Below are 57671 nucleotides of genomic sequence, written 5' to 3'. Positions count from 1 at the left end.
CTCGAGCAGCTCTACCGCGCCTTCAAAATCTCCCGCGGCGAGCCCTATCACAAGTAATAGAAAGCGCGCCGAAAGCCATCGTTCAAGACGGCTTTCGGCGCGCGTGAAGCGACTTTCGCCTACGATCTATTTCTTCACGATCTCGATGGTCACTTCGGCCGGGGCGGGCAGCTCGGCGGTGCAGTGGGGGCAGCGGGTGGCGCCCACGTTGATCTCCTCCAAGCAGAAGGGGCAGGTGGGGGCATGCTCGATGACTTCCTCGCCCTTGGCGTTTTTCAAGAAGGGCAGCTTCGCCGTGCCGTCCTTCATCTTGTTGAAGGCCTTCACGATCATGAACACGACCCACGCCACAATGAGGAAGTTGATGATGGCGCTGATGAACGCGCCGAAATCGATACCGTTCTCGGTGCCGGCGACGGGGATGGTGAGGCCCGCGACATCGGTGCCGTTGCCCCCGGTGATGAGTTTGATGAGCGGGTTGATGATGTCGTCGGTCAGCGACGTGACGATGGCGGTGAACGCCGCGCCGATGATGATGCCGACGGCCATGTCGATCACGTTGCCGCGGTTGATGAACTCTTTGAACTCGGCCAGGAGGCTTTTCATGGTCGATCCCTTCTTGCGTGAAACCTTCTGCCAAGGTATTATGCCGCTCTTTTGCCGTGTGTCCATAGCGTCGTGATAACATGGCGCCAACCGTTTACAAGGAGTTACGACAACCGTGGATACAGCGAAAATCGAAGCAGGCGTCCGTCTGATTTTGGAAGGCGTCGGGGAAGATCCCGAGCGCGAGGGGCTGCGGGAGACGCCGGCGCGCGTGGCCCGTATGTACGAGGAAGTGCTGGGCGGCCTGGAAGAGGATCCGTCGCGGCATTTCGACGTGACCTTCGACGAGGGCCACGAGGAAATCGTGCTGGTGGGCGACATCCCCTTCTTCAGCATGTGCGAGCATCATCTGGCGCCGTTTTTCGGGAAGGCGCACGTGGCCTACATTCCCGGCGAGGACGGCCGCATCTGCGGCATCTCGAAGCTGGCACGGCTTGTGGACGGCTTCGCCAAGCGCCCCCAGGTGCAGGAGCGCCTGACCGGGCAGATCGCCGACACGCTGGTGGAAGCGCTGCATCCCGCCGGCGTCATCGTGGTGCTGGAGGCCGAGCATATGTGCATGTCCATGCGCGGCGTGAAGAAGCCGGGCGCAAAAACGACCACGCGGGCCGTGCGCGGCTGCTTCGAAACCGACGCCGACGCGCGTTCCGAGGCGCTGTCGCTGATTTTCCGCCACTAAAGCGATGCCCGTTTCGCTGCGGGCGAGCATGAAGCATCTGCCCGCGCCAGCCTAAGCGGGCGCAAGCGAGTTGAAGGATTCCGTCCCCACTAGAAAGAAGGTTTCCCATGAAGTGCGTCATCTCCGTCCTCGGCAAGGACCGCTCCGGCGTGGTGGCTGCCATCGCCACGACGCTGGCCGACTGCGGCGCCAACATCGATGACATCTCCCAGACGATTCTCGGCGAGGGCCGCATGTTCTCCATGACCATGATGGTGACGCTGGATCCTGCCGTCGCCGACTTCAACACCGTGCAGGAGCGCCTGGCCGCCGACGGCGAACGCCTGTCCATGCAGGTTCTCATCCAACGCGAGGACGTCTTCCAAGCGATGTATGAGATTTAGGCAACACCGCGCTTAGCCCCCGATGCCTTTTGCGCGTCAGGGAAAGGGCGTGGTTGGTGGCATTCCCGCTTGACTGATCGAGTAGAATGAAAGTCCAATGAAAGGAGGAGCTTTATGGCGCATGTCGTCGACGTGGCAGCGTATATTCTCGAGTGTCTCGGAAGTGTTTCAACCATGAAGCTCCAGAAGCTGACTTTTTATAGCCAGGCGTATTATCTGGTTGAGCATGGAACACCGCTTTTCCCCGAAGAGTTTGAGGCATGGGCAAATGGGCCCGTGGCTCCAGATTTGTTCAAGAGGCATAAAGGCGAATTCGTAGTTTCGCGCGGCTTTTTCGGTCCTTTGTTGGAGCACGCTCTTACAGAATACGAATACGCGGCGATCGACCATGTCGTTGGTTGCCTGAAGAACTGGACGGGAGCCAGTCTCAGCGAATTGACTCATAGCGAAGCTCCGTGGCTTAATGCTCGCAGTGGGCTAGCGCCCAATGCGCGATCGAAAAGGCCCATTGCTATCGGTTGCATGAAGGCCTATTACGAAACGAGGCCGGCTGGCAACCCGGTGTTCGCATGAGCGCAAATTGGATTTCGAAAACCAAGGTAGGAAAAGCGGGGGAGGCATTGACTTCCCCGCTTTCTTCTTCCGAGGATCGTGCGACTGCGCTCGAGGTTGTGAATTACTGGAGAGGGATTCACGCCGAGGCGCTCCAGCGAGCCTTCGGGGATATAGAGGGCCTGAACGCGGTCGGCTCCGACGTGCTTATTGCGGGGCGAATCAAGAAGCTGCCGACGATTGTCGATAAGCTCGGAAGGCCGGACGCTCCCTCCGATCTTCAGACGATGTACGACATTGCGGGATGCCGACTGGTGGTGCCCGATCTAGCGACACTTGAGCGTGTCTATAGCGAGATCGCTTGCCTGCCTGCATTCGATGCTCCGAAAACGAAGCGCCATGATTACATTGCATACCCTCGTCCGAGTGGCTATCGCGGAAAACATGCGATCTTGCATTATTGCGATCTGAAATGCGGCCATAAGCTGTTTGTTGAGGTTCAGCTGCGGACGGTGCTTCAACATGCTTGGGCAACGGCAGTGGAGATGCACGATGTGGCTGTGAAAAGTCGGTTGAAATTCAATGAGATCGATAACCCTGCTGGACGGTTTTTCAAGAAGGCGGCTGTGCTTATTGCCCAACTAGAAGAACAGGGAGAAATTGACGCGAGCGCTATTCGAGGTCTCGCCGACGGGAGGCCGGAGTTGTCTTATGCCATTGAGGCAAAGGAAACGCTTAAAGCCGCCAGTAACGCCGTCTACTTTCTCTCCGACGATGCGAATAGGGATGTCGCCGACTACTATCTCGTTGACCTCGTCGCGGACGAGCAAACGCTCGAGCTTACACCGCTTGATTCCATAGCGGCCCTTTCTCGATATTTCGAAGAGGAGGGCGCCGACCGCGACGGTAGCCGTGATCTGGTCCTTACAAAAGGAGCTTCCAAGGAAAACCTCGCGAAGCTGTATCCCAATTACTTTGGCGATATTTCCGAGTTCCTCAAACTCATCGAAAAGCATTTGGACGCGTTTGCGTAAGAAAGGCAGGAAGATGGCCGCGTCGACTTCGCCCGCATGCGGCCGCTCGTCTACGATTCCACCCGCCGCATCTACCGCGTGGTAGGCGAAGAGGTCGGCGGCGCCTGGGAAGCCTGCAAAGCGCTGATGTAGGACGGCAGTTTATGGGAAACTATATTGCTGCGCGAATGAGAAACAGCGAAACGGGCGCTCCGTTCAACGATGGGGCGCCTTTGTATTCATGGCCGCATAGGGTCTTAAGATTGCCTCGCTCTCTGCGCGCTGTTAATTATGGGTGCTGCTCATGCGCTGGTAGAAATCCTTGGGGATGCGGCGGTGGCCGAAGTCCCTGACTCGATGCTGCCTTCGGTGCCTCGGAATATGATGCGGCAGGTGGCGCGGGCGCCTTGGGCGACGCGGGGCTGGTAATGGTATGACGACCAAGTGTCGAACTCGTACTTGAGCATGCTGGCACTAACGCGCTCGGCGATAAGCGCCGTAAGGGCGCGGCAGGTGTTCGCGACGGCCGCTTCGAAATCATCGTCCTCGGGGAAGGCGTAGGCGAGAAGATAGACGTCTTCAACGAGGGAATCGGGATCCATAGAGAGCCCTTCAACATCAGTGATTGCGTCAACCGCCGCTCTCAGGCGTGCGTCATCAACGGCCATCGATGATCTCCCTCAACGCATCTTTGCGTCGATTGAAGGAGGCGAGTGCCTCCTTTTTAAGCTTGCTGTTCGTTGCGGGCTTGTCGGTAGCGCGCGCTTAAATGGGTATGTAAATGTGTAATTAACTGGTTGGCATTGATTTGGGAACGGGTAGGTTTTGGTTGGTTCTTCGGGGCGCCCCGTTTTTCGAGCATCATGGGCTTGCTTGGCGGATTGCTGTCGGTTAAGCGTTAGAATAGTCGGCAATCAGTGGTGGCTCCGAAGGCGACAGGGACGGAAGATGACCCGAATCTACACGTGCAATGTGCCCATTGAGGCGGATGTGGTGGATGCGTTCTGCTGGCTGCAGAAAGGATTCACCGACCAGTTCGTCTACTACGACAAGCAGAACCCGACCCGCTATATGGGACTCGGCCGCTGCATCGCGCTGCCCAGTTTGCGCGATGTGGAATACGAGTACGGCGAGGGCAGCTCGCTGCGTGAGGTTGCGACTGGTGCGGCTGCTAGTGAGGTCGCCGGTGGGGCTGGCGCCGGCCAGCCGCCGGTGTTCTTCTCGTTCAACCGCTTCGACGCCACCAATCCCGCGCCGGCCGACGAGTTGATGGCCTCCTTCCCGCGGCTGCGGTTCATGCTGCCGGAAATCGTGCTCATCGAGAACGAACGCGGGCGGTTTCTCCAGGTAAACTCGCTCGGTCCGGTGTATCCCGGTCGCGTGGCTCGCTTCACGCGCATGGTGGCCGCTGCACCGCCCCGCCAACGCGCGGTCATTCCATTTTCCCTCGAGCCCGATTCTCGCGAGGCCTGGGACGAGGCCATGGGTGCGGCGCTTGCGGCCATTGGGGAGGGCCGGGTGTCGAAGGTGGTGCTCTCGCGTCGGTTGCGCCTTGTGGCTGAGCATCCTTTCTCGTCGAAGGATCTGCTCGTGAACCTCATCGACGGCGACGCCCGGGGCACGGTGCTTCTGTACCGCTACGCCGACGTCTTCTTCTGCGGCTGCACGCCGGAGCTGCTCGTGCGCAAACGCGGCGATGCTGTGGCGTCGATGTGCCTTGCGGGAACGTGCCCGACGGGGGCCACCTCGGCGGAATCGGATGCGCTGGCGGAGGCGCTCATGGCTGACGGGAAGAACCGCGCCGAGCACGATTATGTGGTGCAGCTCATCCGCAGCGTGCTCGACCGTGTTTGCTACGACGTGGATGTGCCCGCAGTGCCCGAGATCATGCGGCTTGCCCACGTGCAGCACCTGTTCACGCCGGCCCGCGCCCGTGTGCTCGCTGGCATCACGCTGGCCGACCTCATGGAGGACCTGCATCCCACCCCCGCCGTGGCTGGCACGCCGGTGGGGGAGGCGAAGATGCTGCTGCGGGCCATCGAGCCCTACAACCGCGGACTCTATGCGGGAGCCTGCGGTTTCGTGGACGGCGCCGGCGACGGCGAGTTTTCCGTGGCCCTGCGCACCGGCGTTTTCGACGGCGAGATGGGCTATGTCTACGGCGGCTGCGGCATCGTCGGCGAGAGCGATGCGGACGCCGAGTACGAGGAAATTGACTTGAAGCTGCGCACCATCCTTTCCGCTTTCGGCGCGTAGCCTCTTGTCGCGCGGCTCTCCGGGGGCGTTTCGTGCGCTATCATGGACGGACGAAATTCGCGAAAGGAAGTGGCGATGCCCATAACGACGACTCATCAGCAGGATACCGCGCTGTTCGTGGCGGCGTTTTTCGACGAGATGGTGCGCTGGGGCGTGTGCGAGGTGGTGGTGAGCCCCGGTTCGCGGTCGACGGCCTTGGCCATGGCGGCCTACGAACTGGAGCAGCGCCGACCCCAGGATCTGCGAGTTTACGTGGATATCGACGAGCGCGGGGCGGCTTTTCTCGGTTTGGGCCTTGCGAAGGCGAGCGGTCGCCCCGTGGCGCTCGTGTGCACCTCGGGCACGGCCTTGGCGAACTACTACCCGGCGGTTATCGAGGCGGAAACGTCCCGGGTGCCGCTCATCGTTCTGTCTGGCGACCGGCCCCCGCAGCTGCAGGGCCTCGGCGCGCCGCAAACCACCGACCAGCTGAAGGCCTACGGCAATCACGTGCGTTCCTTCCGCGCGATGCCCACCCCGCGCGGCCGCGACCGCGACATTGCCTTTGCCCGCCAGGCGGCCCGCGAGGCGGTGCTCGCCGCGCTTGGCCCGACGGCTACGCTGGCTCCCTACCGCGAGTCGGCGCCGGCAAAGGAGGGGTTGCGCGAGTCCGCGACGACCGGTGCGCTGGAAGGGACGGATTCTGCGATCGCGGCGGCTTCCCTCGGCAAGCATGCTGCTGTTTCAGCTGGCTCCGGAGCCGCCGCGCTGCCGATGGATCCTGCTGCCACCGTTGCGCTGCCGATGGATCCTGCTGCCACCGTCGCGATGCCGGCGAATTCCGCGATCGCTGGCGCTCCCGCCGATGCTCCCGCGCGGGATGCTGCTGGCGACTTTGCGGCCGCAGTCGCTGAAGAGGCCGATTCTTCCCAGCCGATCTTCTACAACGAGGCCGGCGACATTGTGAACTACAACCCAAACCTGCAGGTGGCTTCCCGTGCCTGCATGCACCTGGCCGGCCCCGTGCACGTGAACTTCCCCTTCGATGCCCCGCTCAAGCCCGATTTCGCCGGCGCCGATTTGCAGGCCATGCAGCGTGCCGCCCACGACTGCTTCGCTCTGGGCGCTCGCAACGCCAGTATCGCCGCGAAGGACGGCACCCTTCTCGATTTGGGCCCGCTCGTTGGCCCCGCAGGCACATTGCCCCAGGCCAGCATCGAGTCCATCGAGCGCCTTCTGTGGAAGCGGCCGTGTCTCGTGCTCGCCGGCGAAGGCTCCTGCGAAACCGTGGCCGAAGCGGAGGAGATTCTCGCCTGGGCCCGCAAGCTGTCCTTGCCCGTGCTCGCCGATCCGCTGTCGGGCCTGCGCTCCATCGACGACCCGCTCATCATCGACAACTACGACAACCTCTGCGCGCGCGCCGATTGTCCCGTGCCCGAGGTGGTCATCCGCTTCGGTCGCTATCCTGTCTCGAAGAGCGCAACCGCCCTGCTTGAGAGGACGCGCCCCGTCTCCCTGGCCGTCGACATCGCTGAGACCCGCGACTTCAACGCGGCCACAGACGTGTTCGTGGGCACGACGCCCCTCGGGTTCGTGCGAAGCCCCTGGCGTGCCGAGGGTCGCAAGGCTCAGCGCCGCTTTGCTGATGCCTGGGTCGCCCTCAACGACGAGGCGCGCCTGCGCATTCTCGCCGTGGAATGGGACGGCGTGGCCACCCACGATTCCGAGGCCACGGAAGGCGCCTACGTGCGCTCGCTTCTCGAGCTGGCGCCGGAAGGCTCGTGCCTCTTTTCGGCGAATTCCATGAGCATCCGTGCCGTGGACACCTTCTACGTAAAGGACGGAAAGCCCCTGGCTGTGATGGCCAATCGTGGACAGAACGGCATCGATGGCGTGGTTTCCACGGCGGTAGGCGCGGCGCAGCACTTCGCCCAGACGACGTTTCTTACCGGCGACTTCACGCTGCTGCACGACCTTTCCGGTTTGGCGCTCCAGCGCGAGATGCTGCTCCAGCGCCGCGGATCCGCAGAGACGCCGTCGCTGGTCATCGTTCTTCTGAACAACAACGGCGGCGCCATCTTCGACATGCTGCCCCAGGCCTCCGCCGACCCGTACTTCGAGCGGCTGTTCCTCGCGCCCCAGGACGTGCGCTTCACCGAAGCCGCCGCCGCCTTCGGCATCCCCTCGGCCAGCGTGCACACGGTCGGCGCCTTCCGCAGCGCCTACGAGCAGTTCCTCGGCACGCCGGGCATAAGCCTCATCGAGGTCGCCCTGCCCCTACGCGGCGTCCGCGACCGCTACGCCCCCTATCAGCGCTAACGCTTATGGGTTCGGGTGAGTTGTGCGATGGCGGGACGATTACGGAGGGACGCGGTGGAACCGTGGTGAGATCTGCCGGTGAAGGGATGGCCCCCTGCATCCTTCTGCACGGGTTCGCTCAAACGCCTGTGTCGTGGGATGCGGTAGCGCAGCGGCTGCAGGCGGCCGGTCACCGCGCCTATGCACCCGATTTGTACGAGTGCAAGGGCGACCTCAAGCTGCCAAGCGTTGAGGAAGTTTTGGAAGGTACGGAGGCGGGGGAAGACGGGGAAGACGGGGAGGGCGTGGAAGGCGACGCGAATGCCAAAAACGTCTCCGGGGCGGTGCGCGACCCGCTGACCTCCCTCGATGCGGCGTGTGATCGGGTGGCGGCCATTGTGCGTTTGGTCGCGCAGGTCGATGCCGCGCCCGTGCTCGTTGGCTATTCCATGGGCGGCCGCATCGCCGCTGAAACCGTGGTGCGCTATCCCAATCTGCCGCTGGCTGGGCTTGTTTTAGAAAGCGCGGGGCTCGGGCCTGCCGACGAAGCCGCTCGGGCCGCCTTAGCCGAGCGCAATGGCGCTTGGGCTCAGCGGCTTCGCGATGAGGGCGTTGCGGCCTTCATGGACTGGTGGGAAACGCTGCCGTTGTTCGCCAGCCAGCAGGCGCTTCCCGCGGAAGCGCGCGCCGCCATTCGAGCCGAGCGCACCTCCCGCGATGCAGAGCCTTTGACCCGCTCTCTGGAAGCCTGGGGCGCTCACCATCAAGCTGCCGAAGCGGTTACGCTTGGCGTCCTTGCCGACCTGGCCAACCGCGGCGTTCCGGTGCTCTACGTTGCCGGCGTTCTTGATGAGAAGTACTCCGCGGTAGCCGCCCGCGTCCGCGCTGCCGGCCTTCCCACGGCGCTCGTCCCCGATGCTGGCCACAACGCGCACCTCGAAGCCTCTTCCAATTTTGCGGGAACCGTTGAAGGCGTTCTCGCTGAAGATGTTCTTGATGGAGATGCCTTGGCGCGAAATGTGGCTTCAAAATCACGAAAGATCGGATACGGGGCCTAAAAGAGACCTTCCCGCGGCCTTTTTGGCTTAGAAATCACGAAAGATCGGGCGAAGAGCGCCAAAAAGGCCTCTCAGTAATACAAAAGCGCTCGTTTTCCCAGGTGGCGTATTACAAAAAAGTCTCTACTACTCCGATCGCGCCGATTTTTCGTGATTTTCAAGCCAAAAAGGAACTCGAAGTCGCGAAAGGGACTTAATGTCATCGCGGCTTCCTGATATCTTCTAAGCCATGGCCGCGACAGTCGTGGCTGCAGCACCTTCTCGCCGCCTTTTCCAAATTATGACCCACAAACACACTTTATTGTGCTAAAGTGTCGGCCATGATTTTCGTTCAGGGACATAAAGGTGGCATGGATGCGGCGGCGCTCGCTGTGGCAAGCCAGCACATCGCCCGGCAGTCGCGCGATGCGGTGGCCTGCGCCCTCATGAGCGCGCATAAGGCTGCCCAGTGTTGCACCGACGCGGTCGAGCGCGCGCTGGCCAGTGCGCACAAGGCGGCTCAGTGTATCGCCGAGGCGGCCCGCGCTGTTGCCAGCCAGCATGAAGCCCAGCAGTCCCTGCGCGAGGTCTCCCCACAATTTGAGTTCCGATACCAATAGCACACGGGTTTTCGCCCGTGGCTATTTTTTTGTAGCCCCGGGCGAAAAGTCGTGTGCGCCATCGGACGTATCCGCACACTGGAAGGAAAGAAGAGGGAAATGATCGCGAAAGTTCTTTTGGTAATCGCCTTCGTGGCCGTGGCCGTGGCGGTGGGCATCTACTGCCGTCGGCACACGGGCACCGTGGATGGCTTCATCCTGGGTGGCCGCAACGTCGGTCCGTGGATGAGCGCCTTCGCCTATGGCACGAGCTATTTCTCGGCCGTGGTGTTCGTCGGCTATGCGGGCCAGTTCGGCTTCAAGTACGGCATCTCGGCCACGTGGGCCGGCATCGGCAACGCCATTATCGGCTCGCTGCTCGCCTGGTGGGTCTTAGGCCCCCGTACCCGCGAGATGACCCATCGCCTGCAGGCATCCACCATGCCGGAGTTCTTCGGCAAGCGCTACGATTCCCGCGCCCTGCGCATCGCGGCGGCGGCCATCATCTTCGTGTTCCTCATCCCGTACACCGCGAGCGTCTACAATGGTCTGTCGCGTCTGTTTGGCATGGCCTTCGCGCTGCCCTACGACGTATGCGTCATCGGCATGGCGGTGGTCACTTGCGTTTACGTGGTGCTTGGCGGATACATGGCTACGGTTATGAACGACTTCATTCAGGGCATCGTTATGCTGCTCGGCATTATCGCTGTCATCGTGGCGGTCATCCTGAACAACGGCGGCTTCTCCGAGGCCATCATTTCGCTGTCGCAGATCCCCGCCGAGGGTTCGGCCATGCAAGGTCCCTTCGTCAGCTTCTTCGGGCCCGATCTGTTCAACCTGCTCGGCGTGGTCGTCCTGACGTCGCTCGGCACCTGGGGTCTGCCGCAGATGGTGCAGAAGTTCTACGCCATCAAAACCGGTCCCGCCATCAAGCAGGGTGCCATCATCTCCACCATCTTCGCCTTCGTGGTGGCCGGCGGCTCCTATTTCCTCGGCGGCTTCGGTCGCCTCTACGAGGGCCAGATCGAGTACGCCGCTAACGGCACGCCCATCTACGACTCCATCATCCCGACGATGCTGTCCACCTTGCCTGACGTGCTCATCGGCCTGGTCATCGTACTCGTCCTGTCGGCCTCCATGTCGACGCTCTCGTCGCTCGTGCTCACGTCGTCATCTACCCTGACCATCGACTTCATCAACGGCAACATCATCAAGAACATGTCCGAGAAGAAGCAGCTCATCTGGATGCGCGGCCTGCTCGTGGTATTCATTGCCATCTCGGCGCTCATCGCGCTGTTCCAGTACCACTCTTCGGTGGTGTTCATCGCCCAGCTCATGGGCTACTCTTGGGGTGCGCTGGCCGGTTCGTTCCTCGGTCCCTTCCTGTGGGGCCTGTATTCCGGGCGCATTTCGAAGGCGAGCGTGTGGTGCTCGTTCGCCGTGGGCGTGGGCCTGACGGCTGTGAACATGGGCTTGGCGCTGTCCGGCGGCGTGCCGCTCATCGCGAGCCCCATCAACTGCGGTGCGCTGTGCATGATCATCTCGCTGGTCATCGTGCCGGTAGTAAGCTTGTTCACACCGGCGGTCCCCTTCCAAATTAAGCCGCCGACCACTGAAGGCGCCATCGACCGCGAGTACGACCGCGAGCTCGCCCAGGAGGAGCTGGAAAGCGCCACGGTAAGCGCCGCCGCCGACGTGTAAGTGCGGAAAGTCACAACCGTCACAACTGAAGATGAGAAACCTGGAAAGTCCCGTGTGATCGCGGGACTTTTCTCTGACTAACTCGGATATACTTATGCTGTTCTGTCACCAGAAGGCCGGGGGCAGGGCACCGGCGACGGCCGCGTTTCGTTGTCACGTGCAGAGCGCTCGCAGCGTTCGCATTGCGCATTCGCGCGCTGAGCGCTCGCATCGCGCTCCGGGGTCGCGCGTTCGCGGGTGTCATGCCCTCGGCCTCTTGAGGAAGGAAGGTCATGGAAGGGTTCGAACTCATTGCCACGGGCCTGTGGTCCATCGTGCCGCCGATTCTGGCACTGGTCCTGGCGCTCATCACCAAGGAGGTGTATTCGTCGCTGACCATCGGTGTGTTCACGGGCATGATCATCTACCAGTTCACGCTGAACGGCGCCGGTGGCGAGCAGCTCGTCGCCTCGTTCACCATGGTGCCCCAAATGATGGCCGAGCAGATAGCCGGCAACGGGGCGCTGCTTTTGTTCCTTGCGCTTCTGGGAGCGCTTACCGTGGTCATCGCCACGGCGGGCGGCTCCCGCGCCTATGCGGAGTGGGTCACCACCCATGTGAAGAACGCCCGCGCGGCCTCGATTCTCACGGCGCTGCTCGGCATCATCATCTTCGTGGACGACTACTTCAACTGCCTCACCGTGGGCGCCGTCATGCGCCCGGTGACGGACAAGTTCCGCGTCAGCCACGAGAAGCTCGCCTGGATCATCGACTCCACGGCGGCCCCGGTCTGCATCATCGCACCGGTGTCCTCGTGGGCCGTGGCTGTGGGCGGCTATATGGGCGAGGACGGCTTCAACACTTTCGTGGCCTCCATCCCCTACAACTTCTACGCGCTGCTGACCATCTTCTTCGTGTTCTTCATGCTGTTCCTGCAGAAGGACTTCGGCCCTATGGCCGCGGCTCAGGCCGATGCCGAGGGGCGCATTCCCCCCGAGGGTTCGGCGCTTGAGGCGGTCTCGCTCGCCCGCATCGCCGACAAGGCCCAGGTCGATTTGGAAGGCGCGCCGAACATCCCCACGGTGGTGACCGAGGAGGGCGACATCGACGACGCCGCCGCCGGGGCCATTGAGGAGTACAAGGGCCTGAACATCTCCGAGCGCGGTACCATCTGGGATCTTATCGTGCCCATTTTGGTGCTCATCGTGTTCTCCATTCTGGGCATGATGTACATGGGCGGCTTCTTCAGCGGCGTCGACTTCGCCACGGCGGTCGGCGAGAATCCGGTCATGGGCCTGTGCATCGGCGCCTGCGTGGCGCTCGTGGTGGCCGCTTGCATGTTCCTGCCGCGCAAGCTCATGAACCTGGGCGGTTTCGTGGAGGCCATGTCGGAAGGCGTGCGCTCCATGATCGGCGCTATCATGATCCTCGTGCTGGCCTGGTCGCTCGGCGGCTGCTGCCGCTACCTCTTGGGCACCGGCGAGTTCGTGTCCGGCTTCTTGAATGGCCTGGGCGTGGGTCTCGACCTTCTGCCGGCCGTCATTTTCGTGGTGGCGGCCTTCATCGGTTTCGCCATGGGTACGAGCTGGGGCACCATCGCGCTCATTCTGCCCATCATCATCGGCGTGTTCGCGGCCGAGGATCCGCTGTTCCTCGTGGCCGTGGGCGCGGCGCTGGCTGGCGCGGTTTACGGCGACCACATCTCGCCCATCTCCGATACGACTATCCTGTCCTCGGCCGGCGCGAAGTGCAACCATCTGCGCCACGTGGCCACGCAGATTCCCTACGCGACGCTGGTCATGATCGTGTGCTTTGTGGGCTACATCATCGCCGGCTTCACGAAGAACCCCTGGATCTCGCTGGCGCTCGGCGTGGTGCTCATCGTGATCGCCGTGCTGGTGCTCGTGCGCATGGAGGCGTCGAAGAAGGCGAAGGCATAGCGAAGACGGCCGACCGTGCAGCTGCGCCTATGAAGGTGCCTGCGGGATGGCGCCCAGGCGATGCGATCACAGGTGCGGTCGCATCGCCTGGGCGCATACTTACTAGAGCAGAAAGGGCCTTGTTTTTCGTCGTTTTTTGCGTTTGTTAGCGCTATGAGCACGTTGGTCCAAGAGCTAAGAAAGGAGATATGCAATATTTCATAAAAGAATAAATGAAATAGTATATATCAAATTTCCAATGATCTGAATGTGGCCTTAGCGTGCAGGAACAGAGACACTTCCGATGCTAACAAATGCAATTTTTGCCAAATTATCGGTAGAGAAATCGTCTGGCGAATGGCATGGGGAGGGCTCCACCATGGAGCCCTCCTTGTTCTGATGCAATTATGGAATGCGATGGGCCGTCCGCTGTGCGGTCGCCTACGCCGCCGCAGCAGCTTCGGCGAGCAGGCGCTGGCTCTCGGCGATGAGGCGCCCGGCCAGAAATTCCTTGCCCATGGCCTCGTTCTGAGAAGCGTCCAGCAGCATTTGAAGCGTGATGCTGTCGAAGTAGGCGTCGTAGCCGGTGAGAACCAGATTGTACGCTTGCTTGATACCCTGCACCATGGACGCATCGGCGCGATCCTTGCGACGGGTGCGCGTCGTGTCCTTGGCGTCGTCGTCCAGCGCGTTCACCACTTGCAGTAGGGTGATCTTCGAGGGGTCGTTGGCCAAACGATAGCCGCCGTGCTTGCCGGGCCTCGCCTCGATGATGCCGGCATTGCGCAAAAGCTGCGCGAGCTGAATGAGGTAGTCACGGGGGATCGACATGTCCTGGGCGATATCCTTCGACGAGCAGGTGTGCCCCTGCGCGGCCAGGTACAAGACGGCGCGCAGTCCATAATCTGTTGATGCTTTGAATTGCACTGCAGCCTCCTAACGTGTGAACGCCTACGGGTCTGCAGCTTGCGCTCCATCGACGCGAACGAACGGCTCGTGCCGACGTTGCGTCACCCGCAGGTGTGTCGGGAGCGGTCCTTTTTTGTTCCCGGCACTTAGCAGTATGCGAGCCGCAAAACGCAAATACAAGGGATGTACCAAACGATGAGCGCACCGATTCGCTTACGTAAACACCCTGTTGAATTCAGTAATCGATGAGCGTTTAAGTGGGGAAGGGGAGCGCAAGGAAGCCGGCAAGAGAGGCGCGGCGGGCGGATGGAGCGGACGGAACGGACGGCTATGCGAGCCCCAGCACCTGCATCACGAGCAGCGCCACGGTGAGCGCCGCCACCACACCGACGGTGGCCCACAGAAGCACCTTCGACACGCGTCCGCTTCGGTAGTCGCCCATGATGTACTTGTCCGCCGAGATGATGGCCATGAGCGCCAGCAGAATGGGCAAAATGACGCCGTTGACGAACTGGGCCGTCAGCATCATGCCCAACAGGTTCACATCGGGAATGAGCACCACGATGGCCGAGAACGCGATCACGAAGGTGAAGATGGATTTGAACGTGGGGGCCTCGCGCCACTTGAAGGAGACGCCCGCCTCCCAGCCGAAGGCCTCGCAGATGACAAACGCGGTCGTCAGCGGCAGCACGCAGGCAGCTAAAAACGACGCCGCGATGAGCCCCACGGCGAAGAGCGCCTCGGCATAGGGGCCGGCGAAGGGGGCGAGCGCCGCGGCGGCGTCGGCGGCCGAGTCGATAGTGATGCCGGCGGGGAAGAGCACCGCGCCCGTGGTCACGATGATGAACCAGGCCACCACGCAGGCGGCGATGGTGCCGGAGACGGCGTCAGCTTTCTGCGAGAAGAGGTCTTTGGGGGTGAGGCCCTTTTCCACCACGTTGCTCTGGGAGAAGAACATCATCCACGGCGCGATGGTGGTGCCGATCATGGCGATGACGAGCGAGATGAAGCTCACGTCGCCGACGAAGGTGGGCACTACGGTGTCGTGCAGCGCCTCGCTCCAGTTCGGTTGCGCGAGGAATGCGGCCACCACATAGGTGAGAAACACCAGCGACAGCCCTAAGAACACCCGCTGCACGCGCTTGTAGGAGCCGCCTACCACGAGCAGCCACACGCCCAAGGCTGCCACGGGTACCGAGATGTACTTCGACACGCCGAACATCTCCATGCCCGAGGCGATGCCGGCGAATTCGGAGAAGGTCGTCGCCACGTTGCCGATGAGAAGTGCCAGCATGGCGAAGGCGGCGATGCGGATGCCGAAGCGCTCGCGGATGAGCGCGGCGAAGCCCTTGCCCGTGACGGCGCCCATGCGGCCGGCCGTGGTCTCCACGACGGCGAGCAGCACGCACATGATGGGGATGACCCACAGGGTGCCGAAGCCGAAGTTCGCGCCCGCCGTGGAATAGGTGGAGATGCCGCCGGCGTCGTTGCCGGCCATGGCGGTCACGATGCCCGGCCCCATGGCCGCCAGCACCAGCAGCAGCTTCGACGGCTTTTTCGTCGCGGCGGGGCCGATCTGCTCGCCGGCGGGAATGCCCGTGTCGGCGATTTCCTCGGCTGCCTGGTGCCGCGTGCTCTCTTCGGCACCCAGGCAGCCGGCGGCCGTCGTGCGGATGTCCTTCGCGTTCATGACAGCCTCCTAGTAGTGTAGGCCGCCGAGATGCAGCGAGCCCGCCAGCTGCAGCAAAATCAGCGAGTAAAGGAACAGGCCCATGAGAGACGCAACGGTAATGCCGGCAATCGACAGCACATTCATCTTCGTCTTGTCGCCCGCCACGTCGTCCTCGATGGCGTCCCAGGCGTCGTCGGTGGTGACGATACCAAGCAGGGTGCCGTGCTCGTCCACCACGGGCATGGCCGGGATGTCGTACTTGAAGATGTCGGCGGCCACGTCCTCCTCTTCCTCGGAGGGAAGACAGCTGATGATGTCGTCGTACATGATGTCGCCCATGAGGCGGTCGGCGTTGTACAGCACGAGCGTGCGCAGGGAGTTTACGCCGAGCAGCTTGCCGTACTCGTCGGTGATGTACACATAGTGCACCGTCGGGTGATCCTCGGGCAGCGCGCGCAGCACTTCGATGGTGTCGGCCACGGTGGCGGTTTTCGGCACGGCCACGAACTGGGTGGTCATCATGCCGCCCGCGGTACCGTCCTTGTAGCCGAGCAGCCGACGAATTTCCGCGGCGTCTTCCACGCCCATAAGGCGCAGAAGGGTCTCGGCCTTCTCGTAGGGAAGGTCGCGTACGATGTCGGCGGCGTCGTCGGGGTCCATGTTGCCGATGAGCTCGGCGGCCCGGGCGTCGGGCAAGTCGTCGATGAACTCGGCTTGGTACTCGTCTTCCATCTCGGAGATGGCCTCGGTGGCGCGGCTGTCGTCCAGGTGCGCGAACACGCTGGCGCGCTGCTGGGGATCCAGCTGCTCCAGGATGTCGGCCACGTCGGCGGGATGCAGCTCGTCCAAGCGGCGGTGGGTCACCGACAGCTGCACTTCGGACAGGTCGCGGTCGAGCAGATCCATGTAATTCCAGGCGATGAGCTGCTCGTCCATCTTCTTGTGGAAGAGCTTCGCCACATTCACGACGGCCTTTTCCAGCAGCGGATGCAGCCCGCGCAGGATGCCGCGCACGCCCACCTCGGCGCCGAGCAGGCGCAGCTGCGTGCCGGACTGCGAGAGCTTCAGATCGTTCACGCGCACGACCTTAAGGCCCTGGGTGTCGACGATCTGGCGGTCCATAAGGTCGCGGGCGAGCAGCACCTCGTCGGGCTGCAGGTAGCTGAAGCGGATGTCGTGGGCGTCCACCGACAGCGTGATGCCGTCGTCGTCGAAGGTGTCGACGTACTTGCGCCACGAGATCATGAACGGCACGCGCCCGGGCCCCTGGAAGGCCAGGCTCGTGATGCGCGGAAAGACCTCGCCGGTGGAAATGGCCAGGTCGGATATGGTGCCGAGTCGCTCGCCTTGGGCGTCGACCACGGGCTCGCCGATCATTTGAGAAAGATAGAGCATGCGTGTTCCTCCGTGTGGTAGGCATCAGCGCATCGGAATGGGGCGGCGTGCGCGAGTCGCTGAATCTGCGAGATTAAGCGCGATGACGCCCAGGGCGATGGGTGATGCTCAGCAGTCGTCCCTTCCGACGACCGCGCGGAGGCGAGAAGCCGGAAGTCTACATACTGTGAGGTTTCGATTTTCGAACCTTCAAGTACGTTCCTTTCCTTGGCCTGACAAAAAAAGAACCGCTCGAGGCGGCTTCTATTCTGTTCTGAACGATCTAAAATGGTGCGCCGTGAGGGATTCGAACCCCCGACGTACTGATTCGTAGTCAGTCCCTCTATCCAGCTGAGGTAACGGCGCACTTCCGAACAGCAACGATTATTTAACCATGACCCCAAAGCCTTGTCAACGAGAATTTTCAACTTTTTTGAAAATGCGCCGTTCGCCGTGCGGAGTGGCGGTCGTGGAAGCCCCCGCGCGCCCCGCCTTGTGCAGGCGTTAGAATAGTCCGATACCCGTGTAGCGACCATTTTTCCGGGAGGGTGCCCCATGGCCATGGAAATAGATGAAGCCGTCATCCGCGTGGACAACCATGCCGAAATCGACGAGGTCGAGCCCATCGAGATCAGCGACGACGAGGCTCGCCGCGTGCGCCTGTACGAGAACTTCTACCAGGTGAACGCCATTGATCCGGCGCTGTATGCCCAGCACGACGTGAAGCGCGGCCTGCGCAACGCCGACGGCACGGGCGTGCTCGCGGGCATGACCAACATCTCCAACGTGCACGGCTACGTAATGTCCGACGGCGAGAAGATGCCGGCCGAGGGCTCGCTGCGCCTGCGCGGCTACGACCTTTACGACCTTCTGGGCGATTTGGACCCGACGCGCCGCTTCGCTTTCGAAGAGGTGGCCTATCTGCTGCTCATGGGCGAGCTGCCGACGCAGGAGCGTCTCAACCGCTTCGTGGAAGTGATCGATTCCCAGCGCGAGCTGCCCGACGGGTTCACGGCCAGCACGCTTATGGTGGACACCTCACCCGACCTCATGAACATGATGGCCCGCTCCATTCTGCGCCTGTACGCGGCCGACGAGTCCGCCGAGGACCGCTCGCCCGAGCACGAGATTCACACGGCGCTCTCGCTTATCAGCCGCCTGCCGCGCATCATGGTGCTGGCCTACTACGCCAAGCAGGCCGCCTTTAACCACGAATCCATGATCATGCACCGTTTCGTGCCCGGGCAGTCCACGGCTGAGACCATCTTATCCATGCTGCGCCCCGACCGCTCGTTCACGCCGGAAGAGGCCCGCATGCTCGACATCATGCTGTGCCTGCACGCCGAGCACGGCGGCGGCAACAACTCGTCCTTCACGACCCACGTGCTCTCCTCGGCGGACACCGACCCTTATTCCACCTATGCGGCGGCCTTCGGGTCGCTCAAGGGCCATCGCCATGGCGGTGCGAATCACCAGGTGCGCGCCATGCAGGCGGAGATCAAGGAAAACGTGAAGAACTGGGAAGACGACGACGAAGTGGCCTCCTACCTGGCGAAAATCGTGAACAAGCAGGCCTATGACGGCACGGGGCTCGTCTACGGCATGGGACACGCGGTGTATACGCTTTCCGATCCGCGCGCCGTCATCGGCAAGCGCTTCGCCGAGCAGCTGGCCGCCGGCACGGAATACGAGGCCGAGCTGAACCTGCTGAAATCCATCGAGCGTTTGACGCCCGAGGTGTTCGCGCGCGAGAAGGGCTCCACCAAGGAGCTGTGCGCGAACGTGGACATGTACTCGGGCTTCATCTACTCCATGATGGGCATTCCGGAAGATCTGTTCACGCCCCTGTTCGCCTGCGCCCGCATGGCCGGCTGGGCAGCGCACCGCTTCGAGGAAATCGCCGCCGGCAAGCGCATCATCCGCCCCGCCTACAAAAACACCATCCGCGGCACCAAACCCTACATCCCGATCGAGCGTCGGTAAGGATTGCAGCCAACAAGGCTGTTTTGTCACCGACGGGGATCGAGATTTGAAAAAGCCCCGAGCGAATCGGGGCTTCAGTCTCTTCTGGCGGAGGCGGTAGGATTTGAACCCACGGTACCTTTCGGCACGACAGTTTTCAAGACTGCTTCCTTAAGCCACTCGGACACGCCTCCGCATCATTGGGCGTTCGCCCTTGCGCGGCGAACGTGACGCACAGGATACCACATTCCCGCTGCGATTATGGGGAATCGCCTGCTTTGCCGCGCCGCGCGGCGGTTGTTTGTGTGGCACCGCTTATAATTCCCTTCATGAACGAACATCGCACACCCGAAGAACAGCAGGCGCTTGATGCGCAGTATATGGCGCTGGCCTTGGAAGAGGCGCGGGCTGCCGGGGCGGCGGGGGAGGTGCCCATTGGGGCCGTGGTGGTGTACGAGCCCATCGACCGCGGCACGCGCCGACCGCTCGCCGAGCCGCGCGTCATCGCCCGGGGGCGCAATCGCCGCGAGACTGATCGCGATCCGGCCGGGCACGCGGAATTTCTCGCCATGAAAGAGGCGGCTCGCGTGCTGGATGCCTGGCGGCTAACCGATTGCACCGTCTACGTCACGCTGGAACCCTGCATCATGTGCGCTGGTCTCATGCACCAGGCGCGGGTGGCTCGCTGTGTGTACGGCGCGCCTGATCAGAAGGCGGGCGCGGTGGGCACGCTGTACGATATCCATGCCGATACGCGCCTGAACCACCAGTTCGAGGCAACGGGCGGCGTGTGCGAAGAGGAGTGCGTGGCCCTGCTGCGCGACTTCTTTCGCGCCCGACGCAAGAAAGAGAAGGAACGCGAATGACCGAGAATGCGCAGCGCAATCGCGAGGCGGAAGTGAATCTGCTGGCGGCGGCCCGTGAGGCTCAGTGGTCGGCGGCCGCCTTCATGGGGCCGAACACGATGAAGCTGGTGTCACCGGCGAAGGTGAACCTGCTTTTGGCTATCGGGGCGCGCCGCGAGGACGGCTACCACGATGCCGATACCATCATGCACGCGCTCGCGTTGCATGACACGCTGTATTTGCGTGCGGAAGGCGTCTCGACCGACGAGTTGGCGAAGCGCGTTGCCGAAGGGGGCGCCCGCGCCGACGTCGCGGTGGGCGGTCCGGCGGACAACCTCGTCATGACCATCGACTTGGCTGACCGCACGGGCCAAGACCTCGCTGTGCCGGCGGCTGACAACCTCGCCTTCAAAGCTGCTGATCGCCTGTCCCGGGCGGTGGGCCGCGATCTTCCCGAGGCCATCCAGCTGCGCATCGAGAAGCACATTCCGGCCCAGGGCGGCTTGGGCGGCGGCTCGTCGAACGCGGCGGCGGTGCTCGTGGGCCTCGCGAAGGCGTGGGATCTTGCGGCCGATGACGAGCGCGTGGCCGACGTTGCCCGGTCGCTCGGGGCCGATGTCGCGTTCTTCCTCCATGGCGGCTGCGCTCTGCTCGGCGGCGTCGGCGAGGTGCTGCAGCGCCGTTTGGAAACGTCGCGGCGCGCCGTGGTGCTGGTGAAACCGGCGGAGGGCGTCTCCACTGCCGAGGCCTATAAGCGCTTCGACGCTGCGCCGCGCCCGGTGCCCGAAGAAGAGCTCGCCCGCGACCTTGCTGCCACCCGTGCCGACGATGTGGCGCTCGCCAACAACCTCGCCCCCGCGGCCGAGGCGCTTCTGCCTGAGCTGTCCGTCGTCCGTGCATGGCTCGCCGAACAGGCAGGGGAGAACAACGTGCTCCTCTCCGGTAGCGGCTCGGCCACCTTCGCCCTCGTAGACACCTTCGCCGAGGGCAGCCGCATCGCCACGGCCGCTGCGGCTCGCGGCTGGTGGGCGCGCCCGACGAGTCTCTCCGGCCTGCGCGCCGCCGTCGCCCCTTCGCGATAAAGAGCGCCGGGTAACGAATGGCCGCGCCGTCGTTCATCAGCTGCCCTTTTCGTATACACTGGCACTGCCGCAATCACGTGCGCTAGTGTCCAAGGCATCTCGCCGATGCCGCCCGAAGAGAAAGGATGAGAAGTGGGTTTTCTCGCTCGCCTGTCCCGCGTTGTCCCTCTGCTCATCGTCATGGCGGTGGCGGCGGGACTCATCTACGTGGTGGTCACCTACCGTCATTCCCCGGCCCGCGCCAAAGAGGTGCTCATCAAAATCTTCACGTGGTTCAACGGCATCGTCGTCGGCTTCTTCGCCTTGGTGTCGGTGTACGCCTTCTTCGACAACGCTCCGGCGGTGCTCGATCTGTCGCTCAGCTTCATGGTTGTGGGCCTTGTCGGCCTCCTCGTCACGCGCCTCGCCAACTGGCGCTTCCTCGCGCATCACCCCAACTATCGCAAAAAGCGCCTCGCCGCCACCACCCGCCGCCGCTGGCCGTGGCAACGGTAGGAGTTTTAGAAGAGGTGGATGCCAGTTGAGACTCGAAATGGCATGAAGGGGCTGCCAGTTGGGCCTAGAAATGGTAAAAAATGCCAGTTGAGGCCCCAAATGGCTAGCTGTCTTTGTCCATTTCGGGCCTCAACTGGCATCAACCCGCATTTTCCAAGCGTAAAGGAGCGGGACGCTCGGAAACGGGGATCGGGGCTTCGCAAATAAAAAACTCCCCGCAGGGAGTTCGAGAAAAGGCAAACTGGCGGAGGAGTAGGGATTCGAACCCTAGATGCCCTTGTGGGGCATACTCACTTAGCAGGCGAGCACCTTCGGCCTCTCGGTCACTCCTCCGCGTAACAATGCATCTTACCCGAGCGCTCCGGTTTCTGCAACGAAAATATTCCTCGTTGCTCAAAGAATCCTGCTGATTTGCGCACAGACCGACGTGTGCTGGCGATGCCGCGGCGTCTCGGCGCGCCGGAATCGATCGCTTGGGCGAGAGCCGCCGACGAAGCGGGCTATTTCTGGTACCCTGTTCGCGAAGGAAAACGCGCAGGCCGCTGAGGCGTCCGCGCAGACTGCCAGGGAAAGGAAACGCGCATGATCGGTCGCTATACTCGTCCGGAAATGGGTCGCATCTGGGAACTCGAGAACAAGTTCGCCATTTGGAAGGAGATCGAGGTTCTGGCCTGCGAGGCCCAGGCCGAGCTCGGCCAGGCGGGCATCACGCGCGAGGAAGCCCAGTGGATCCGCGACCACGCCGACTTCACCGTGGAGGAGATCGATGAGATCGAGAAAGTGACGAACCACGACGTCATCGCGTTCACCACTTGCATGGCGGGCTACATCGACGCCGACATTCCCGAGGGAGCCGACAAGCCGAGCCGCTGGGTGCACTACGGCATGACTTCTTCCGACCTGGGCGACACGGCCCTGTCCTACCAGGTCACCCAGGCTTGCGACATCATCATCGACGATATCAAGCGCCTCGGCGAAACCTGCAAGCGCCGCGCCTTCGAGTTCCAGAACACGCTCTGCGTGGGCCGTACCCATGGCATTCACGCCGAGCCCATGACCTTCGGCATGAAGTTCGGCAGCTGGGCCTGGGCCCTCAAGCGCGCTCTCACCCGCATGGAGGAGGCCCGCGCCGTGGCCGCCACCGGCGCCATCTCGGGCGCGGTGGGCACCTACTCGTCCATCGATCCCTTCGTGGAGCAGTACGTCTGCGAGAAGCTGGGGCTCACCCCCGACCCGCTGTCCACCCAGGTGCTCGCCCGCGACCGCCACGCCCAGGTCATGGCCGCGCTGGCCGTGTGCGCTTCCACCTTGGAATCCATCGCCATGCAGGTGCGCCTCATGCAGCAGTCCGACGTCATCGAGGCCGAGGAGCCGTTCACCAAGGGTCAGAAGGGCTCCAGCGCCATGCCCCACAAGCGCAACCCCATCACGGCCGAGCGCGTGTGCGGCCTGGCCCGCGTGGTAAAGGCGAACGCCCAGGTGGCCTTCGACAACGTGGCCCTGTGGTTCGAGCGCGACATCAGCCACTCCGGCGCCGAGCGCGTGGTGCTGGCCGACAGCTTCACGGCGCTCGACTACATGTTCGCGAAGATGCAGTGGATGCTCGACGGCCTGCAAACCTACCCGGCCAAGATGGAGCACAACCTGTGGCGCACGAAGGGCCTCATCTTCTCCAGCAAGGTGCTGCTGGCTCTGGTGGACGCCGGCATCTCGCGCGAGGATGCCTACGTGATCGTGCAGCGCAACGCCATGAAGGTGTGGGAGGACATCCAGAACGCCGTAGACGGCCCCACCTACCGTGAGCGCCTGGAGGCCGACGACGAGGCCATGGCCCTGCTTTCCGCCGAGAAGCTGGCCGAGATCTTCGACCCCTGGGACTTCCTCACCCGCAAGGATGTGGTCTTCGACCGCCTGGAGGCCCTGGAGTTCTAGGGAGTGCACTCGCAGCTGGCAGGAAGATAATCCGGTTGCCGCCGCAGGCAAAGGCTGCGCTACAAGACCGACCCTGTAGCGCAGGCTCCGTCTGCGGCGGCAACCGTCCAATCTGCCTTTGGCCTTCGTGAATCTCGGTTAAATCTATTTGCTCTCGGACTCATCGACAAGGCTAATGAGCTGTTGCTTGGAATGAACGCCCAGTTTCGTGTAGATGCGCTTTGTGTGCGATTGCACCGTGCCGGGGGCAACGAAAAGCTTCTCGCCGGCAATCTTGCTCGAATAGCCGAGGGAAACGTAATAGAGCACTTCCTCTTCCCGCTGGGTAAGGCCGAACTGCCTTGCAAGGAATGCGCAGGCCGTCCGGCGGTTCTCCGCATTGGTGTTGCCGTCTTCCTTCGACTCACGCGGGCCGGCCTTCACCATGAAGAAGGAGAAGATGACTACGATGGCGAGCACGAGCACGGCGGCAATGGCAAGCGAGGCCGATCCGAGGATGGCAGAGGTGTCGAACGCGAAGTTGGTGGTCAAGACAGGAAGCAGCACATAGGAAAACGCCGTTGGTAGCCAGTAAAGTATTAAAAGGTACAGGGAGAAGCTGCGCACAGGGCCCGAGTTCCCCGAGAAGGAGTTCACGGCCAGGGCGACAAGAAGCAGGCCGTCGAACACGCGGGCAAGTGCCAGCACCACGATGGCGGCAAAGGAAAAATCGCCATGCGTGACCGAGAGGAAGCTGACGGCTATCAAGCCGAGGAATAGGAAAACGAAGAGCACATTGCCGAACAGACAGATGATTTGGAGATACTGGTTCGGCTTTGAGGACGCTCCCGCAAGGATCAAGCTGAGAGCGAGCAGGAGCACAAAAGTGATCGTCAAGGACAGCGGGGCATCACCACGGCTCTCAATGGTGGGGTCGGCGACATACAGCAGTCCGTGCAAGAGCACGATGGCGAAGAAGATCACGTAGAAAAATTGCCAGCTGCGATTATAGGCATCGGACAAGGCGGGCTTGGTTGCATCGCGGGCCTTGGCGGGGGGCTCAAGGGCGCCGAAGCCGATTTGAGCCGCCCCGGAAAGCCCCACGCCGCAGATGGCGATGAAAGTGTAGAGCTGTGTGGGAACGAGCTTCGCGAAGGCGGTTAGACTGACGAGCGCCGCAATTAGAATGGTGGTGACGACCGTTTTCAGGTCAGTCTGGCAACTGAGCTCCCCAAGCACCATGAACGTGCGCACGGCAACCCCCGAGAGCCCCACAGCATAGCAAACGGCACCGAGAAGCCCCCAAACCAGAGCGACATCGGCGTCGAATAAAGTCGGGGCAACGAAAATGGCAGCTGTTCCTCCCAGCGCCACGGCGGATAGCGCCACGATGCTGGAGCGCATGGCAAGCCACTGCCCTACCTGTTTCTGGAAGGCGATGCAGCAGGCGAGACACAGGGCGAGAACGGTCGAAAAAAGGGTGAAGACGGCGAAACTGCTTGTTCCGAATACGCCGAAAAGCGTAGTGTGGAAGAAGTTGTGCTGCAGGTAGGGCATGAGGAACAGGAGGCTGAAAAAGCACCAAACGACCTGTCGCTTCTGCTGGGGGGAGAAAGTGCTTTTCGCAACTTCGGTGTTTTCAGAAAATTCACTCTGCGCTGAAGGCATTGAGTTTCCCCTGTTCAAAACGTTGTTTGCCCTGTTTTTGGTCACAGCCCGAAATGCGAGATTTCCAAAATTGTCCAAAAACGGGAGTTTCGCTTCCCTCCGTCTTTTCGCATGATCGGACCTGTGCATGATAACAAATCGTTGCATGCAGTGATTGAGCAGTTTCAGGAGAGGAGATCTTATGGCGGCAAATCAAAGCAGAAGGACGTTCGTGAAGACAGCGGGGACAACGCTTATGGTTGCTGGGCTCGCGGGCATGGGACTTGTGGGTTGCAGCTCGCAAGGTGCCTCCAGTGGCACGGGCAGCACGGGCGACGCGTCCTCCGATGGGTTCGAATGGGATGAAGAGACCGACGTCCTTGTCGTTGGCTCGGGCTTGGCCGGCGTGGCGGCAGCCGTTACCGTGGCAAAGGAAGACCCGAATGCGACATGCCTTCTCATTGAGAAGGGCCAAAGCCCCCTCGGCAATGGAAACAGCCCGTTTTCCACCGGTATCTTCATGTACACGACGGAAGATCGCGAGCAGGATGCGCTCGAGTATCTCAAGGAGCTTCGGGAGAATGAGGAAACCGGGACGCCCGATGATGTGCTCGAGGCATTCGCGAGCGAGATAGTCCATAATCTGGATTGGATCAAAGAGCTGGGCGCCACCGACGCGGATCTTACCATCATCCCCGGCACGGCCGACCTCGTGTGTTTCCCGGAGTACCCCGAACTCGAGCATTCCGCGTCGTGCGATTATGCCGCTTTCGGAGCGGAGGGCAGCAAGTGGGACCATGTCACGAAGTTCATGAACGACGTTCTAAACGACTTGCCTGCCATTACCTTGAAAACCCAATGCCCCCTGACGGCCTTGGTGCAAGATCCTTCCACGAAAACGGTACTCGGCGGCATTTACTCTGACGGAAGCACCGAGGTTCGCGTCAAAGCGAACAAGGGCGTGATCATGACGTGCGGTGGCTTTGAGAGCAATCCCGGCATGATGGCTAATTACTTCTCCGAGCCGACGGTGAAGCCGGTCGCCGCGCAGGAGAACACAGGTGACGGCCATCGCATCTGCACGCTTCTGGGCGCTGCTGAGTGGCATATGAATTCTGGGGCCGGGTTCTGGAACACCATCCGCAAGCTCGATGACTCTGGGTGGGGCAAATACAGCGGAACCGGCAGCATCAATACGGCCCTCGGCATTACCGTAGCGAGTAACGGACGGCGCTTCTACATGGATTGGGATGCGTGTGGCACGATCGATTGGGACCAGTACTATGAGGGCGTGCCGCTGAATGCCTCCGTGGGGTCGCATCACGGCCACATGCAGTTCGGGGGTGATTGGCACCTGCTGCCTATGCCTAAGATCAGCTGGTTCGTGTGCGACCAAACGGCGATTGACAACGGCGTCTTCGCCCTGCAGGGCGAAGACCCGGTGGCCGAGGGCTTCGGTTACAAGGCCGACACGCTCGAGGAGCTTGCTGCTCAGGCAGATCTTCCTGCCGAGCAGCTCATTGAAACTGTTGACCTTTGGAATTCCTATTGCGAGAACGGGAAGGATCCGGCCTTCTTCCGGCCGCCGAATACACTGACGCCCATTAAGACGGCGCCGTTCTACATCATGATGCAGCAGCCTCAGATGCTGAACACCGACGGCGGCCCCGTTCGCAGCGCGAAGGCCGAGATCATCGACGTCGAAGGCAATCCTATTCCGCACCTCTATTCGGCCGGCGAGTTCGGTTCGGTGTGGTCTAGTCTCTACCAAGGCGGAGGCAACTTGGGCGAGTGTCTTGCTTTCGGTCGCATTGCCGCCAGAAGCGCGCTTGCCAACTAATACTTGCTCTCTACGATGCCCTCCCTGCGCCCCGAGATCTCTGTTAAGGTCTCGGGGCGGTTTGCGCCTCTGCGGAAGGCGCGCGGTGCGTGCGTGGAAGCTGGCTAGTCCTTCGCCGTGTTCAGCAGCATCTGGATGCCCTCGTCGATAATGCTGGAGGTCATGGCGCCCATATAGCCGCCAAGAATATTGCCTTCGGCATCGATCAAGTAGGTCTGCGGGATGGAGTTCACCCCGAAGGCAGCCGCAGCCGAGCTGTCCTTATCGAAATAGACGGGGAAAGTGTAGCCGTTGTCTGCGAGGAAGGTCCTGGCGGCTTGTTCCGTCTCGCCGCTCATGCCCGTCATATTCACGATGACAAAGTCGATATCCTGCGCATGCGCCTCCCAGGCCTTCTGGATGTCGGGCATCTCGCTCTGGCACGGACCGCACCAGCTGGCCCAGAAGTTCAGCAGCACCGGTTTGCCTTTGAAATCGGCTAACGTCAGCGTCTTCCCCTGACTATCGGTCATGGTGAAGTCGGGAGCTGCCGTGGTGTTGGCGTCTGGTTCGCTGGTCGGTGCTGACGCTTCGGGGTCGGCCTGCTCGGAAGCTGGCTTTTCTACCACGGGCGTTTGTTCGGAAGCGGGTGCGAGGGCCGAGTAGGCTATCCCTGCGCCGATGAGCAACACGGCGAAGGCCGCGATGGCGACGACAAGTCCCACGTGCTTTTTCTTGTCGCTCGCTGCTGTAGAGGGGCCAGACGCCTCCGTGGCATCAATCCGCTCGCGCTCGGCCAGCTGCTCGCCAAGGCGTTCTCCGCGCTGCTCGGGGCTTTCGACGCCCCCCGCGTTCAGTGGGTTTTCGTTTTTATCCATGATGCACCCTTTCTCGTTGTGCCGCTTAGCTCAGAAGACGAAGGAACCCGCCAAGCAACCCCGTGGCCATGAGCACGCCCACGACCATGAGGAACCAACCGCACACTTTATTGATGATATCGTAATGGCTTTTGATGACGGTAAATGCGCCTTTCAACTTATCGATGAGTACGGCTGCCGCCACAAAGGGAATGCCCAGGCCTGCCGAGTAGCACAGCAGGAGCACTACCCCCTCAACAATTGAGGCCTGCTGGGATGCCAGCATAAGCGCCGACCCTAGGAAAGCCCCTACGCAGGGCGTCCACCCAATGGAAAAGATGACACCGAACAGCATCGAGGAGAAGAACCCCAGATGGCGTCCGGCAAGGGGATTCTTGGCGCCGCGAAACAGGTTCACTTTGATGAACCCGAGAAAGTACAGGCCGAACGCGATAACCACCAGGCCGCACACCACGTTGACGGCACTTTGATACTCGATGAAGAACGCGCCCACCGACGAAGCCAAAGCTCCCATAGCGATGAACACGCACGTGAAGCCGAGCACAAAGCCGAGGGCGTTGCGCAGCACCACCGAAGTGCGCACCTCCTCGCCGGCGGCGAAGTAGGTGACGTAGATGGGAATCATGGGAAGCAGGCACGGCGACACGAAGGTGATGATGCCCTCCAGAAAGGTGATGAGATAGGTCACAAATCCTCCTCCTGCTTCGCTCGCCGTTTTGCGATGTCTCGCATTATTCCCTATTTGCGAGCGACGTGCCTCCGTCTTCACAGAAAGTGAAGTGACCGTTACGTGCTTCGGCATCGTGCGGCGGCCCGTTGCCGCAAGGCGTTTCTGGCGTTATGCTGGTGGGCGTAAATGAAATTGTGAGTGCGCGCGATTGGCTCGAAGGGACTGCGTCGTTCGAAGGGGTCGCGTTGTTCAAAGGGAAGTAATGTGACTGTTTTGGCTGATTCCATCACGCGTCGTCGTTTTGTGCGGTTGGCGGCTTTGGCTGGCGGAAGTCTGGCGTTGGGCGGCTGCGCGGGCGACGGGTCGAACGGGGCGGACGATTCAGCTGGCGAAGGCGCAGGCGAGGGCCGAGGCCCCGAAGATGCTGCGGCCGCCGCGCGTGCTGCTGTGGACGAGCGCATCGGCACCATGACGCTCGAGCAGAAGGTAGCCCAGCTGTTTATCGTGACCCCCGAAGCGCTGGTGGAAGGTGTGTCCCAGGTTACCCAGGCGGGGGATATGACCCGCGAGGGCGTTGCGGCCCATCCCGTGGGTGGCATCGTTTACTTCGCCCAGAACCTGCTCGACCCCGAGCAGACGACGACCATGCTCCCGAACGTCAAGCAGTTCTACGCCGACAGCGGCAATGTGGCACCCTTCATCGCCGTGGACGAAGAGGGAGGCACGGTGGTGCGCGTCGCCGGCAACGAGGCCTTCGGTGTCCAGGACGTGGGCGACGCCTCCGCCCTCGGCAGCGCCGGCGATACCGAAGCCGCCAAGCGCGCCGCCGAGCAGATCGCCGACTACCTGGCGCCGCTCGGGTTCAACCTTGATTTCGCCCCCGTGGCCGACGTGGTGAACCCGTTGCGCAGCGACACCATGGGTCTGCGTTCGTTCTCGAGTGATGCCGCCGTGGCGGCCGATATGGTGCGGGCCGAGGTGGAAGGCTTCCGCGACAAGAAGATGCTCTGCTGCGCGAAGCACTTCCCGGGCATTGGCGCGGCAGCCGGCGATTCCCACGAGGGAGCCATCACCATCGAAGCGACGAGCGAGGAGTTGGAAACGGTGGATCTCGTGCCCTTCCGCGCAGCCATCGAAGCAGGGGTGCCTATGATCATGGTGGGGCACGTGAGCCTGCCGAACATCATCGGCGACAGTACGCCGGCCCCGCTCAGTTCGACCGTTGTCCAGGGCATGCTGCGCGATTCTCTGGGTTACACGGGTATCGTCGTCACCGACTCGCTTTCCATGGGCGCCATCACCAGCTACTACACCCCGGCGGAAGCGGTGGTCGCGGCGCTCAAGGCCGGTTGCGACATTCTGCTCATGCCCGAGCGTTTCGACGAGGTCTACCAGGGGGTGTTGGACGCCGTGCAGGCAGGCGAGCTGACTGAAGAGCGCCTCGACGAGTCCCTCATCCGCATCCTCTCCGTCAAGCAGGAGTACTTCGGGCTGTAGGGGCGCGTTTTCTCCGTAGGGGGCGACCTTGGTCGCCCCTGGGCCGCAATGGCGGCGGGTGCCGGGATTTGAAGACAACGGCGCCTTCTCAATGCAAGGTCGATCCGCTTGCGGAGGGGCGACCAAGGTCGCCCCTACGGGGTCATAGCGGTTCGCTTACGGGGTTTCGACGGCGAGGCCCTTACGCCGCTGGTTCCCAGATGCGGACGAGGCAGTGCTTCTGCTGCTCGCCGCCGATGGGGGTGTAGTCCACGTTGCAGTAGGTGACGGCGCGCGTGCCCATATGCGTGGAAGCGAGGAAATCGTTGTAGTCGCCCGATCCCTCCTCAAGGGGCAGCTTCACATAGCGTCGTCCTGCAAGATCGATGGCCACCATGAAGCTACCGCCGCGCACCATGAGCCAGTTGCCGCACCAGCAGGGCGGGGAAAGCGGGTTCGCTGCGAAATGGAACCAGGGCACGGCGCTGTAGGCCTCAGTGCCGAGGTTGGTGCAGGCGATGGGCAGGTACGGCGCGGCGGCGTCTGCCTCGCCCGTCTCGGCAGCGGCTTCCTCAGCGTTGGCTGCCGCGAGCGAGACGGCCTCGGGGGATTCCATGGGCAAGTAGGTGCCCAAATTCGCGATACCCTCGCCGTAGTTGTAAATGCCGTCGAAAGCGAAGCTGAAGCCGGTTTTGCCCCAGCCGCATTCCATCGGCTTCATGGACGAGGGCAGAACGCAGGCGTCGGTAACCTCGCCGGTGGCGGCGTCCAGGTGGGTGAGCTGGTAGTAGGTGCCGCTTGTGCGGGCGCGGGGCGCCAGCGCGAGACTGTCTCCGCAGGAGGTGGGCGCGCAGGCCATGCGTCCCTGGGAGGCGTACACTACCTGGGAATCGGCCGTGCCGAAGGCGGCGCGCAAAAGCTGCGAATCTTCCACGCGGGCGTTGCCGTCGAGCTGCGGAAGGCGCTGCCAGAAAGCGTAGCCGGCGGCGACGGCCAAGGTGGGCATCTCCCAGTTCACGTCGCCCTCGTCGAGCAGCTGCGGCTCGCCCAGCGTTGTGCCGGAAAGCGATGCCGCGTACACGCGCCAGACATTGTCCAGGATGTCGGCTTCGGTCCAGACGACGCCGGCGCTGTTCGCGCGCACATCGTAAATCTCGAAACCCTCGGCCTCGCCCACGGCATGCTCGATGATGGTGGTGCACTCGGCTGAGGACAGGTCGAGGAGCCCCACCTCGGCCAGGGGCTTGGCGGTTTCCGTGGGAAGCAGGCAGGCGGCAACGGCGTCGTCGCTGCACCAGACGAGCGTGCCGAAGGGCAGCTTCGCCGAGCCGGCCAGCGTGACGGCGTCCTCATAGTTTTCCATCTCTTCCAAGTCGGTCTGCGCGGTGACGGCGTTTTCGGGCACCTTAAGGGTTTTCAGGGCGTCGTCGTCGCCGGAGCGCCCGGCTGCCCAAGCGGCCCCGCCGCCCACGGCGGCCAGCGCGGCCACGCCCGCCACGCCGTAGAGGAAATGACGGCGCGTCAGCAAGACCTCGTGGCCTCCGGGCAAGGAGAGGGATGTGGGTTGTTTTGTTGCAACGCGCCGCGTGGGCGCGGATCTTCTCTGTGGCATGGGACTATTGTGTCATTTCGCATACGCCTCGGCGACCATACGAAGGCAAACGCTACAATAAATGCAAACACGACTGCCGGGCTGATATATGGGCCAACTGCCGATGAAATCGCAGGTCAGCACAGATTTCAGCTTTGGCATCTTAGAAACTGCAAGCGAGTATGCAAGGAGCACATTCCATGAGCAACGAGACGCGACGCATTCTTCTGGTTGAAGACGAGAAGGCCATCCGCGATGCGGTGACGGCCTATTTGGAGCGCGAGAACTACTGGGTGACCGCCGTCGGCGACGGCCAGGACGCCCTGGAAGAGTTCCAGAAGCATCACTTCGATCTGGTCATCCTCGACCTCATGCTGCCCCGGGTGCCGGGCGAGCGCGTCTGCCGCGTCATCCGCGACACCTCCGATGTGCCGATCATCATGCTGACGGCGAAGGGCGAGGTGGAAGATCGCATCATCGGCCTGGAGCTGGGCGCCGACGACTACTTGGTGAAGCCCTTCAGCCCCCGCGAGCTGGTGGCCCGCTCCCGCGCGCTGCTGCGCCGCGTGCACGCCGATTCCGAGCCCCAGCGCGAGGTGCTCGAGTTCGGCGAGCTCACCATCGACGTGTCGGGCCACAAGGTGCTCGTCTCCGGCGAGGAGATCGATCTTACCGCCAGCGAGTTCAAGCTGCTCACCACGCTGTCCCGCTACCCCGGTCGCGTGTACAGCCGCATGGAGCTCGTGGAGAAGGTGCTCGGCTACGACTTCGAGGGCTACGAGCGCACCATCGACTCCCATGTGAAGAACCTGCGCGCCAAGATCGGCGACAACCCGCGCAACCCGAAGTGGCTCCACACCGTGCACGGCGTGGGCTACCGCTTCGAGGATCCCACCAAGAACGGCCAGTAATCGCCCGTTCATTTCGCGTACTTGCCGCCGGAGCCGCTCGGCTTTGGTGTCCGCCGTCTGCTTCGAAGGAGTTCCATGACCGAGACGGAAGCAAAACCGCGCATTCTGGAAACCGCTGAAGAGGTCGCCCCGCCGGCGGCCTCTTCGCCTTCTCCGGAACGCAAGAAGGAAAAGAAGCACCTGCGTTGGTCGAACCTGTCCTATACGACCCGCGTGACCTTGGCCTTCGCCCTCATCGCCGCCATGACCGCCCTTGTGGCCATCGGCGTGGTCTCCTTTGTGTGGGAACAGCATTTCTGCACCTACACGGCCGACAACATGCAGACGCTCTGCGAGACCACGGCGAACCGCATCGCGGCCATTTACGAGGAGACCGGCGATTTGTGGAATCCCGAGACCACCCGCCCGGCCGCCCAGGCCACCGAGCTCACGAGCGGTGTGGGCGTGCGGGTGATCGACTTGAAGGGGAGCACCGTTTTCGACTCCTCCGTCATCATCGACGAGCAGCAGGGCGACGTGTTCACGTCCTTCGCACCTCAGGACCGCTCGCAGGCGGCCACGGCTTCCATCGTGCTTCCCGATGGCGAGAAAGTGGGCACCGTGCGCCTGTGGGTCTACGGCTCCGAGGCCCTTATGCGCCAGCCCGACCAGGAGTTCCGCGATAACTCCTACCAGGCTATGTTCATCGCCGGCGGCGTGGCCATCGTGCTCGCCTCCTGCATCGGCTTCCTCTTCGCGCGCAACTTGGTGTCGCCGATCAACCGCATTATGAAGACGGCCCGGGCCATCGGCGACGGCGATCTGTCGGCCCGCACGAAGCTGACCGGCGAGGACGAGGTGGCCCGCCTCGGCGAGACCTTCGACGCCATGGCCGAGTCGGTGGAGAAGGACCGCGATTTGGAGCGGCGCCTCACCACCGACGTCGCCCACGAGCTGCGCACCCCGCTCATGGCCATCCAGGCCACGGTGGAGGCCATGATCGACGGCGTCTACGAGGCCGACGAGGAGCGCCTGGTCACCGTGAATTCCGAGATCCAGCGCCTGTCGCGGCTGGTGAACGCCCTTCTGAAGCTGTCGCGCTTGGAAAACCGCGCCGAGCCCATGAAGGAAGAGGTTGTCAACGTCGGCGATCTCATCGCCGGCATCATTGCCACCCATGAGATGTTCGTGTCCGATTCCGGCCTCACCCTGGAGTACGACGCTCAGCCCGACGTCATGGTGGTGGGCGACGCCGACATGATCCGCCAGGCCACGGCGAACCTGATTTCCAACGCCGTGCGCTACACCCCGGAGGGCGGCCACATCACGGTGTCGGTGAAGAAGGGCGACATCATGGCCTCCATTGCTGTGCGCGACACCGGCATCGGCCTTTCCAAAGAGGAGGCCCGCATGGTGTTCTCGCGCTTCTGGCGCGCCGACGCCGGCCGCAACCGCGAGAGCGGTGGTTTGGGCGTGGGCCTGGCCGTGGTGAAGGAGATCGTCGACCGCCACGGCGGCTGGGTGCAGGTGGAAGGCGAGAAGGGCAAGGGCGCCTGCTTCACCATCCATATCCCGTTGTACGACGAAGACGCCTCCAAGCACCGCCGCAACTCCAAGAAGCGCACCGGCCACAAAAAGCCCGCGAAAGCAAGCCGATAGGAGAAGGTGCCCTTCGGCGTTCTGCAAGTTTTGCGGCCTCGAAGCAACGTCGCGGCGATCCGGATGGCGCGATTTACGGCATTGCTGGGCGCCTGACGATCGAGATGGACAAAAACGGGTAGCTAGCTGCGAGCTAGCCCCTGGGATGGTAACGTTTTGGCCGAAAAGGGGTCGTTAACTGCGAGCTAGCCCTGCGGTGGACACGTATTGGACAAAAACGGGTAGCTAGCTGCGAGTTGCCCCCTGTGCTGGCCCCGTTTTGGCCAAAAAAGGACCGCTAGCTGCATTTGGTGCGCGCGCGTCCATGTTCTCGTCGATTGCCGCGTCTTCTGACCAGGCGAAACGCGAAACGGATGGAGGGCTTTTTGCTGGCCGGACAATCAATGGCCAGAAATGGTGCGCCGACTGACAGTTAATGGGTACTTTTTGGCCATTTCGAACAGAAGGGGTATCGTGCCGTTCTCTGTGAAGCGACGGTGCGAGGGCCGTATTTGTGCCATAATGTCCGATACGCGAAAAGCGCTTGGGTACCTGCGCTCGAACGGCGTCCGTTGGGCGGTGTTCGAGCGGAGCGGCAGCCGGGCCATCAAGGAGAAAGGGCACTCATGGCGGGAATCGACATTACTCCCGACGCGCAGGGCAAGGTGCGCGATCTGTACGATTTGGGCGACAGGCTGCTGCTCGTGGCCACCGACCGCATCTCGGCCTTCGACTACATTCTGGAAGACGAGATCCCCTACAAGGGCCAGGTGCTCACCCAGCTCTCCAAGTTCTGGTTCGATCTGCTCGACGGCGTCGTGGAGAACCACCTCATCTCCACCGACGTGGCCGACCTGCCCGAGGAGTTCCAGCCCTACGCCGACTATCTGCGCGGTCGCTTCATGCTAGTGAAGAAGGCCGACATGTTCCCCGCCGAGTGCATCGTGCGCGGGTATCTGGCTGGTAGCGGCCTGAAGGAGTACAACCGCGAGGGCACCGTCTGCGGCATAGAGCTGCCCCAAGGCCTCGTGAACTCCTCGAAGCTGCCCGAGCCCATCTTCACCCCCTCCACCAAGGCCGAGATTGGCGACCACGACGAGAACATCTCCTTCGAGCGCCTTACGGAAATCCTCGGGGAAGAGGATGCCACGGCCCTGCGCGACTTGGCGTTGAAGGTATACACCACCGCCGCCGACCACGCGGCCGAGCGCGGTGTTATCATCGCCGACACGAAGTTCGAGTTCGGCCGTCTCGGTGACACCATCATCTTGGCCGACGAGGTACTCACCCCCGACTCCTCGCGCTTCTGGCCCGGCGATACCTACGAGGAGGGCAAGGACCAGCCCAGCTTCGACAAGCAGTTCGTCCGCGATTGGCTGACGGCCCATTGGGACAAGACCGGGAACCCGCCGCGCCTTCCCCAGGAGATCATCGACGCCACGTCCGCGAAGTACATCCAGGCTTACGAGACCATCACCGGCAAGAAGTTCGACCCCGCGACGTTCTAGCGCCGCCCGCCCGCAAAACCCGCCGTCATTCTGAGCGAGCGGAGCGAGTCGAAAAATCTCGCGAGATCTTTCGACTTCGGCCTTTCGGCCTGCGCTCAAGATGACGTGAACTGAAGGAGAGAGATGTCCCAACGCAACCCCATGAACGAACGCTACACCTCCGAGGAGCGCACCGGCACAACGCGCAAGTCGGCCGCCTCGGCCAAGCCCAAGGCCAAGGCCGCCGCCTCGGTCACCGTGAAATCGGCGAAGAAGACGCCCGAGCAGCGCAAGGCCGAGGAGAAGGCCGCCCGCAAGGCCGCCGCCGCCAAGCAGCGCGAGGTGGAGCGCAAGTACTACAAGCCCGACACGCCGCGCTACAAGCGTCTGCGCCTCATCTGGTGGATCCTGCTCATCGCGGCCATCGGCTGCACGACCTTGAGCTTCGTCGGCCAGCAGTCGCTGCCGCCTCAGGTGGCGGTTGTGACGCTCATCTTGGCCTACGTGTTCATCATCGCCGCTTTCGTGCTCGATTTTTGGAAGATCAAGAAGGAGCGCGTGGCCTACCAGGAGCGCATGCTGGCGCTTGAGGAGAAGAACGCCAAGGCCGAGAAGCAGGCGCGCCGCGTGCAGCAGGCCAAGCAGGTGAAGGCGAAGGGGTCGGGGAAGAACCAGAACCGCCATGCGGCCCAGAAGAAGGCTGGCGAGGCCGATGGGGATGCCGATGCCGCCGATGCCGGCGAGTCCGACGAGCCTCCGGTGAAGCCGGCCCGCCGCGGCCTGTTCGGCAGCGGCTTCCGTCTGTCGAACCGTGAGAAGATGCAAGCCGAGAAGAAGGCCGCCAAAGAGGCCGAAAAAGCTCAAAAAACCGAGTAGCACCTACCGTAGGGGGCGACCTCGGTCGCCCCTTCTCAAGTGAGGTGACTCCACTTGGTGAGGAGCGACCGAGGTCGCCCCGTACGGGGGGGTCAGTTGAACTAAGGTCCACCCCTATGGAAAAGTTCGAGCGCTCATTCCTTGAAGAGAGAGGCACATCCATGGTATCTCGCGTCTATGTTGAGAAGAAGCCCGGGTTTGATGGCGAGGCTCGCGCCCTGGCAGCCGAGCTGCGCGACATCGTCGGCATTTCGGGGCTGACCGGCGTGCGCCTGGTGAACCGCTACGACGTGGAAGGCGCGAGCGAGGAGCTGTTCGCCGCCTGCGTGCCCACGGTGTTCTCCGAGCCGCAGTCCGACACCGCCACCTACGACCTGCCCGATGCCCCCGGCGCGGCCGTGTTCGCCGTGGAGTACCTGCCCGGCCAGTTCGACCAGCGCGCCGACTCGGCGAGCGAGTGCATCCAGCTCATCAGCCAGGGCGAGCGCCCGGATGTTCGCTCGGCAGTGGTGTATTACCTGGAAGGCAACCTGACCGACGCTGACGTGGAAGCCGTGAAGCGCTACGTTATCAATCCGGTGGAGGCTCGCGAAGCGTCGCTTGAGCCTCGCGACACCCTGGCCATGGCCTTCGAGCGCCCGGCCGACGTGGAGGTCATCGAGGGCTTCACCGCCTTTTCCGATGACGAGCTGGCCCGCTTCATCGACGAGCGCGGCCTGGCCATGGATCTGGCCGACATCCAGTTCTGCCGCGCCTACTTCGCTGAAGAGGGCCGCGATCCTTCCATCACTGAGATCAAGATGATCGACACCTACTGGTCGGACCACTGCCGCCACACCACCTTCGGCACCGTGCTCGATGACGTGGAAATCGCCGACGCCAACGTGCAGGCCGCCTTCGACCGCTATCTGGAGCTGCGCCACGAGCTCGGCCGCGATGAGAAGCCGGTCTGCCTCATGGACATGGGCACCATCGGCGCGAAGTGGCTGAAGAAAGAGGGCATTCTCACCGGGCTCGACGAGTCCGAGGAGATCAACGCTTGCACCATCAAGTGCAAGGTGGATGTCGATGGCGAGGAGCAGGACTGGCTGTACCTCTTTAAGAACGAGACCCACAACCACCCCACCGAGATCGAGCCCTTCGGCGGCGCGGCCACCTGCGTGGGCGGTGCCATCCGCGACCCCCTCTCGGGCCGCTCCTACGTGTACCAGGCCATGCGCGTCACGGGCGCGGCCGACCCCACGGTGCCCGTGGCCGATACCATTCCCGGCAAGCTGCCCCAGCGCAAGCTCGTGACCACGGCGGCGGCCGGTTACTCCTCTTACGGCAACCAGATCGGCCTGGCTACGGGCCAGGTGCATGAGCTGTACCACCCCGGCTACGCCGCCAAGCGCATGGAAATCGGCGCGGTGGTGGGCGCTACGCCGGCCGATCACGTGCGTCGCGAGACGCCGGCGCCGGGGGATGTGGTGGTGCTTCTCGGCGGCCGCACGGGCCGCGACGGCATCGGCGGCGCCACAGGCTCTTCCAAGGCCCATTCCGTGGAATCTTTGGAAAGCTGCGGGGCCGAGGTGCAGAAGGGCAACGCGCCGGTGGAGCGCAAGATCCAGCGCCTGTTCCGCCGCGGGGATGCCTGCCGCATGATCAAGCGCTGCAACGACTTCGGCGCCGGCGGCGTGTCGGTGGCTATTGGCGAGTTGGCCGACGGTCTGGACATCAATCTGGACGCCGTGCCCAAGAAGTACGACGGGCTCGATGGCACGGAGCTTGCCATTTCCGAGTCGCAGGAGCGCATGGCCGTGGCGCTGGCGCCTGAGGACGTGGACGCCTTCATCGCGCTGGCCCACGAGGAAAATCTGGAGGCCACGCCGGTGGCCGTAGTCACGGAAGAACCGCGCGTGCGCATGCATTGGCGCGGCGACACCATCGTGGACGTGAGCCGCGAGTTTCTCGCGAGCAACGGCGCGCCGAAGCATGCGGCGGTGGCCGTGCCCGCGCCGGCCGACGAGAGCTTCGCCGAAAGCGCCTGCGACCGCGCTTTCGAGGCGACAAGCGAGCTGACCGACCCCGTGGTGGACGCCGTGTGCGACGCCGACTCGCTGGAAGTGTCCCTCGCGGCGCTCATGGGCGACATCAACCGCGCCTCGAACAAGGGCCTTGTGGAGCGCTTCGACTCCACCATCGGCGCGGCCACGGTGCTCATGCCCTTCGGCGGCGCGCGCCAGCTCACCCCGGCGCTCGCCATGGTGGCGAAGCTGCCGGTGCTCGGCGGCAAGACCACGACGGTCTCGGGCCTGTCCTGGGGCTTCAACCCGTATCTTTCGTCCTACGACCCCTATGCTGGTGCCTACATGGCCGTGCTCGATTCCGTGGCGAAGCTCGTGGCCACCGGCTTCGAGCGGGCGAACATGTACCTCACCTTCCAAGAGTACTTCGAGAAGCTGCGCCAGGATCCCGAGCGCTGGGGCAAGCCCATGGCGGCGGTGCTCGGCGCGCTCATGGCCCAGATCGATTTCGGGGTGGGCGCCATCGGTGGCAAGGACTCTATGTCCGGCTCCTTCGAGGACTTGGACGTGCCGCCCACGCTCGTGTCCTTCGCGACGGCCATCGGTGACATCGACCGCGTCACCTCGCCGGAGCTGAAGGAAGCGGGCGACAACCTCATCTGGGTTTCCTTCGAGGACGCGCTGGCGTCGAGCGTCTGCGCCGCCTTCGACGCGGTGGAGTACCTCATCGGTGCGGGTGTCGTGCGGGCCTGCGCGAGCGGCGCCTACGGCGGCTTGGCCGAGACGCTGGTGAAGGCGACCGTGGGCAATGGCCTGGGTATCACCGTGGACGAGGACATCGACATGGGCCAGCTGTTCGAGCCGGCCTACGGCACGTTCGTGATCGAGCTGGCTGCCGGCGAGGATGCCCAGTCCGTCGTCACGCGTTTGGAAGACGCTGGACTCGACGCCAACGTGGATGTGGTGGCACTCGGTCAGGTGACCAGCGCTTACGAGCTGGCGTGCGACGGCCAAGTGGCCGATCTCGCCGTGGTTCAGGAGGCGTGGGAACGCGGAGGCGGCCTTGAAAGCGTGTTCCCGTACCGTACCTCGCCGGAGGAGCGCGCCGTCGCCGAGCCCGTGCCCGCCATCAGCTTCGAAGGGGAGGCGGCTCCGGCTTACCACGGCCCGGCGCTGCTGGGCGACGCCTCCGGTGCTCCGCGCGTGGTCATTCCGGTGTTCCCCGGCAACAACTGCGAGTACGACTCCGCTGCCGCCTTCGAGCGGGCCGGCGCCGTGCCCACCGTGTACGTGGTGAACAACCTGACGCCCGAGGCGGTGGCCGAATCCACCGCCGAGCTGGCGCGTCTTATTCGGGCGTCCCAGATTGTCATGATTCCCGGAGGTTTCTCCGGCGGCGACGAGCCCGACGGCTCCGCGAAGTTCATCACGGCCTTCTTCCGCGCCCCGGAGGTCACCGAGGCGGTGCGCGATTTGCTGCAGGCGCGCGACGGCCTCATGCTCGGCATCTGCAACGGTTTCCAGGCGCTCGTGAAGCTGGGCCTGGTGCCCTTCGGCGACATCCGTCCCATGGACGCCGATTGCGCCACCCTCACCTTCAACAACATCGGCCGTCACCAGAGCACGCTCGTGCGAACGCGCGTGGCCAGCACGATGTCCCCCTGGATGAGCCGCATGGAAGTGGGCGAGATGCACACCGTGGCCATCAGCCACGGCGAGGGGCGCTTCGTGGCGCCGCAGCCTCTGCTGGATTCCATGATTGCGAACGGACAAGTTGCCACTCAGTACGTGGACGCCGCGGGGCAGCCCTCCATGGACTTGGCGGTGAACCCCAACGGGTCGATGCTCGCCATCGAGGGCATCACGAGCCCCGACGGCCACGTGCTCGGCAAGATGGGTCACACGGAACGCGCCGGCGCGGGCCTGTACAAGAACGCCTTCGGCAACACCTACCAGCCCCTCTTCGAAGGCGGTGTCGACTACTTCCGCACGAAGTAGTTACTGCCACGCGAGGTAGTTGCCGCTGCATGAGGTGGCTGCTCGGGAGGGTGGCGTGCGACCGCCCGTCGGTGGGACCGGGGGTTTGATGCCCGAAAACAACAAGGGCGACGTCAGGAACGGAAGTTTGGTACCTGGCGTCGCCCTTTTTGCGGCCAACTTGCGGAGTTTGGCATCGAATGGTGCCAAGTTTGGCAGTTTGGTACCCTGCCTTGGTCAAATTGCGAAGTTTGGTACCCGAAAACTTGCACGTACGAATTTCTGACCTGGTGTTTCTTCGGAGTCGAGGTACCAAACTGCGGTTTTTGGCCGAATTCGGGGGTGCCAAACCCCCGATCTTGGAAGAGGGCAGGTGTCATATCGCGGATCTTGTCCGAGAAAGATGGATACCGGTTCATCGGGCGGTAGGGCTGTGGTTGTGGTCTCCTTGTCGACGGCGCCAGATGGATCGTCGAGGTCGTCGCGCGGCACTGCCCCGGGGTCGAGTGCGCTGTGGATCCGCTCTATGTGGTGCAGTGGGTGACCGACGTGCTCGACGAGACCCGCAGGGAGGCGTGGCGCGGCTGCGAAGGCTGAGGGTTCTCGCCTGGGCCTACCTTCTGCACCGCCGCTGCCGCAAAGCCGCCGCCGAAGACCGCAGCCAGACCTTCGAAAATGTCAACGAGTGACGACGCCCCTGGCAAAAAGTCGCCCCGGGCTACGGTGTTGTATACAGCAAACTTTGTAGTATAGAGCAAAAAAGCAGGTCATTGCTTAGCATCTATTTGTCAACATGAGCTAACACCGTAGCCCGACCCGCAAAAATGACGAAGGCGCGCAGTTGCCCTGACAAAAAAGCGCCTCGGGCTGTGAGTTGTACTCGGGTGTGTGGCGAAAAGGCACCTCGGGCTACGGGCTGTGCTTGAAAAACGGCAAAAGAGCGCGTTGTGCTGTGGATACTCTCGGGCCCCCTGCGAATTGCTGCCAGGCTACTGCCACAGCCTCACTTCGGGCTCCAGTTCCACGCCGGTGGTCTGGCGAACGCGGCGCTGCACTTCGGCGATGAGTGCTAGCACGTCGGCGGCGGTGGCGTCGCCGGTGTTCACGACGAAGCCGGCGTGCTTCTCGGACACCTGCGCGCCGCCCACGCGCAGACCTTGGCAGCTGGCCTCTTGGATGAGCGCCCCCGCAAAGTGGCCCTGCGGCCGTTTGAAAGTGGAGCCGGCGCTCGGCATCTCCAGCGGTTGCTTGCTCTCGCGGCGCTCGCGCAGCTCTTCCATGCGCGCGGCGATGGCGGCAGGGGAGTCGGCGCGCAACTGCAGCGTGGCCCCGAGCACCACCCAGCCCTCGCGCATCATGCGGCTGGTGCGATAGCCCCAGTTGGCTTCCGCTGCCGGCACGTTCACGATGCTCCACGAATTCCCGTCGGGCACCAGGCAGCGTACTTCCACGGCTACGTCCGAGAACTGGCCCTCGTAGGCGCCGGCGTTCATGATGGCCGCGCCTCCGACGGTGCCGGGAATGCCGCTGGCGAACTCGTAGCCTGCAAGCCCGGTATCCCGCGCCACGGCGGCCACGGCGGCGTTCGTGGCCCCGGCCGCTGCACGCACGAGGCCGCCGGGCAGCACCTCGACGTCCGCGAAATTATCCGCCAGCAGAAGCGTCACGCCGTCAAGTCCCTCGTCGGGCGCGAGCACGTTGGAGCCGAGCCCCAGCACACGCCAGGGAACCCCGCCCGCCTCGCAAGTCGACACGACGGCCGCCACCTCGTCTTCGGAGCGTGGTGTCACGAGCCATTGCGCCGGCCCCCCAATGCGAAATGTCGTATGCTCGGCCAGGGGCTCGTCAGGACGCACATTCTGCGAACCGACGATATCCCGAAGGCTCTTCTCGAAGTCCTGGGCGTTCACGGCTTGCTCCTCCTCAGCTGGATTACGGATGCAGAGGAGGTGCGGGATGCCCTGACCGAGCAAGTTCCGCAGCGAACAGAACAGGACTGAATGTCCTGTTCTGCAGAGCGAGGACTGTCTGAGCGAATCAGGGCGTCCCGCACCTCCGGTCGGCAAAGAGTTTCAAGCCCGCGTGTTCTGGGCCGGTATCCTCCGTTTATCATGCCGTGCGGGTTACCGTTGGTGACCCGCATGGCTCATTGTACTAGAATACGCCCATGACGAAATCGCTGACATATCCGCGCGATCGCCAAAGCGCTTCCGCCCATCGTTGCTCGCGCTTCGCACCCGCTTGCGGGCTCGCATCCGCACCCGCTTTTGGGCTCGCATCCGCACCCGCCCCAGTGGCCGCCCTTGCGGATGCTTCCGCACGCACGAAAGTGGGGCGCTAGGCCATGGCGCGCAGGGTTCCCGAGGTCAAGCCCACCTCGCCGGCGGCGGCCATCGTGCTCGTGCTGCTGTTCATTGTCTGCTTCATTATCGGCCTGTGGGTGCTTATGGCGCTCACGCGCATCGTGCTCGGTTAGGGGCAAGGACTATGTGGCAGCGATTCACCCCCTACGACTTGCGCGTTATCGGGCACTACCTGGGAACGCTCCTGTTGTTCTTCGCCGCGCTCATGGCCCTTCCCTTGGCGACGGCGCTGGTCTTTCAGGAATGGGAGCCGGCGGCGCGCTACCTCGCGGCAATCGGCATCACCATGGTCGCGGGCTGCAGTCTGCGTTTTCTGCGCATCGAACCCGGACGCCTCGATCGCCGTCAGGCGCTGGCGGTGACCGGTTTCGCCTGGGTTGTTCTCGCGCTGTTCGCCTCGTTCCCTCTGTACTTCTCGGGGCATTACATGACCTACCTCGATGCCGTCTTCGATGGCGTCTCCGGCCTGACCACCACGGGCGCCTCGCTCATCGTCGATTTGGATCACCTCTCCTACGCCGACAACATGTTCCGCTTCGCTATGCATGCCCTGGGCGGTCTCGGCCTTATCGTGGTGGCGTTGTCCTTCGGGCTTTTCGGCCGCGGCGGCGGCGCGTCGCTGTTTTCGTCGGAAGGCCGCAGCGAGCACGTGGTGCCCAACGTGGTGCAGACCACCCAGTTCATTGCTCGTATTACCCTGGTCATCGTTTCTGTCGCCACGGTGATCATCACGGCGTTGTGTCTGCTCATGGGTATGGAGCCCACCCGCGCCTTCCTGAACGCGCTGTGGGTGTCTACCTCCGGGTTCGTGACCGGCGGTTTCACGCCCATGCAGCTTTCCATCATGTACTACCATTCCTTCCCCCTTGAGGCGATTCTCATGGTGCTCATGATTTTGGGCTCCATCAGCTTTGTCATTCACGCCGAGGTGTGGAAGGGACGTCCGCTCCCGTTTTTCCGCGACATCGAGACGAAGACGATGGTGCTTTGGATCGGGGTCATGGCCTTCGTCTTCACGGCCACCCTTGCCCTGTCGCCCTTCGATGACATGCTCGCCCTTTTGCGCCGCGGCCTGTTCATGATCATCTCGGCGTTCACCACGACGGGCTTTCAGGTGGTCACCACCAACCAGATCACCACCGCTTTCAGCAATGGCGCCTTCCTCACCCTGGCGTTCATCATGGCCGTTGGCGGTGCTTCCGGCTCTACGGCCGGCGGCATCAAGTTCTCGCGCATGGGCATCATCTTCAAGTCCATCGTGTCGAACGTGAAGGAGACGCTGGCACCGGATTCGGCTCGCGTCGTCGTTTCCTACAATCACGTGGGCAGGCGCACCTTGACGCCGGAAATTGTGAAAGAGGCCATGACGGTGTTCATCCTGTACGTGATCACCTACGTTATCGGCGCGCTGGTGGGCATTGCACACGGGTTCGAGGCCATTCCCGCAATCTTCGAGTCGGTGGCCATGACGTCCAACGGCGGCATCATCACGTCGGTGGCGGGGCCCGGCATGGCGGGAACTCTCGAGCTGTTCTACATCTTCCAGATGTGGGCCGGACGCTTGGAGTTCATGACGCTGTTCGCCCTTATTGTGGAAGTGGTGGCCTCCCTGGTGCCGCGGCCTCGACCGAAGGAGCGCTCATGAGGCGGCGGGGTATCGCGCTTCTGGCGATCGCGCTCGCGGCGGTTCTGGCCGCGCCGGGCCCTGTGGCTTGGGCGACGGGGGCTGCCAACGGCGCCACGACGGCTTCCTCTGATGCCGGTGGGACCAACGAGGATGTGCCGACGGACGACACGGGCGTCGTAGAGGCCGGCGAAGGCGCTGGGAACGAAGGCGCTGGAAGCGAAGGCGCTGGAAGCGAAGGCGCGGACGGCGGCGCGGTGCAAGGCGGAGGCGCCGAGGGCGAAGGTGCGAGCGGCGGCGCGACCGAGGGCGAAAACGGGGCCGATGGCGAGGACGGCCAGACCGTCGACAAGCCCGCGCGCCCGAAGCTTCCCGACCCAGTCTTCGGCGAGGACGTGAGCGAGGATAACCTCGTGAACCCCCAGCAAAAGCCCGACAGCTCTTTCATCTACGATACCTCCATCTCCGCTTTGCAGGAGGCCGATTCCTACCTGAACAACCAGACGGTGCAGGTGACGGGCGAGGTCATTGGAGACCGCATTCGCGCCGAGTTCGATCCCGGGTACAGCTGGATCGTCCTGCAGGGCTCCGATAGGGCTCACTCCGAAATCCCCGTGTTCATGGACACGGAGTCCACCGAGGTCATCGATACCTACGGAGCCTACGGCCGCAAGGGCACGACGCTGCAGGTGCGCGGCACCTTCCATCTGATCTGCCCGGAGCACGAGGGGCTGACCGACCTGCACGCCGACGCGGTCACCTTCGTGGAAAAGGGGTCGGTCACCGAGCAGCCTTTTGACATCGGCGCGTTTCTGCCGGGGCTTATGCTGGTCGCCATCGGTTTCATCATGCTCATCGTGTTCCACCAGATGAGGGAGGGGCAGCGCTGATGGCCGAGGCGCGCTATCGCGGCGAAGTGGTGAAGCTCGATCGGGGGTACCCGCTCGTGCGCTTGGAAGACGGCGAGCTTCTGCGCTGCGAGCACGCGACGGCCCTGGTGAAGGGGGAGCGCCGACGGGCCGTTATCGGGGACGTCGTGGAAGTGGCGGTGCCCCCGGCGCACGATAAGGGCGTCATCGAGGCCATAGCGCCGCGCACCCGCGAGTTCGTGCGCAAGGATCCCACCGAGCGCGCCGTGCCCCAGGTGCTCGCCGCCAACTTCGAGCGGGTCATCGTGGCCCAGCCCGTGGGCGAGGTGAACCTGCGGCGCCTCGAGCGCGAGCTGGTACTGGCCTTCGAGACGGGGGCCGAGGTGACCGTCGTGCTCACCAAGGCCGATCTGGCCGACGACGCGGCCACCCGGGCCACCGTGGAGGCCGTGCAGGCTCTGGCTGCTCCCGCGGCCGATGTGCTCGTCGTGTCCGAGGACGACCCGGCATCGGTGGAGGCCGTGCGCGCGCTTCTGGCGCCGGGCACCACCACGGTGCTCATCGGGCGCTCGGGGGTGGGGAAGTCCAGCCTGGTGAACATGCTGGTGGGCGCCGAGGTCTTAAGCGTCGGCGCAGTTCGCGAGGGGGATGGCAAGGGCCGCCACACCACGGTGAGCCGCGAGATTGTGGAGGTGCCCGGCGCCGGCCGCATCGTGGATATGCCGGGCGTGCGGGGCTTGGGACTGTGGGACGCCGAAGAGGGCATCGGCGCGGCTTTTCCCGATGTGGAGGCGCTGGCCGCGCAGTGCCGCTTCCGCGACTGCACCCACCACGAGGAGCCGGGCTGCGCCGTGCGCGCGGCTGTGGAATCCAGTGAGCTGACACCGGAGCGCTACGCGTCCTACCAGGCCCTTCAACAGGAGATGGCCGCCATGCGCGATCGTCGCGAGGAGGCGCGCCGCATGAACAAGGAGAAAGTGAGCGATACCAAGCGCCGCCGCGCCGGTGCGCCCAAGGGCGGACGACGCCGGCGATAACAGGGCGCGACTGCGACAATACCCCGTGTATGGGCGGGGTGGTCTTCGCCGTGCCGGCTCGTTCCGTTCATGACATTTTGCCTACCGAGATTGCCGCTGGATGCGAACGCGCTAAAATGATGTAACACTCTTCGACTGAACTCGAAAGGACCTCCATGAACCCCGTCGTCGTCATTCCCACGTTCATCTACCCCCGCCGCCACCGCGGAGGGGCCGATGTGGTGAGCACCTACGACCACCCCACCGCCCCCAACCAAGAAGGGGAGCTCGGCCGCTGCCTGGAGTCGCTGGCGAAGGTGGAGGGCCTGGGACTCGTGGTCATCCTCGTGTCCGCCGACGTGTCTTTGGAAGTGCAGGCGGCCGAGAAGGTGCAGGCCATCGCCAACCGCCATCCGGATGTGACCACGCTCGTCATCGGCGCGGCAGAGCTGGCGCTTATCGAGCAGCGCATGGCCCAGCAGAACATCGAGCGCCTCTCCAAAGAGATCGGCCTTCAAGGCTACGGCGCCATCCGCAATTTGGGCCTGCTCGTGGCCAACGTGCTCGGCTTCGACGCCGTGGTGTTCTTGGACGACGACGAGGTGGTCGACGACCCGAAATTCCTGGAAAAGGCCATGTACGGCCTCGGGAAGCTCACGCGCCAGGGCGTGCCCATCGTGGCGAAGACGGGGTACTATTTGAACGACCAAGACTCCTACCTCTCGAAATGGGAGGACAAGTGGTACAACCGCTTCTGGCAGCAGGGCCGCGCCTTCAACGAGTGGATCACCAAGGCCATGCGCGGCCCGCGTTTGTCGCGCTCGAACCATGTGTGCGGCGGCTGCTTGGCCGTCCACAAGGAGGCGTTCCGGCGCCTCGCCTTTGACCCGTGGATCACCCGCGGCGAGGATTTGGACTACATGCTCGACCTGCGCATGTACGGCTCGGATATCTGGTTCGACAACCAGTGGGTGCTGCGTCACCTGCCCCCGCGCACCGCAAGCGAGGGCACGCGTTTCCGCCAGGACATCTTCCGGTGGCTCTACGAGTACCGCAAGCTGGAATACTCCCGGGCGCTCATCGACCTTCAGCAGGTGAAGCCGGCCTCGCTCGAGCCCTACCCGGGGCCGTTTTTGGAGCCGGGCCTTCTGCGCCGCATTCGGCTTACGGCATGGATGCGCAGCTTCGGACGCCCCGACAAGAAGGCCTACCGCCTGGCCGCCAAGGCCGCCACGGGTGCGGCTTCGGCCTACGCCGAGGCCAACTGCGCGAAGTACTTCGAGTTCCAGTACGTCTGGCCCGAGGCCATGAATCGTCTGGAAAGCGACCAGCTGCTCTCCGAGGCCCTGGTGCGCTCGGCCATGCTGCGCGCCCAGGATGTGGCGGCCGCGGCCCCGGTCCCGGCTCCGGCGGCCGCGAACGTCTCGACGGGCGCCCCGGCTGCCGCGGACGTCGCGGCGGAGGTCGTCGCAGGCGAGGCTGCTGGTGTGACTCCTGCGGCAGCCGCGGCCCGCGCGAGCGCCCCGGCCCCCGCGAGCGTTCCGGCGCCCCGGCCCGTGCCGCGCACGAACATCGACGCCGGCATGACCACCCAGATCCGTCTGGATATGGAGGACTAGCGTCGTGGAAGCGATGGTTCCGCTGTTCCTCGTGTCACTGGTCGTCGGTCTTGCGGTTGGCGTTTTGGCAGGACTGCTTGGCATCGGCGGCGGCATGCTGCTCGTGCCGGCGTTCAAGCTCGGCTATGCCATGGACTCGCTCATGTGCACGGCCACCTCGCTGTTCACGATTATCCCGACGTCGGTTTCGGGCGCGATTTCCCATATTCGCAACAAGACGTGCCTGCCGAAGCTCGGCGTGGCCGCGGGCCTCGGGGGCGCCTGCCTGTCGCCTTTAGGGGTGTGGCTCGCCACTCTCTCGCCGGACTGGGCCGTCATGGGAGCGGCGGCGCTCATCATCGCCTACTCTTCCGTTACGATGTTCCGCAAAGCGCTGAAGGCTCCGAAGGTACCTCGGGGCGCTGGGGCCGGTGCCGCGGATGCGGCGGCAAAGGAAGCTGCTGCCGAGGATCGTGCCGCCGCCATCGAACGGGCGCATGCGGAGGCCCCGACGATCGGTTGGCGTGAGGCCGCCATCGGTGCTGTCATCGGCCTGTTCGCTGGGCTCGCTTCCGGGTATGTGGGTGTGGGCGGCGGCTTCATCATGGTGCCGCTCATGATGTCCGTCCTGCATGTTCCCATGAAGCTCACCTCGGGCACGTCCCTTATCGCCGTCATGATCCTCGCCGTGCCCGGCACCATCACCCAGGCGGTTCTCGGCAACATCAACTGGGTTGCCGGTATCGCTGTGGCTTGCGGTTCCATCCCCGGCGCGGCCTTGGGCGCCAAGCTCATCCCGAAGGTGCCCGAGCGCCAGCTGCGCTTTCTGTTCGCCGGCTTCCTCGTGGTGGCCGCCGTTCTGCTCGTCGTCAACCAGCTGGGGGTTTGGGGCTAGGTCGTTTCCGCGGCATTCTCGAGTTTGTTATACTGGCGTCAATAGCTGATGCAATCAGGGGGTACGATTATGGCGAAGCGCGAATCGGGCACGGTTTCCACGCGGGGCATCGGGGTGCCCAAGTTCAACCAGGAAATGCTCGCGGCCACCATTGCCGCCCTGGCGGGCATCACGCTCGTGTGGACGTTCTCGCAGCCGGCGTTCCCTGTCCCTGTGCTCATTGCGGCCGGGGCCGTGTTCACCGTTTCCATCGTCATGGTCATTCGGCTCATGATGGATCCCGATTCCGTGCGCGCCTTGCAGTCCGATGCCATGCTGCAGCTGGCCTCCTCCATGATCGACGCCATGGGCGACGGGCTTACCGAGGAGGCCTCCCAGGAGGTGTGCGAGCTTTTGCTGCCGAACACCTCGGCCATCGCGGTCGCCCTCACCAACTGCGAGAACGTGCTCGGCTACGCGGGCTACCAGGAGGCCCACAACCCGGCGGGCATCGCCATCCGCACGAGCGCCACCCACGAGTGCATTCGCCAAGGGAAAACACTTGTGCTGCTGGCGCCCGAGGAGATCGGCCTGCCTATTCCCGTTGAGCAGAGCCGCATCAAGGCCGCCATCGTGGAGCCGCTGTTCGTCGGCGGCCGAGTGGAGGGAACGCTCAAGTTCTACTACCGCGATCCACGCAAAATCACCGAAACCCAGCGCTCCATCGCCCACGGCTTCGCCCAGTTGCTCGCCACCCAAATGGCCGCCGTGGAAATGGAGACCCAGCGCAAGTTGGCCACCTCCATGGAGTTGAAGATGCTGCAGACGCAGATCAACCCCCATTTTTTGTTCAACACCATCAACACCATTGCCTCGTTTATCCGCACCGACCCCATGAAGGCTCGCACTCTGCTGCGGGAGTTCGCCGTGTTCTACCGGCGCACTTTGGAGGACTCCACCGAGCGTATCTCGCTCGCCCGCGAGCTTGACCAGGTGCAGCGCTACTTCAACTTCGAGCTGGCCCGTTTTGGCGACGCGCGCCTCGCCTTCGAAGTGGACACGAGCCCCGCGCTGCTGGACATGATGGTGCCGCCGTTTCTGGTGCAGCCGCTCGTGGAGAACGCCATCAAGCACGCGATGCCCTCGGAAGGAAAACTGACCATCACGGTGAAGGCCGATGCCGACGGCGACGACGTGGTCATCGTGGTGAGCGACGACGGCGTGGGCATGTCCGAGGAGACCTGCGCGAACATCACCCAGGTGGAGTCGTCCACCGGCCTCGGCATTGCCGTGAAGAACGTGCATGACCGCATGATCGGCTTCTTCGGCCCCGATGCGCAGATGGTGTACACGAGCGTGCTGGGGGAGGGCACCCAGGTAACCCTGCGCTGCCCCGGCTGCGCCAAGGCGCCGACGTCCTCGGCTGCATCGGCGTCGGCGGGGGCGCCCGCGGCGGCCGAGGGGGCGGCGCAAAGCGCGGAGAAGACGGCGCGCAACAACGCCACGGTGGCCGAGCTGGCCGAGCTTGTGGCCCAGGTGTCGGAATAAAGGCCGCTCCCAGCAGGTAAATCGCCTATTTTCGTATCGACAATAGGGGCGCAGTCGTATATCATCCCATTCATTGGTTGTTATCTTTTATGGGGAAGGGCGCGCCCGTGTTTGAGTTTCTATCTTCGCCGTTTGGCCTGGTGGCTGTAGGCCTCGGTGTGTTGGCGGTGGCCGTGCTCGCCCTGTGTCTGTGGATCACGACCCTCGACCGCCGCATGCGCGGCATGGCCGATGGCTTGGAAACTGAGCGCCGCAAGGTGGCCGAGCTGCAAATGGTCATCGGGCGCCGCGCCAACGCGGCCCGCAGCTACGGTAACCGGGGGAGGGCGGCAGCGCCGGCTCCTGCTCCGGCCCCGGCTCCAGCGTCGGCCGTCGCTGCCGCTTCGGCTGGTGCGCCCATGCCGCCGCGAGGGGCGGCGGCTCCGATGCCAATGGGCGTCCCCGCTGGCGCTTCCGTGCCTCCGCGAAACGCCGTTCCGGCCTCCGCGGCCGTTCCTTCGGGCGCAGCGCCTCGAGGCCGTGCGCCCCGGCCCGCCCCGGCCGGCAGCGGCTGGACGCCCAGCAGCATCCCGATGCCGGCGCAGTCGGAGGTGGATGCCTGGGTGCAGGGCGGCCCGGCCGTGCAGCAACCCATTGTGGTGCCCGATCGCAAGATGTCACGCAAGGCTCGCCGCGAGGCGGAGCGCGCCTTCGCGGCCCGCGCGGCTGCCGAACTGGAGGCTCGCCAGGCCCGTCGCGCCCAGGAGGCCGCCGCGGCCCAGCGCTCTTTCGGGTCGACCCCGGCCCGCGCGGCAGCAGCTTCTGCGCACCCCGCCGCAGCCGGCCGTCCTGCTGCGGGCGTTCCCGCCCAGGCCCAGGGCTTCGCGCCGGTGCAGCCGGCTTACGGTGCGCCTTCCGGCGCTCGCGCCCGCCACGCGCGCTAGCGGTCTTCCCGCTGCGCCACTTTCCCAAACTCAAAAGGCCAGCGCCGAGGATGCTTTCGGCGCTGGCCTTTTCGTGATGCAACTGACGTGCTGGGCTTCTACCCCTTGTAGGCCTCCTGGAATCGAGCGACGTCGCGCTCGTAGATGACGAGCGTTGAATCGGGCTCTTCCAGATAGAACGGCACGCCGGCCAGCTTGGGATGGTTCACGAGGGCCGCTAGGGCGTCGAAGCCGATCTTGCCTTCGCCGATGCGCGCGTGGCGATCGACGTGGCTGCCGCGCTCATGGGTGGCGTCGTTCAGGTGCACGGCCTTCAGCTTGTTCAGGCCGATGGTACGGTCGAACTCTTCCAGCACGCCATCGAGGTCGCCTACGATGTCGTAGCCTTCGGCCCACACGCCGGCGCAATCGAAGCACACGCCCACGTGCTCTGGGTGCTCCACCTTGGCAATGATCGCGGCCAGCTGCTCGAAGCTCGTACCCACTTGGGTGCCCTCGCCGGCCATGGTGTCCAGCAGCACGCAAGTCTTCATGGATGGCGTGATGATCTTGTTCAGGGCGTCGGCCACGTCGGCCAGCCCCTCTTCCACGCTGATGTTCAGACGGCTGCCCGGGCGGATGAGGTACAGCGAGCCGTCCACCTCAGCCAGGCGCGCCAGATCCTCTGAGTACACCATGAGGGCGAAGTCACGCTCGTTCATCTTGTCCGTGGCCGGGTCGGCATCGTAGGGGGCGTAGGCCAGCGCGTCGTGGATGCCATGCTCCTTCGCGAAGGCAAGATAGGCGGCGACGTCCTTCTCGTCGAGGGCCGCCTGCTCGCTGCCGCGCGGGCTGCGCGTGAAGTACTGGAACGTGTTTGCGTTGATGGACGCCGCCTCTTTGGCCATCTCCAGATAGCCGCGGCGCTTCGAGAGATGGCAGCCAATGGTCAGCATGATGGGTCCTTTCGACAAAGATTTCTAAAAACTTGGTCAAAAAATCGAGTTATGAGTCTTGTCCTGGCCAAAAATCATAGTTCAGATGCCCTTGAGTCGGTGCAGTGCGGGCATTTGTTCAAGATTCCGTTGAATTAAGAGCGATTTGGAGCGCTTCAAAAACTCACAACTCGACTTTTTGACCAAAAATGGAAAAAAGTTTGTCGTGCTTGGGGCTCCTGGCGGTGACAAGGCTTCCCAGTTGCCAGGTTGGAGCTCTGGCGCGCCCGTCCCCTGCGGTGCGCTTCCCGCGAAACCGCCATCGCATGGGCGATGTCTCAATGGTAGAATGGCCACACCTCGAAAACACTCCTGAAACGTACCCAAGAGAGGTTTTGCCCCTATGGCACGATCCCCCCTCATACTCGATCGCTATCGCGTCATCGACCAGGCCGGCTCCGGCGGTTACGGCACGGTGGTGCACGCTTTCGACACGCATCTCAAGCGCGATGTGGCTATCAAGTGCATCGAGCTTTCCGAAGACGAGCTGGCCGCTGCTCGCCTCGAGGCTCTCGAGGCGCGCATGGCGGCGGATTTGGAAGAGGTAGAAGCAGGGGCATCGGGCGCCGAGACGGGGGTCGCTGGTCGGAATGCGGGCCCGGGTGCAGTCTCGGCCGCCGGTGCAGGCATGGGTGCCACCGCGGGCGATCCTGCTGGCAGCTCGTCGGCGGCCGCCTTCCCCGCCGACCCCGATTTCCTGGCGGCCCGCGACGAGCGCCGTCGGCGCCGATCCGCGACGGCGGCTGCTTCACGGCGTGTCGCCTCCGAGGAGGTGCCGCCCTGGGAAGAGTGGGACGATGCCGCCGCCGAAGAAGACGTGGAAGGCGAAGGGGAGTGGGAGGACTCCCTCATTCCCTGGAACGCCTCCACGACCGACTTCGCCGGTCGGCGGCGCGGGCCGGCGCGCCTCACGGGTCGGGTGAGCCGCAAGACGCGCCACGCCCCCGAGGTGCTCTATGAGCCGCAGACTGTGGTGGAAGAGGCGCCCGATGCTACCGGGGCCACCCCCGATGCCGAATCGGTGGACGTGCGCCATCTGCGCGGCGTGCGCGCCTCGCGGGTCATCGTCGAAGAGCCCGAACCCGACGCCGAAGACGAGCTGGATCTGTTCGAGCACATCCCCGGCCTGGAAGAGGCTCGCTCTGTCGCGAAGCTGTCCGATACGAATATCGTCACCGTGTACGACTGCGCCGTGGAGGGCAGCAGTGCCTACGTGATCATGGAATACGTCGAGGGCAAGACGCTCGCGCAAATCATCGACGAGGTGGACGACGATATCACGCTGGATGTGGTGGCCGCCGTGTTTTCGGCCGTCTCCCATGCCCTGGAGGTGGCCCACGGCGAGCACACCCTGCATCTGGATATCAAGCCGGAAAACGTCATCGTGAACGGCAAGGGCCAGGCCAAAGTGGCCGATTTCGGCCTGGCCGCCCTCATGGACGCTACGGGATCGGGCACCACGGGCGGCGGCACCATCGGCTACATGCCCTTGGAGCAGATGCGTCAGGAGCCGCTCGATGTGCGCACCGACGAGTGGGCCCTGGCGAGCCTCACCTACGAGATGCTCACCGGCTCGAACCCGTTTTTCGCCGATGATCTGGACGCGGCGGAGGAGGCCATCGAAGAGGCGGAGCTCGTGCTGCCGTCGCTGTGCTGGGACGAGCTGGACGCTGAGGCCGACGAGGTCATGTTCGCCGCTCTCGATCCCGACATGGACGAGCGCTACGAGGATGTGGCCGCCTTTGCGGCCGCGCTTTCGCCCTATCTGGGCAATGCCAAGAAGGGCAAGCGGGTGCTCGCCGACATCGTGAATGGGAAGATGGAAGAGCCGGCTGCCGAGGAGCCGGAGCGTGCTTGGGAGCCCCTGCCCCCGCTCGTCGACCGCCTGGGGCTGCGCGGCGCCGCCATTGCGGGCCGTATCGTGACCGCTGCGGCCGTGGCGTTGCTGGCGGCGGCGGGCATGGCGAACCTGCACCTCACTCCGGGTTCTGCCATGGGGCTCGCCACCGATGCCCCCATTGCCTACGGGGTGGTGATCGCCGTATGTGCTTTAGTGGCTGCCATCAGGCCTTCCATCGGCGTCCTGTTCGGCTACGGAGCCTTTGTGGTGGGGCTTGCCGGCGCGGGCGCCTGGGTGCCGGCGGTGCTGCTCACCGCGGCTACGGGCGCGTGGTGGTATTTCGTGGGCCGCCGCGGCACCGCCCAGGCGGTCTCGGCGCTCATGCAGCCGCTGCTCGGCTCCGTGGGTTTCGCGGCGGCCTCGCCGGTGACGTGCGGCGTGCTGCTGCCGGTGCTGCAATCGGTCATTACGGCGGCCTTCGCCTTCGCGAGTGCCCTCATCATGGCCGGCTGCGGCTCGGTCGACATCATGAACTGGGACGCGGTCATGCACCTCGGCTTCTCGAGCAACCCGGCGGCAGGGTGCCTGGCGGTGGCGTCGCAGCCGGCCACCTGGGTCGTGGGCGCAAGCTGGATCGCCGCTGCGGGCCTTTACAGCCTCTTGTGCGTGCGCGGCACCCGTGCCTTCGACATCGCCGGTTCGGTGGTGGCTGCCGTGGTGCTCATGTTCGGTGCGTGCGCGGCGGCCCATCTCGCTTCCTTCGGCGGCTCGTGGCTACCCGCTCCGGCGGCACTGCTCGGAGCGCTGGTGCCCGGCGTTCTCGGCATCCTGGCCGCGGTCATGAGCATCCCCGATCGCGCCCGCTGGGCCGAAGAAGAATGGTATGTGGAAGAAGAGAAGTAGGCCACTTCCCTGCAGGTCATAGTATACTGACAGCACCAATGACGAACCCACCTGCCGCGGCGCGAGCGGCGTAGGCGAAGAAGGCGAGATAGCGACCTATGAACATCGAAGAGCTGTACCATTTTCTGTTCGAGACCATGCCCGGCATCGGCATTCTGGTCGGTGGCGGTCTTGTGATCAGCATCATCGTGTGTTTCATTCTGGAGCGCAAGACGCGCAAGCAGTTCAAGAACCACGAGAAGACCGAGGACGACTGGTCGCTGTTCGATGACGACGAGGACGAAAGCGAATAGCTTCGCCCCGGCCGCGCGAAAACCCTCAGCCTGACTTCTGCCCGCCTGCGCCCGCCGCACCCGAAGACTTCCCGCCCGCGCCAGCGGGCGGTGCTATACTGGGCCGCATTGAAAACCGCCGGATCGTCGGCGTCCCAGGCAACCGATCATTGTGAAAGAGAGCCGCCCCATGCTGGACATCAAGTACGTACGCGAGCACCTCGACGAGGTCGCCGAAACGATGAAGAACCGCCACGCCTCCTTCTCGCCGGAGCAGTTCACCGCCCTTGATGTGCAGCGCCGCGAGGTCATCGCCGAGGAAGAGGCCCTGCAGGCCGAGCGCAACAAGCTGTCGAAAGAGATCGGCGCGCTCATGGGCCAGGGCAAGACCGACGAAGCCAACGCCACCAAGGAGACGGTGCGCCAGATCAACGAGAAGCTTACCGCCCTGGGCGATGCCCGCGCCGAGGCCGAGGCCGCCATGGACGCGCTCATGCTCTCCATTCCGAACATGGTGGACGCCACCACGCCGGTGGGCGAGGACGAGAACGACAACCCCGAGGTGCGCCGCTGGGGCACGCCCCGCGATTTCGCCGCCGAGGGCTTCGAGCCGCAGGCCCACTGGGATTTGGGCCCGGCCCTGAACATCATCGATTTCGAGCGTGGCGTGAAGCTGGCTGAGAGCCGCTTCTACGTGCTCGGTGGTGCCGGCGCCCGCCTCGAGCGCGCGCTCATCGCCTTCATGCTGGATCAGCACACCTCCCGCGGCTACAAGGAGTGGTGGGTGCCGGCGCTTGCCAACGCCGCCACGCTCACGGGCACGGGCCAGCTGCCGAAGTTCGAGGAGGATCTCTTCCATACCACCGAGGGCCTCTACCTCATTCCCACGGCCGAGGTGCAGCTGACGAACCTGCATGCCGGGGAAGTGCTCGACGCCGATTCGTTGCCGCTGCACTACTGCGCCTTCACCCCGTGCTTCCGCGAGGAGGCGGGCAGTGCCGGTCGCGACACTCGCGGCATCATTCGCGTGCACCAGTTCTCCAAGGTGGAGATGGTGAAGTTCGCCACGCCCGAGACCGGTTTCGACGAGCTGGAATCCATGGTGGAAGACGCCGAGAACATCCTGCAGCAGCTGAAGCTGCCCTATCGCGTCATCAGCCTGTGCACCGGTGACATCGGGTTCTCCTCCGCGAAGACCTACGACGTGGAAGTGTGGCTGCCCAGCTACGGCGCCTACAAGGAGATCTCCTCCTGCAGCTGCTGCACCGACTTCCAGGCCCGTCGCGCCAACATCAAGTACCGCGACCCGGCCAACTTCAAGGGCAGCCGCTTCGTGTACACCCTGAACGGGTCGGGTCTGGCTGTGGGCCGCACCATGGCTGCCGTCATCGAGAACTACCAGAATCCCGACGGCACCATCACGGTGCCCGAGGTGCTCGTTCCCTATATGGGCGGCAAGACGGTGATCGGGCCGGAAGAGGTCTAAAGAGCCATGGAAGAGCAGTCGCCGGCGGCGGGCGCGCCGACCGGTTCCGGCGGCCGGCCGCCTGCCGAGGGTCGTTTCCGCTCCGCTGCGACGACAGCCGCCACGGCGCAGAAGCCGTCGTCTCGTCGCGCGGCGCCGTCCGGCGAAGGCGACGCCGGTCGCGAGGTGCGGAAGGGGAGAGAAGGCCGCTCCAGCGCTCCTTCTCGCAAGCGCCGCCATCCGGTGCGGGTGGCGGTGGTGTCCGTAGTTATCGTTGTCGTGCTGCTTGTCGGTGCGGCGGCGGGCGGATTCGCGTGGCTCCGCTGGTTCTCCGAGGACGATGCGGCCGATTTCACCGGCACCTGGTACTTGGCCGGCACGACCGCGCCCATTGCCATCACCGAGGATCGCATCCAACTGACCGATGACGTGTCCTACCGCTACGCGCTGAACGACCAGGACAAGACCTTCGAGCTGTCCTTCGGCAACTTGAAAGGCGGCGGTCGCTACCGGTTCTCGCTCGATCGCAATCAGCTGGCTCTGGTGGATGGCGACTTCTCGGCGGCCGACACCTTGGGCGACGATATCACCTGGACGCTGCGCGCGCTGACCGAGTCCGCTCAGGGGCGCGTGCTGGCTCCGGGGGAGGCGGCCCGGGGCGTCACGCTGCTTTCCCGCACGCCCACGGGGACGCCGTCGCTTCCCGAGGCGACTGACACGCCCGAGGCCACGGCTGGCGAAGATGCCAAGGCCGACACCGGTGATGGCTCGAAATCCGGCAACGACGACGGCGGCGCAGAGCCCGACAAGGCCGATGCCACGCCGGCCCCCGACACCTCGGACAAAGCTGACGACCGTGCCTAGGCTCGCCGTCGAGCGCATTGCCTTCGAGCGCGATCGCATGGCCCTGCTCGTGCGCGTGCCCGAGGGCGCGGATGCCTCTTTGGGCACGTGCGGCGCCGATCGGCTGCTTGCCGCGCGCCCCTCCCTCGCCTTCCACACCTGCTTGAATGACGAGGACGCCCCCTTTGCCGAGGTGCTCGCCCGCACGTCGCTGCCTCACGCGCTGGAGCATCTGGTCATCGATTTGCAGGCTGCGAACCCCGCTTGCGCCTCCGATGCCACGTTTGTAGGTACGACGGAATGGCTCTCGAAGCGGGACGGTTTGGCCCGTGTTACAGTAAACTTTACCGATG

At 63.7% G+C, this 57671-nt stretch carries 47 protein-coding genes and 3 tRNA genes (2 of these 50 only partly in view); 36 read left to right on the top strand and 14 right to left on the bottom strand.

Translation table 11 applies throughout. The features are described 5' to 3' along the window. Window positions 1-57, top strand: partial view of a 23S rRNA (pseudouridine(1915)-N(3))-methyltransferase RlmH gene (gene rlmH / locus ACYVRU_RS03015; protein ID WP_114548590.1) — the 3' portion only. It extends 414 nt beyond the left edge of the window; 57 of the gene's 471 nt are visible here — the last part of the coding sequence; the start codon falls outside the window, past its left edge; the stop codon is at window positions 55-57. Window positions 58-126: 69 nt separating this feature from the next. Here rlmH and mscL read toward each other — a convergent pair whose 3' ends face one another. After that, window positions 127-606, bottom strand: a complete 480-nt coding sequence (mscL, locus tag ACYVRU_RS03010; protein WP_114548571.1) for a large conductance mechanosensitive channel protein MscL — start codon at window positions 604-606, stop codon at window positions 127-129. Window positions 607-721: 115 nt separating this feature from the next. Between mscL and folE the strand changes: the two genes are divergently transcribed. The 4 genes from folE to ACYVRU_RS02990 all read left to right on the top strand — a co-directional run bounded on the left by folE (window position 722) and on the right by ACYVRU_RS02990 (window position 3254). After that, a complete protein-coding gene (folE, locus tag ACYVRU_RS03005) occupies window positions 722-1285 on the top strand; it encodes a GTP cyclohydrolase I FolE (protein ID WP_114548572.1) in 564 nt (187 codons plus the stop codon). Between the two features lie 107 nt (window positions 1286-1392). Further along, window positions 1393-1668 carry an ACT domain-containing protein gene (locus ACYVRU_RS03000; RefSeq protein WP_022741206.1) on the top strand — a complete coding sequence of 92 codons (276 nt, stop codon included), beginning with the start codon at window positions 1393-1395 and terminating at the stop codon, window positions 1666-1668. Window positions 1669-1782: 114 nt separating this feature from the next. Next, on the top strand, window positions 1783-2241 hold the full coding sequence (locus ACYVRU_RS02995; protein ID WP_114548573.1) for a Panacea domain-containing protein: 459 nt from the start codon (window positions 1783-1785) through the stop codon (window positions 2239-2241). Then, entirely contained in the window at window positions 2238-3254 is a 1017-nt protein-coding gene (locus ACYVRU_RS02990; protein ID WP_114540094.1) for a RelA/SpoT domain-containing protein, read from the top strand. The genes ACYVRU_RS02995 and ACYVRU_RS02990 overlap by 4 nt, the downstream gene beginning before the upstream one ends. 281 nt (window positions 3255-3535) lie before the next feature. On the opposite strand, the gene ACYVRU_RS02985 is transcribed toward ACYVRU_RS02990, so the two are convergent. Then, entirely contained in the window at window positions 3536-3835 is a 300-nt protein-coding gene (locus ACYVRU_RS02985) for a hypothetical protein (RefSeq protein ID WP_147270640.1), read from the bottom strand. Between the two features lie 346 nt (window positions 3836-4181). Here ACYVRU_RS02985 and ACYVRU_RS02980 point away from each other — a divergent pair, with 346 nt between their 5' ends. From ACYVRU_RS02980 to ACYVRU_RS02955, 6 genes are all read left to right on the top strand, one after another. After that, complete coding sequence (locus ACYVRU_RS02980; RefSeq protein WP_114548574.1) at window positions 4182-5489, top strand: isochorismate synthase; 1308 nt, start codon at window positions 4182-4184, stop codon at window positions 5487-5489. Between the two features lie 75 nt (window positions 5490-5564). After that, on the top strand, window positions 5565-7787 hold the full coding sequence (gene menD, locus ACYVRU_RS02975; protein ID WP_227069457.1) for a 2-succinyl-5-enolpyruvyl-6-hydroxy-3-cyclohexene-1-carboxylate synthase: 2223 nt from the start codon (window positions 5565-5567) through the stop codon (window positions 7785-7787). A gap of 86 nt (window positions 7788-7873) precedes the next feature. Further along, on the top strand, window positions 7874-8824 hold the full coding sequence (locus ACYVRU_RS02970; RefSeq protein ID WP_461185703.1) for an alpha/beta fold hydrolase: 951 nt from the start codon (window positions 7874-7876) through the stop codon (window positions 8822-8824). 320 nt (window positions 8825-9144) lie between these two features. Then, the gene (locus ACYVRU_RS02965) at window positions 9145-9423 is read left to right on the top strand and encodes a hypothetical protein (protein ID WP_461185702.1); all 279 of its coding nucleotides are present in this window, start codon (window positions 9145-9147) and stop codon (window positions 9421-9423) included. A gap of 99 nt (window positions 9424-9522) precedes the next feature. Further along, on the top strand, window positions 9523-11103 hold the full coding sequence (locus ACYVRU_RS02960) for a sodium:solute symporter family protein (protein WP_302233509.1): 1581 nt from the start codon (window positions 9523-9525) through the stop codon (window positions 11101-11103). 272 nt (window positions 11104-11375) lie between these two features. After that, window positions 11376-13022: a Na+/H+ antiporter NhaC family protein gene (locus tag ACYVRU_RS02955; protein ID WP_302233508.1), complete on the top strand. Its 1647-nt coding sequence runs from the start codon at window positions 11376-11378 to the stop codon at window positions 13020-13022. A 420-nt stretch (window positions 13023-13442) separates the two neighbouring features. On the opposite strand, the gene ACYVRU_RS02950 is transcribed toward ACYVRU_RS02955, so the two are convergent. The 4 genes from ACYVRU_RS02950 to ACYVRU_RS02935 all read right to left on the bottom strand — a co-directional run bounded on the left by ACYVRU_RS02950 (window position 13443) and on the right by ACYVRU_RS02935 (window position 17322). Then, entirely contained in the window at window positions 13443-13928 is a 486-nt protein-coding gene (locus ACYVRU_RS02950) for an Rrf2 family transcriptional regulator (protein ID WP_161127688.1), read from the bottom strand. Window positions 13929-14238: 310 nt separating this feature from the next. After that, a complete protein-coding gene (locus ACYVRU_RS02945) occupies window positions 14239-15600 on the bottom strand; it encodes an NRAMP family divalent metal transporter (protein ID WP_278571553.1) in 1362 nt (453 codons plus the stop codon). A gap of 9 nt (window positions 15601-15609) precedes the next feature. Beyond that, the gene (locus ACYVRU_RS02940; protein ID WP_278571554.1) at window positions 15610-16977 is read right to left on the bottom strand and encodes a magnesium transporter; all 1368 of its coding nucleotides are present in this window, start codon (window positions 16975-16977) and stop codon (window positions 15610-15612) included. 268 nt (window positions 16978-17245) lie between these two features. Then, window positions 17246-17322, bottom strand: a tRNA-Arg gene (locus ACYVRU_RS02935). 189 nt (window positions 17323-17511) lie between these two features. Here ACYVRU_RS02935 and ACYVRU_RS02930 point away from each other — a divergent pair. Next, the gene (locus ACYVRU_RS02930) at window positions 17512-18939 is read left to right on the top strand and encodes a citrate synthase (protein WP_022741195.1); all 1428 of its coding nucleotides are present in this window, start codon (window positions 17512-17514) and stop codon (window positions 18937-18939) included. A gap of 85 nt (window positions 18940-19024) precedes the next feature. Here ACYVRU_RS02930 and ACYVRU_RS02925 read toward each other — a convergent pair. Continuing rightward, window positions 19025-19112: transfer RNA gene (locus ACYVRU_RS02925), tRNA-Ser, on the bottom strand. A gap of 135 nt (window positions 19113-19247) precedes the next feature. Here ACYVRU_RS02925 and tadA point away from each other — a divergent pair. The 3 genes from tadA to ACYVRU_RS02910 all read left to right on the top strand — a co-directional run bounded on the left by tadA (window position 19248) and on the right by ACYVRU_RS02910 (window position 21340). After that, on the top strand, window positions 19248-19784 hold the full coding sequence (tadA, locus tag ACYVRU_RS02920) for a tRNA adenosine(34) deaminase TadA (protein ID WP_303150052.1): 537 nt from the start codon (window positions 19248-19250) through the stop codon (window positions 19782-19784). Then, window positions 19781-20845 (top strand): 4-(cytidine 5'-diphospho)-2-C-methyl-D-erythritol kinase, encoded by a 1065-nt coding sequence (locus tag ACYVRU_RS02915; RefSeq protein ID WP_461185701.1) that lies wholly within the window; start codon window positions 19781-19783, stop codon window positions 20843-20845. Before tadA ends, ACYVRU_RS02915 begins: the two co-directional genes overlap by 4 nt. 132 nt (window positions 20846-20977) lie before the next feature. Beyond that, window positions 20978-21340, top strand: a complete 363-nt coding sequence (locus ACYVRU_RS02910) for a hypothetical protein (RefSeq protein ID WP_022741192.1) — start codon at window positions 20978-20980, stop codon at window positions 21338-21340. Window positions 21341-21582: 242 nt separating this feature from the next. On the opposite strand, the gene ACYVRU_RS02905 is transcribed toward ACYVRU_RS02910, so the two are convergent. Beyond that, window positions 21583-21673: transfer RNA gene (locus ACYVRU_RS02905), tRNA-Ser, on the bottom strand. A 249-nt stretch (window positions 21674-21922) separates the two neighbouring features. Between ACYVRU_RS02905 and purB the strand changes: the two genes are divergently transcribed. Beyond that, window positions 21923-23272 carry an adenylosuccinate lyase gene (purB, locus tag ACYVRU_RS02900; protein WP_418686221.1) on the top strand — a complete coding sequence of 450 codons (1350 nt, stop codon included), beginning with the start codon at window positions 21923-21925 and terminating at the stop codon, window positions 23270-23272. A gap of 144 nt (window positions 23273-23416) precedes the next feature. On the opposite strand, the gene ACYVRU_RS02895 is transcribed toward purB, so the two are convergent. Beyond that, window positions 23417-25048: a response regulator transcription factor gene (locus ACYVRU_RS02895; protein ID WP_461185700.1), complete on the bottom strand. Its 1632-nt coding sequence runs from the start codon at window positions 25046-25048 to the stop codon at window positions 23417-23419. Window positions 25049-25100: 52 nt separating this feature from the next. Between ACYVRU_RS02895 and ACYVRU_RS02890 the strand changes: the two genes are divergently transcribed. After that, window positions 25101-26738: an FAD-dependent oxidoreductase gene (locus ACYVRU_RS02890; protein ID WP_279056277.1), complete on the top strand. Its 1638-nt coding sequence runs from the start codon at window positions 25101-25103 to the stop codon at window positions 26736-26738. A gap of 104 nt (window positions 26739-26842) precedes the next feature. On the opposite strand, the gene ACYVRU_RS02885 is transcribed toward ACYVRU_RS02890, so the two are convergent. Together ACYVRU_RS02885 and ACYVRU_RS02880 are read right to left on the bottom strand one after the other, a co-directional pair. Continuing rightward, window positions 26843-27595: a TlpA family protein disulfide reductase gene (locus tag ACYVRU_RS02885; protein WP_418686223.1), complete on the bottom strand. Its 753-nt coding sequence runs from the start codon at window positions 27593-27595 to the stop codon at window positions 26843-26845. 25 nt (window positions 27596-27620) lie between these two features. After that, on the bottom strand, window positions 27621-28283 hold the full coding sequence (locus ACYVRU_RS02880) for a cytochrome c biogenesis CcdA family protein (protein WP_418686224.1): 663 nt from the start codon (window positions 28281-28283) through the stop codon (window positions 27621-27623). Between the two features lie 246 nt (window positions 28284-28529). Between ACYVRU_RS02880 and ACYVRU_RS02875 the strand changes: the two genes are divergently transcribed. Then, the gene (locus ACYVRU_RS02875; protein WP_461185699.1) at window positions 28530-29762 is read left to right on the top strand and encodes a glycoside hydrolase family 3 protein; all 1233 of its coding nucleotides are present in this window, start codon (window positions 28530-28532) and stop codon (window positions 29760-29762) included. Window positions 29763-29943: 181 nt separating this feature from the next. Here the strand turns inward: ACYVRU_RS02875 and ACYVRU_RS02870 are convergent, their stop codons facing one another. Further along, window positions 29944-31269 (bottom strand): twin-arginine translocation signal domain-containing protein, encoded by a 1326-nt coding sequence (locus tag ACYVRU_RS02870; protein WP_223900944.1) that lies wholly within the window; start codon window positions 31267-31269, stop codon window positions 29944-29946. A 263-nt stretch (window positions 31270-31532) separates the two neighbouring features. Here ACYVRU_RS02870 and ACYVRU_RS02865 point away from each other — a divergent pair, with 263 nt between their 5' ends. The 5 genes from ACYVRU_RS02865 to ACYVRU_RS02845 all read left to right on the top strand — a co-directional run bounded on the left by ACYVRU_RS02865 (window position 31533) and on the right by ACYVRU_RS02845 (window position 40227). After that, window positions 31533-32243 (top strand): response regulator transcription factor, encoded by a 711-nt coding sequence (locus ACYVRU_RS02865; RefSeq protein ID WP_022741169.1) that lies wholly within the window; start codon window positions 31533-31535, stop codon window positions 32241-32243. A 75-nt stretch (window positions 32244-32318) separates the two neighbouring features. Continuing rightward, window positions 32319-33881, top strand: coding sequence for a sensor histidine kinase (locus ACYVRU_RS02860; RefSeq protein WP_461185698.1), 1563 nt, complete (start codon window positions 32319-32321; stop codon window positions 33879-33881). Between the two features lie 605 nt (window positions 33882-34486). Continuing rightward, window positions 34487-35368: a phosphoribosylaminoimidazolesuccinocarboxamide synthase gene (locus ACYVRU_RS02855; protein ID WP_114548581.1), complete on the top strand. Its 882-nt coding sequence runs from the start codon at window positions 34487-34489 to the stop codon at window positions 35366-35368. A 123-nt stretch (window positions 35369-35491) separates the two neighbouring features. Continuing rightward, window positions 35492-36223 (top strand): hypothetical protein, encoded by a 732-nt coding sequence (locus ACYVRU_RS02850; protein WP_114548582.1) that lies wholly within the window; start codon window positions 35492-35494, stop codon window positions 36221-36223. A gap of 161 nt (window positions 36224-36384) precedes the next feature. Continuing rightward, complete coding sequence (locus ACYVRU_RS02845; protein ID WP_461185697.1) at window positions 36385-40227, top strand: phosphoribosylformylglycinamidine synthase; 3843 nt, start codon at window positions 36385-36387, stop codon at window positions 40225-40227. A 968-nt stretch (window positions 40228-41195) separates the two neighbouring features. On the opposite strand, the gene murB is transcribed toward ACYVRU_RS02845, so the two are convergent. Beyond that, complete coding sequence (gene murB, locus ACYVRU_RS02840) at window positions 41196-42116, bottom strand: UDP-N-acetylmuramate dehydrogenase (protein WP_335878764.1); 921 nt, start codon at window positions 42114-42116, stop codon at window positions 41196-41198. Between the two features lie 434 nt (window positions 42117-42550). Here murB and ACYVRU_RS02835 point away from each other — a divergent pair, with 434 nt between their 5' ends. From ACYVRU_RS02835 to ACYVRU_RS02800, 8 genes are all read left to right on the top strand, one after another. Further along, complete coding sequence (locus ACYVRU_RS02835) at window positions 42551-42682, top strand: hypothetical protein (protein ID WP_256156164.1); 132 nt, start codon at window positions 42551-42553, stop codon at window positions 42680-42682. 11 nt (window positions 42683-42693) lie between these two features. After that, on the top strand, window positions 42694-44214 hold the full coding sequence (locus ACYVRU_RS02830) for a TrkH family potassium uptake protein (protein ID WP_302012562.1): 1521 nt from the start codon (window positions 42694-42696) through the stop codon (window positions 44212-44214). Beyond that, window positions 44211-45083: a hypothetical protein gene (locus tag ACYVRU_RS02825; protein WP_461185696.1), complete on the top strand. Its 873-nt coding sequence runs from the start codon at window positions 44211-44213 to the stop codon at window positions 45081-45083. The genes ACYVRU_RS02830 and ACYVRU_RS02825 overlap by 4 nt, the downstream gene beginning before the upstream one ends. After that, a complete protein-coding gene (rsgA, locus tag ACYVRU_RS02820; RefSeq protein WP_114540123.1) occupies window positions 45083-46099 on the top strand; it encodes a ribosome small subunit-dependent GTPase A in 1017 nt (338 codons plus the stop codon). Before ACYVRU_RS02825 ends, rsgA begins: the two co-directional genes overlap by 1 nt. Window positions 46100-46254: 155 nt before the next feature. Beyond that, on the top strand, window positions 46255-47697 hold the full coding sequence (locus ACYVRU_RS02815) for a glycosyltransferase (protein WP_114540124.1): 1443 nt from the start codon (window positions 46255-46257) through the stop codon (window positions 47695-47697). A 13-nt stretch (window positions 47698-47710) separates the two neighbouring features. Continuing rightward, on the top strand, window positions 47711-48571 hold the full coding sequence (locus tag ACYVRU_RS02810) for a sulfite exporter TauE/SafE family protein (RefSeq protein ID WP_461185731.1): 861 nt from the start codon (window positions 47711-47713) through the stop codon (window positions 48569-48571). 69 nt (window positions 48572-48640) lie between these two features. After that, entirely contained in the window at window positions 48641-50098 is a 1458-nt protein-coding gene (locus ACYVRU_RS02805) for a GAF domain-containing sensor histidine kinase (protein ID WP_173114650.1), read from the top strand. Window positions 50099-50205: 107 nt separating this feature from the next. Next, the gene (locus ACYVRU_RS02800) at window positions 50206-51021 is read left to right on the top strand and encodes a hypothetical protein (RefSeq protein WP_237974211.1); all 816 of its coding nucleotides are present in this window, start codon (window positions 50206-50208) and stop codon (window positions 51019-51021) included. A gap of 98 nt (window positions 51022-51119) precedes the next feature. Here the strand turns inward: ACYVRU_RS02800 and ACYVRU_RS02795 are convergent, their stop codons facing one another. Next, on the bottom strand, window positions 51120-51956 hold the full coding sequence (locus tag ACYVRU_RS02795) for a deoxyribonuclease IV (RefSeq protein ID WP_114540126.1): 837 nt from the start codon (window positions 51954-51956) through the stop codon (window positions 51120-51122). 382 nt (window positions 51957-52338) lie between these two features. Between ACYVRU_RS02795 and ACYVRU_RS02790 the strand changes: the two genes are divergently transcribed. From ACYVRU_RS02790 to ACYVRU_RS02770, 5 genes are all read left to right on the top strand, one after another. After that, a complete protein-coding gene (locus tag ACYVRU_RS02790) occupies window positions 52339-54738 on the top strand; it encodes a bifunctional serine/threonine protein kinase/MFS transporter (RefSeq protein ID WP_302148495.1) in 2400 nt (799 codons plus the stop codon). Window positions 54739-54836: 98 nt separating this feature from the next. Next, complete coding sequence (locus ACYVRU_RS02785) at window positions 54837-55031, top strand: DUF6724 family protein (RefSeq protein ID WP_022741115.1); 195 nt, start codon at window positions 54837-54839, stop codon at window positions 55029-55031. Window positions 55032-55200: 169 nt separating this feature from the next. Then, a complete protein-coding gene (gene serS, locus ACYVRU_RS02780) occupies window positions 55201-56496 on the top strand; it encodes a serine--tRNA ligase (protein ID WP_114549192.1) in 1296 nt (431 codons plus the stop codon). A 6-nt stretch (window positions 56497-56502) separates the two neighbouring features. Further along, window positions 56503-57339 carry a hypothetical protein gene (locus ACYVRU_RS02775; RefSeq protein ID WP_237974208.1) on the top strand — a complete coding sequence of 279 codons (837 nt, stop codon included), beginning with the start codon at window positions 56503-56505 and terminating at the stop codon, window positions 57337-57339. After that, window positions 57332-57671, top strand: the 5' portion of a protein-coding gene (locus ACYVRU_RS02770) for a cyanophycin synthetase family protein (RefSeq protein ID WP_114540407.1). 62 nt of this gene lie beyond the right edge of the window; only the first 340 of its 402 coding nucleotides appear in the window; the start codon lies at window positions 57332-57334; its stop codon lies beyond the right edge, outside the window. The genes ACYVRU_RS02775 and ACYVRU_RS02770 overlap by 8 nt, the downstream gene beginning before the upstream one ends.

The sequence above is a fragment of the Adlercreutzia sp. CNCM I-6216 genome (assembly GCF_977113345.1).
This window is presented reverse-complemented; position numbering and strand designations above follow the sequence as displayed.

Coding starts and splice junctions, on each gene's coding strand:
- mscL (WP_114548571.1), bottom strand. CDS start 606: ATGAAAAGCCTCCTGGCCGAGTTCAAAGAGTTCATCAACCGCGGCAAC.
- ACYVRU_RS03000 (WP_022741206.1), top strand. CDS start 1,393: ATGAAGTGCGTCATCTCCGTCCTCGGCAAGGACCGCTCCGGCGTGGTG.
- ACYVRU_RS02995 (WP_114548573.1), top strand. CDS start 1,783: ATGGCGCATGTCGTCGACGTGGCAGCGTATATTCTCGAGTGTCTCGGA.
- ACYVRU_RS02990 (WP_114540094.1), top strand. CDS start 2,238: ATGAGCGCAAATTGGATTTCGAAAACCAAGGTAGGAAAAGCGGGGGAG.
- ACYVRU_RS02985 (WP_147270640.1), bottom strand. CDS start 3,835: ATGGATCCCGATTCCCTCGTTGAAGACGTCTATCTTCTCGCCTACGCC.
- ACYVRU_RS02980 (WP_114548574.1), top strand. CDS start 4,182: ATGACCCGAATCTACACGTGCAATGTGCCCATTGAGGCGGATGTGGTG.
- menD (WP_227069457.1), top strand. CDS start 5,565: ATGCCCATAACGACGACTCATCAGCAGGATACCGCGCTGTTCGTGGCG.
- ACYVRU_RS02970 (WP_461185703.1), top strand. CDS start 7,874: ATGGCCCCCTGCATCCTTCTGCACGGGTTCGCTCAAACGCCTGTGTCG.
- ACYVRU_RS02965 (WP_461185702.1), top strand. CDS start 9,145: ATGATTTTCGTTCAGGGACATAAAGGTGGCATGGATGCGGCGGCGCTC.
- ACYVRU_RS02960 (WP_302233509.1), top strand. CDS start 9,523: ATGATCGCGAAAGTTCTTTTGGTAATCGCCTTCGTGGCCGTGGCCGTG.
- ACYVRU_RS02955 (WP_302233508.1), top strand. CDS start 11,376: ATGGAAGGGTTCGAACTCATTGCCACGGGCCTGTGGTCCATCGTGCCG.
- ACYVRU_RS02945 (WP_278571553.1), bottom strand. CDS start 15,600: ATGAACGCGAAGGACATCCGCACGACGGCCGCCGGCTGCCTGGGTGCC.
- ACYVRU_RS02940 (WP_278571554.1), bottom strand. CDS start 16,977: ATGCTCTATCTTTCTCAAATGATCGGCGAGCCCGTGGTCGACGCCCAA.
- ACYVRU_RS02930 (WP_022741195.1), top strand. CDS start 17,512: ATGGCCATGGAAATAGATGAAGCCGTCATCCGCGTGGACAACCATGCC.
- tadA (WP_303150052.1), top strand. CDS start 19,248: ATGAACGAACATCGCACACCCGAAGAACAGCAGGCGCTTGATGCGCAG.
- ACYVRU_RS02915 (WP_461185701.1), top strand. CDS start 19,781: ATGACCGAGAATGCGCAGCGCAATCGCGAGGCGGAAGTGAATCTGCTG.
- purB (WP_418686221.1), top strand. CDS start 21,923: ATGATCGGTCGCTATACTCGTCCGGAAATGGGTCGCATCTGGGAACTC.
- ACYVRU_RS02895 (WP_461185700.1), bottom strand. CDS start 25,048: ATGCACAGGTCCGATCATGCGAAAAGACGGAGGGAAGCGAAACTCCCG.
- ACYVRU_RS02890 (WP_279056277.1), top strand. CDS start 25,101: ATGGCGGCAAATCAAAGCAGAAGGACGTTCGTGAAGACAGCGGGGACA.
- ACYVRU_RS02885 (WP_418686223.1), bottom strand. CDS start 27,595: ATGGATAAAAACGAAAACCCACTGAACGCGGGGGGCGTCGAAAGCCCC.
- ACYVRU_RS02865 (WP_022741169.1), top strand. CDS start 31,533: ATGAGCAACGAGACGCGACGCATTCTTCTGGTTGAAGACGAGAAGGCC.
- ACYVRU_RS02860 (WP_461185698.1), top strand. CDS start 32,319: ATGACCGAGACGGAAGCAAAACCGCGCATTCTGGAAACCGCTGAAGAG.
- ACYVRU_RS02855 (WP_114548581.1), top strand. CDS start 34,487: ATGGCGGGAATCGACATTACTCCCGACGCGCAGGGCAAGGTGCGCGAT.
- ACYVRU_RS02850 (WP_114548582.1), top strand. CDS start 35,492: ATGTCCCAACGCAACCCCATGAACGAACGCTACACCTCCGAGGAGCGC.
- ACYVRU_RS02845 (WP_461185697.1), top strand. CDS start 36,385: ATGGTATCTCGCGTCTATGTTGAGAAGAAGCCCGGGTTTGATGGCGAG.
- ACYVRU_RS02835 (WP_256156164.1), top strand. CDS start 42,551: ATGGCGCGCAGGGTTCCCGAGGTCAAGCCCACCTCGCCGGCGGCGGCC.
- ACYVRU_RS02830 (WP_302012562.1), top strand. CDS start 42,694: ATGTGGCAGCGATTCACCCCCTACGACTTGCGCGTTATCGGGCACTAC.
- ACYVRU_RS02825 (WP_461185696.1), top strand. CDS start 44,211: ATGAGGCGGCGGGGTATCGCGCTTCTGGCGATCGCGCTCGCGGCGGTT.
- rsgA (WP_114540123.1), top strand. CDS start 45,083: ATGGCCGAGGCGCGCTATCGCGGCGAAGTGGTGAAGCTCGATCGGGGG.
- ACYVRU_RS02815 (WP_114540124.1), top strand. CDS start 46,255: ATGAACCCCGTCGTCGTCATTCCCACGTTCATCTACCCCCGCCGCCAC.
- ACYVRU_RS02810 (WP_461185731.1), top strand. CDS start 47,711: ATGGTTCCGCTGTTCCTCGTGTCACTGGTCGTCGGTCTTGCGGTTGGC.
- ACYVRU_RS02805 (WP_173114650.1), top strand. CDS start 48,641: ATGGCGAAGCGCGAATCGGGCACGGTTTCCACGCGGGGCATCGGGGTG.
- ACYVRU_RS02795 (WP_114540126.1), bottom strand. CDS start 51,956: ATGCTGACCATTGGCTGCCATCTCTCGAAGCGCCGCGGCTATCTGGAG.
- ACYVRU_RS02790 (WP_302148495.1), top strand. CDS start 52,339: ATGGCACGATCCCCCCTCATACTCGATCGCTATCGCGTCATCGACCAG.
- ACYVRU_RS02785 (WP_022741115.1), top strand. CDS start 54,837: ATGAACATCGAAGAGCTGTACCATTTTCTGTTCGAGACCATGCCCGGC.
- serS (WP_114549192.1), top strand. CDS start 55,201: ATGCTGGACATCAAGTACGTACGCGAGCACCTCGACGAGGTCGCCGAA.
- ACYVRU_RS02775 (WP_237974208.1), top strand. CDS start 56,503: ATGGAAGAGCAGTCGCCGGCGGCGGGCGCGCCGACCGGTTCCGGCGGC.